This is a genomic window from Allobosea sp. LjRoot9, assembly GCF_964252745.1.
Taxonomy (GTDB): Bacteria; Pseudomonadota; Alphaproteobacteria; order Rhizobiales; family Beijerinckiaceae; genus Allobosea.
The window spans coordinates 167,396-222,601 of record NZ_CAXUPC020000007.1; the positions used below are offsets into that span (position 1 = coordinate 167,396).

A 55,206-nucleotide genomic window follows, 5' to 3' on the forward strand; every position below is an offset into this window, starting at 1 on the left:
GCGGTGAGGGCGGCGTCGTCGGGGGCGGTCGCAGTCGCGGGCAGGGCCGGCCGGGCTGCCGCTGCGGTTGCGCGCACGAGCTGCGGCGGGGCGGGGCGCACTGCTGCTGGCTGCGGCGCTTCCATGAAATGGTCGTGCGGCGTCTCGTCGAGCGCCTCGGTGACGCCCATCTCGGCGTACCAGGCGAGCAGCTCAACAGGATCTGGCGCGGCGGTGGACATCATCGCTGGGGTTCTAGAGCATTGCGCGAAAAAGTGGGTACCGGTTTTTCGCAAGAGCAATGCTCTCACTCTTAGATGAGAGACGGATTCAGATGTCAGATGGGATCACTTGGTGATCCCATCTGACATCATCCGGCTCTCGCACGCACATATGCGTCTTCGCGAGCCGCCGCAGTTGCAAATTGGAACGCACGCTTCGATAGAGGGTTTCCAGACTGACGCCATGTCTGTCTGGAGCGCCATGCCTGTCGTGAGCCATGCGCGGCTTGAACGGGCGGGCGATATAGTTCACATATAAACTAATTGACTTCAAGCCAGTCGAAGGCCTCCGGAGGGCAGGATGGATCTCAAGGAAGCGCAGAGCGAACCGCGCGAGAGCATGGACTATGACGTCGTCATCGTCGGCGCCGGTCCAGCCGGCCTTGCCGCCGCCATCCGCCTGAAGCAGCTCGATGAGACGATCTCGGTCGTGGTGGTCGAGAAGGGCGCCGAAGTCGGCGCTCACATCCTGTCGGGCGCCGTGATCGACCCGGTCGGCCTCGACGCGCTCCTGCCAGATTGGCGCCAGGACGAGGGCCGCCCGCTGACGACGGAGGTCAGCGAGGACATCTTCTATTTCCTGACCGAGCCCAACGGCGTCCGCCTCCCCAATTTCGGCATGCCGAAGCTGATGAACAACCACGGCAACTTCGTCGGCTCGCTCGGTCTCGTGGCGAAATATCTCGCAGGCCGCGCCGAGGCGCTCGGCGTCGAGATCTATCCGGGCTTCGCCGCCGCCGAATTGCTGTTCAATGAGGATGGTTCGGTCGCCGGTGTCGCCACCGGCGACATGGGCATCGCCAGGGATGGCACGGTCTCGGAGCGCTTTACGCGCGGCATGGAATTGCGCGGCCGCTACACGCTGCTGGGCGAGGGCGCGCGCGGCTCGCTCTCCAAGATCGCCATCCGCAAGTTCAGGCTCGACGAGGGGCGCGAGCCGCAGAAATACGGCATCGGCCTGAAGGAGATCTGGCAGGTCAAGCCGGAGAAGTTTCACAAAGGCAGGGTGCAGCACTCCTTCGGCTGGCCGCTCGACAACGGCACCGGCGGCGGCTCCTTCCTCTATCATTTCGACGACAACCTGGTCACCGTCGGCTTCGTCGTGCATCTCAACTACACGAACCCGACGCTCTCACCCTTCGACGAGTTCCAGCGCTTCAAGACCCATCCGCTGATTCGCGATCTCTTCGACGGCGCCAAGCGCCTGTCCTACGGTTCGCGCGCCATCACCGAGGGCGGCTTCCAGTCGGTGCCGAAGCTCACCTTCCCGGGCGGGGCGCTCATCGGCTGCGCGGCGGGCTTCGTCAACGTGCCGCGCATCAAGGGCAGCCATAACGCCATCCTCTCGGGCATGCAGGCGGCCGAGCATCTCGCCCCCGCTTTGGCGGCCGGCCGTTCGCATGACGAGGTGGTCGAGATCGAGGCGGGCTGGCGCGACAGCGCCATCGGGCGCGACCTCAAGCCGGTGCGCAACGTCAAGCCGCTCTGGTCGAAATACGGCACGCTTTTGGGCATCGGGCTGGGCGGCATCGACATGTGGCTGAACCAGCTCTTCGGCTGGTCGCCCTTCGGCACGCTGAAGCACGGCAAGCCGGACTATGCGACGCTGAAGCCTCTCAGCGAGGTCAAGCCGATCGTCTATCCCAGGCCCGACGGCAAGATTTCCTTCGACAAGCTGTCATCGGTCTTCCTGTCCTCGACCAATCACGAGGAAGACCAGCCGGCGCATCTGAAGCTGACCGATCCTTCGATCCCGATCGACAAGAACCTGCCTGTTTATGGCGAGCCGGCGCGGCTTTACTGCCCGGCCGGCGTCTATGAGGTGGTCTACAAGGATGCCGAGGCGAAGACCGAGCCGCGCTTCGTGATCAACGCGCAGAACTGCGTCCACTGCAAGACCTGCGACATCAAGGACCCGGCCCAGAACATCACCTGGACGGTGCCCGAGGGTGGCGGCGGGCCGGGCTATTCGAATATGTGAGCCCACAGCATCAGACCGAATATCGTATTCGGTCTGATGCTGTGGGACTTTGATCTTGCATCGGCTTGCCCCGAAAACCGGTTCCCACTTTTCGGGCCGATGCTCCGAGCCGGCGTAAGTTGCTGGTATAGATAACGAAAAAGGCGCGCCGCTCGCACGGCGCGCCTTTTCTCTTTCAGGCGGCGTAGCCGACTCAGCCCTTGCGGACGACGCTTGGGGCCGGCTTGGTGGGCTCGGGCTTCGCGCAGCCAGCGGCGAAGCCGGCCAGCAGGGCGACGGCGGCAATGCTCAAAACGATCTTTTTCATTTGAATGATCCCAGGTGAATCGTCGCGGTGCATGCGAACGCTTCAGTCCTAACCTTAAATTCTTGAGATATCGGCACCGAAAATTGCCGGAACGCTGCGGCGCAACAAGCTTCTGCCGGATTGTTGCATTGCTGCTACGGATTCAGCCTGGCAGCGCTGCGATGGCTTGCCCGTCCGCCCGGAAACCGCCATCTTGAACGCTTAAGCGAAGTGGTCCCGGTCGCGCTGATGTATGGCCCCGCGTGACATACAGGCTGCGGACCGAGGGAGAATGACAATCGTGACGTTTCGATTGAGGGGCCGCGGCCCGAGCACGGCGGTCGCCCTGGTGTTTTTTCTCGCATTGCAGGCCGGTGCCTCGGCTCAAGGGGCGGCTGCGACGCGTACGACGGAACAGCTGGAGCCCGCCGACAGCCTGGAAGGCAATTACCTGGCCGCGATCGTCGCGGGTGCCGGGCGCGATCTCGGCGCGGCGTCGGTCTATCTGCGCGAGGCGATCAAGGGCGATCCGCTGAACAATGATCTGCTGGAGCGCGGCTTCGTCGCCTTCCTGGCCGATGGCGCGATGAGCGACGCCTTCCGCGCCGCCGACAAGCTGATCCAGCGTGATCCCAGCAACGGTCTGGCCCAGCTCGCGGTCGGCATCCGCGCGATCAAGCAGAAGAGCTACCAGACCGCGCGCGGTCATCTCCAGCGCGGCGGCCGCGGCCGCGCCGCCGACATCACCGCGACCTTGCTCTCGGCCTGGGCCTATGCCGGTTCCGGCCAGACCAACAAGGCGCTCGAGACGCTCGACCGGCTCAAGGGCGAGGCCTCCTACAACCTCTTCCGCGATTACCATGCCGGCCTGATCCTCGATATCGCCGGGCGCAAGGTCGACGCCGAGAAGCGCCTGAAGAGCGCCTATGACGCGGAAAAGACGACGCTGCGCCTGGTCGATCTCTGGGCCCGCCTGCAGGCGCGCAACGGCAATTATGACGGCGCCGCAGCGACCTATGGCGAATTCGACCGCCTCCTGCCCAATCACCCCATCGTCCGGGACGGGCTTGCGCGGGTTGCTGCGCGTGAGCCGCTCGCCCGCCAGGTCGGCACGGCCCAGCAGGGCGCGGCCGAAGTCCTCTATGGCCTGGCCAGCGCCGGCAATCGCCAGGGCGACGAGGCCGCGGCGCTGCTCTATCTGCGCCTGGCGATCTATCTCGACCCCAGCCATGATCTGGCGATCCTGACGCTCGGGGACATCCTCGAACGCTCGAAGCAGCCCGAGGATGCCGTCGCGGTCTATGACAAGATGCCGGCGACCTCGCCGCTGCGGCCCAATGCCGAGATCCAGGCTGGCCTGGCGTTGGAGACCCTCGGCAAATCCGAGGAATCGATCAAGCATCTGCAGGCGCTGATCACGGAACGCCCCGACGATGTCGATGCGCTCTCGGCGCTCGGCAATGTCTACCGCACCCGCAAGCTCTTCACCGAGGCCGCCGAGACCTACGACAAGGCCATCGCCAAGCTCGCGGTTCCCGGGCGGGCGAACTGGGATCTGTTCTATTTCCGCGGCATTGCGCGCGAGCGCATCAAGCGCTGGCCCGAGGCTGAGGCGGATCTGCGCAAGGCGCTGGAGCTGATGCCGGAGCCGCTCGGCCGCGAACGCGCGCTGGTGCTGAACTATCTCGGTTATTCGCTGGTCGATCAGCATCTCAAGCTCGACGAGGCGCTCAGCATGCTGCGCCGCGCCGTCGAACTCAGGCCGCGCGACGGCTACATCACCGATTCGCTCGGCTGGGCCTATTACCGGCTGGGACGCTATGACGATGCGTCGCGCGAGCTCGAGCGCGCCATGGAATTGCGCCCCTCCGACCCGGTGATCAACGACCATCTCGGCGATGTCTATTGGCGCACCGGCCGCAAGCTGGAGGCGACCTTCCAGTGGAATGCGGCCCGCGACCTCAGCCCGGAGCCTGAGGATCTGGTCAAGATCAAGCAGAAGATCGAGCGCGGCCTGGAGGATTCGCCCTCCGCCAACGCCGCCGAGCCGAAAAAGGATGGCGGCTGAGGTCCGCCTCTACCCTGTCAGTATTTCCGCTCCGTCATTCCGGGGCTTCGCGAAGCGAAGAGCCCGGAACCCAGAACCGCTGTCGGGGGTAGGTAACGCGCTCGGCCCTTTACGAAGACCCGCATCGGTTCTGGGTTCCGGGCTCAGGCCTGCGGCCTGCCCCGGAATGACGGTGTGCTTCCATCTGTAACGACCGGCCCTTTCCCATGCCCGCCCCGCTGACGACCCGTGCCCGCGCCAAGGTCAATCTGAGCCTGAAGGTGCTCGGCCGGCGCGCTGACGGCTATCACGAGCTCGAAAGCCTGGTCGCCTTCGCCGGCGTCGGTGACGAGCTGACGCTCGAGGCCGGGCCTGAGCTCGGCCTGAGCATTGGCGGTCCGCTTGGCGGCGGGCTCGAAGCCGATGAGCGCAACCTCGTCCTGCGCGCCGCCCGCATGCTTGCCGATGAAGCCGGCCCGTTGCGCTGGGGCCGCTTCCACCTCGTCAAGCGCCTGCCCGTGGCATCGGGCATCGGCGGCGGCTCGGCCGATGCGGCGGGCGCGCTGCGTCTGCTGGCGCGCTTGAACGGAATTCCACGTGGCGAGCCGGCTTTGCTGCGCGCCGCGGCCAGGGTCGGAGCTGATGTGCCTGTTTGCCTCGATTCGCGGGCACGGGTGATGGCCGGTATCGGCGAACGCCTGGGCGAGCCCCTGCGCCTGCCGCCGCTCTTCACCGTGTTGGTCAATCCGGGCGTGCCGGTCGAGACGGCGGCGGTGTTTCGCGAGCTTGGGCTTCAACGGGGGCAGGACTTGTCGCCTGCCGGCGCCGTGCCGGATCTCGCGCAGCCTTCGGTCGACGCGTTGGTCGCCATGCTGGGCGGCCGCGGAAACGATCTTGAAGCGCCGGCGCGACGCGTGGCTCCGGTTCTCGGCGAGGTGCTTGCCGGGCTGGCGGCACTGCCCGGCTGCCGGCTGGCCCGCATGTCGGGCTCGGGAGCGACCTGCTTTGCTCTTTTCGACGATTGCCGGGCCAGCGCTGCTGCCGCCAAGGCGCTGCAGAAGAGCCGGCCGGGCTGGTGGGTCAAGCCGTCAGTGCTGCGTTAACGGGTGTAGCGTCAGCCGCCGGGCGACAGTCCAGCGCGGCTCACGGCTCCCAGCGCGACCTGCGAGCGCTGCCGATAGGCCAGCCATGTCGCGAGCAAGCTGCAGGCCGCTGCGAACATCAGCCAGAGCCCGGCGACAGCCCGGTTCCCGGTGATCTCGATCAGATAGGTACTAACCGCAGGCGTGAAGCCGCCAAACAGCGCCGTCGCCAGGCTGTAGGCGACGGAGAAGCCGGTTGTGCGCAACTGCACCGGGATGATCTCGGTCAGCGCCACCACCATGGCGCCGTTATAGCTGCCATAGATGAACGACAGCCAGAGCTCGACCTCCAGCAGCCTGAGGAAGGAAGGCTCGGAGACCAGCCAGGACAGCGCCGGATAGGCGCTGACGAACATCAGCAGCGTGAAGACGATCAGCAGCGGCTTGCGGCCGAGCCGGTCGGACACCGCCCCCATCACCGGCAGCCAGAACAGGTTGGACAGGCCGACGCAGACCGTCACCAGCAGGCTGTCGAGGCCTGTCAGCTTGAGGACCTCGCGCCCGAAGGTCGGCGTGTAGGCCGTGATGAAATAGAACGACACCGTCGTCATCGTCACCAGCAGCATGCCGATGATCACGACCTGCCAGTTCTGAGTGAGTGAGCGCAGGATTTCCCGGGGAGAGGGGTGGTTGCTGCTCTGCTTGCGCTCGCTGAACTCCTCGGTCTCCTGCATCGAGCGGCGCAGCAGGAAGATCAGTGGTACGATCAGGCAACCGACCAGGAACGGGATGCGCCAGCCCCAGGCCGTCATCTCGTCGGGTGGCAGGATGGTGCTGAGCCAGACGCCGAGCAGTGCCACGAAGATCACCGCGATCTGCTGGCTGCCGGACTGCCAGCTGACATAGAAACCCTTGTTTCCGGGCGTGGCGATCTCCGACAGGTAGACGGAGACACCGCCGAGCTCGACGCCCGCCGAAAACCCCTGGACCAATCGACCGATCACGACGATGACCGGCGCGAGCAGGCCGATCGTCGCATAGGTCGGCACCAGCGCGATGGTGAGCGTGCCGAAGGCCATCAGCCCGAGTGTCAGGAGAAGTCCGGCGCGGCGGCCATGGTGGTCGATATAGGTGCCGAGCACGATGGCGCCGAGCGGCCGCATCAGGAAGCCGGCGCCGAAGGTCATCAGCGCCGCCATCAACTGGGCGAACTCACTGCCCGACGGGAAGAAGGCCTTGCCGATCGCCGCGGCGTAATAGCCGAAGACGAAGAAATCGTACATTTCGAGGAAATTGCCACTCGATACGCGAATAACAGCCCCGATCTTCGACTGGCGATCCGATGCTGCCGTCATAGCCCGCTCCACGCTTTCATATGTCGCGGGCGGCAGCCTAGGCTCGTCCAGGCGGCTGTGGAAGCGTCTTTCGGCCAGAGCATCGGCTCGAAAAGTGGGAACCGGTTTTCGGGGCAAGCCGATGCAAGATCAAAGAGAGCATCGGCCCGAAAAGTGGAGCCGGTTTTCGGGATAAGCCGATGCAGGAGATCGCTGCAAGGGCGTTTCAGTGCGCTCGCGAGACGCAGAAATCGACGGTCTCGTTCAGCGCCTGCTTCATCGCGGAGGCGGGGAACAGGCCGAGCGCATCCTTGGCCATCTTGGCGTAGTGCTCGGCGCGCTCGATCGTGTCGTCGAGCGCGCGATGGCGACGCATGATGCTCTGGGCTTCTTCGAGATCGCCCTCGTTGACCTCGCCGTTCTGGAGCGTGCGGCGCCAGAAGGCACGCTCAGCGTCGGTGCCGCGCCGGAAGGAGAGCACGACCGGCAAGGTGATCTTGCCCTCGCGGAAATCGTCGCCGGTGTTCTTGCCGAGCTTGGAGGCGACGCCGCCATAGTCGAGCGCGTCGTCGATGAGCTGAAAGGCGATGCCGAGATTGAGGCCGTAGCTACGGCAGGCGGCGGCATTGGCCTTGCCAGCCTCGGCGATGACGGGTCCGACCTCGCAGGCGGCGGCGAAGAGCTCCGCCGTCTTGCCGCGAATCACGGCGAGGTACTCGTCCTCGGTCGTCTCGGTGTTCTTGGCGACGGAGAGCTGCAGCACCTCGCCCTCGGCGATCACGGCCGCGGCGGTGGAGAGGATGTCGAGGGCGCGCAGCGAGCCGACCTCGACCATCATCTTGAAGGCCTGGCCGAGCAGGAAATCGCCGACGAGCACGCTGGCCTCATTGCCCCAGAGCATGCGCGCGGCAAGCTTGCCGCGGCGCATGTCGCTCTGGTCGACGACGTCGTCATGCAGCAATGTCGCGGTGTGCATGAACTCGACCGAGGCCGCGAGCTTGACATGGCCTTCGCCGCGATAACCGCACAGCGCCGCCGTCGCCAGCGTTAGCATCGGGCGCAGGCGCTTGCCGCCCGACGAGATCAGGTGGTTGGCGACCTCGGGGATCATGGTGACGTCTGAGCCGGTGCGCGACAGGATCATCGCGTTGACGCGTTCCATGTCGGAGCGGGTCAGGCCGACCAGGGTCTCGATCCGGGCCTTGCCCGCATCCTGGCCGGTTCCCTGGCCCGCTTCCTTGTCCTCGAACGCAACGACGACGCCCATCTCATCCACTCCGGCCGACTTGCGCAGATAGCGGCGCGCTGATGCCTTGCCACAACCGTCGCATGGGTGACCAGCCCCTGCAATTCGGCAATGACGCCGCACCTGCGCAAGCGAGGGCTTGCGCGCGGGCCACGGCTTCGGCTCCATGCGCCCATGCATGAACTGGTCCGCACCAACGATATCGTCCTGCTCGGAGCCATCGAAGCGCTCCTGGCTTCGGCCAATCTCGATTGCCTGATCGCCGATCAGCATATCAGCGCGCTGGAAGGCATGATCGGCGCCTTCCCGCGCCGGCTCCTGGTGCGCGAGGCCGACAAGATGCGCGCGCGGGCGCTGCTGGTCGATGCCGGCTTCGGAGCGGAACTGCGCGATGACTGAGCCGCAACCGGCCTCATTGCTCGGCGAGATCGGCGAAGATCGCCTGCTCGACGGGCGCCTGATCCTGCGCCAGCCGAAAAAGGGGCATCGCGCCGGCAGCGATGCGATCCTGCTCGCGGCGGCCCTGCCTGAACTGGGCGAGGGGCCTCTGCTCGACATGGGCGCAGGCGTCGGCACGGTTGGCCTTGCCGCTGCCCTGGCGCAGCCGCATCTGCGCGTGGTGCTGGCCGAGCGTGATCCGGAGCTTGTGGCCCTGGCGCGCGACAACATCGCCCGCAACGGCCTCGATGCGCGCGTCGGGGCGCTGGCTGTGGATATCGCCGCCCCAGCCGCCGCCGTGACCGAGGCCGGCCTGGTTCCGGCGAGCTTCGCTTGCGTCGCGATGAACCCGCCCTTCTATGCGGCGCGGGAGACCAAGGCCTCGCCGGTCCCGAATCGACGCGCCGCCCATGTCGTCGAAGGCGGGTTGGGGGACTGGCTGAAGGCGGCGCGCCGTTTGCTCCGGCCTGGCGGGCGGATCGCTATCATCCACCGTGCCGAGGCGCTGGCCGAGATCCTGGCCGGGCTCGCGACGGGCTTCGGCGGGCTGGAAATCCGGCCGGTCCATGCGCTGGCCGAGCGGCCGGCCGTGCGCGTCCTCGTCACAGCCGTGCTGAACAGCAAAAAGCCGGCAGCGTTGCTGCCGGCTTTCATTCTCAATCGCCCCGAGGGCGGCTTCACCGAAGCGAGCGAAGCCCTGCATCGCGGATATGCGATGCTAGAGCCGGATGATTTCAGACGGAGTCACAAAGTGTCTCCGTCTGAAATCTGAATCCGTCTCTCATCAAGGAGTAAGAGCAGGATCAATGCGAAAAACCGGTTCCCACTTTTTCGCATCCTGCTCTAGGCAGCCGCGATCAGTAGAAATAGCGCGGGCCGTAAAAGGGCGGGGGCGGCGGCGCAAAGACCGGCGGGCCGTAGAAGCGCGGGCCGTAATAGCGCCGCGGGCCGTAATAGCGCGGCGGCCCGTAGTAGCGGCGCGGTCCATAGTAGCGGCGCGGGCCGTAATAATACTGCGCCTGCTGGATCTGAGCCCCATCGACCTCGGCGGTCCCAGCCAAAGCGGGCTGGATCGCTCCCGCCGCGATGGGGGCCGCCATGGCCGGGGCGGCTGCGAAGGACAGGCCGCCGAGCGTGGCCGCCGTCGCGATACCGAATGCGAGTTTGCGAAACATGATCCGATCCTCTTCAACTTGGCGCCTGCAGCCCCTGCCGCATGGTCGGTCGCCGTCTTCGAATGAAAGGCTACTGCGTTGGAGCTGAACGGCACAAAACCGCGTCGTTCAGCCTGTTTTCATCCTGCGGCCAGAGAACGGCCACATTTCGGCGGCTCAGCGGCAGACGCGCACGGGGCGGACGACCCAGCCATAGCCGGTCCAGACGCGCCTGTTGGCGAAGAAGCAGCGCGGGCGATAGACCGGGCGGCCGTAGAAGCGACGCGGTCCATAATGGCGACGCGGGCCGTAATACTGCGCTTGCTGGATGAGATCGCCTTGCGACGGCAGGGTTTGCGACGGCATGGTTTGCGCCGTGCCTGCCGAGACAGGAGCGGCCATCGCCGGTGCGACGGTGAAGGCTGCGACGATGAGGCCAAGCGCGCCGAACAGCGCAGCGACGATACGGGATGACGGCATGGACTTCTCCTACGAAACGACCCCGCCGGTTCGACATCAAGCGCTCGCCCCGAACGCCGCGAACCCTACGGACAAAAAAATCCTAGCTCGTCCTGCATGAACGAAAGCTGTCTGTCGAAGTTCCCGCGCTATGCATGGGCGACGCAACGGATTCGACGGCGAAATCGGTGCAAGTCAAAAGATTTTAGCCGGCGAATCCGTCTTTCGCCAATGAGTTAGGTCAAAACCTGCTTGAAAACCGCATTCCACTTTCCCGGATCATGGTCTATGCACGCGCCGATCCACGATCTTTCGGAAGGCCCAAGCCTTGGCTGTTTCTGCCACTCTGCCCGATGCGATGAACCCGACCCGCTCCTTCCAGGGGCTGTTGCTGACCCTGCAGCGCTTCTGGGCCGAGCGCGGCTGCGTCATTCTCCAGCCCTATGACATGGAGGTCGGCGCCGGCACCTCCCATCCCGGCACGATGCTGCGCTCGCTTGGGCCCAGGCCCTGGCGCGCGGCTTATGTCCAGCCCTCGCGCCGGCCCAAGGATGGCCGCTATGGCGAGAACCCCAACCGGCTGCAGCATTACTACCAGTTCCAGGTCATCCTGAAGCCGAACCCGCCGAACCTGCAGGAGCTCTATCTGCAGTCGCTCGAGGCGATCGGTATCGACGTGAAGCTGCACGACATCCGCTTCGTCGAGGATGATTGGGAGAACCCGACGCTCGGCGCGTGGGGGCTGGGCTGGGAATGCTGGTGCGACGGCATGGAGGTGAGCCAGTTCACCTATTTCCAGCAGGTCGCCGGCATCGAATGCGCGCCTGTCTCGGGCGAGCTCACCTACGGCCTCGAGCGCCTCGCCTGCTATCTGCAGAATGTCGAGAGCATCATGGAGCTCAATTTCAACGGGCTCGAAGGCGACGAGAAGGTCACCTATCGCGAGGTCTTCCTCCAGGCCGAGCAGGAATATTCGCGCTATAATTTCGAGCATGCCGATACGGCCGCCCTGTTCCGGCGCTTCGCCGAGGCCGAGGCCGAATGCCGGGCCCTGCTCGAAAAGGGCGAGAGCGGTGAGCGCCATCTCATGGTCCAGCCGGCCTATGACCAGTGCCTCAAGGCCGGCCACAGCTTCAATCTGCTCGACGCGCGCGGCGTGATCTCGGTCACCGAGCGCCAGAGCTACATCCTGCGTGTCCGCGAACTGGCGAAAGCCTGCGGCGCCGCCTGGCTGAAGACCGCCGGCGGGGGAGCGAACTAATGCCTGATCTCCTGCTCGAACTCTTCTCCGAAGAGATCCCCGCCCGCATGCAGCGCAAGGCGGCCGAGGATCTGAAGAAGCTCGTCACCGATGCGCTGGTCGAGCGCGGCCTTGTCTATGAGGGCGCAAAAGCCTTCGCCACGCCGCGGCGGCTCGCGCTCCACATCGCCGGCCTGCCGGTGCGCGGCCGCGATGTCCGCGAGGAGCGCAAGGGGCCGCGCGTCGGCGCGCCCGAGGCCGCGATCCAGGGCTTCCTCAAGGCAGCTGGGCTTACCTCGCTCGATCAGGCAACGATCATCAGCGACCCAAAAAAGGGCGACAGCTACGTCGCCATCATCGAGAAGCCGGGCCAGGAGACGGTTGCGGCCATCGCCGAGATCGTGCCCGCCGTGATCCGCAGCTTTCCCTGGCCGAAATCGATGCGCTGGGGCGCTGCCTCCGCGGCTGGCGCGAGCCTGCGCTGGGTGCGCCCGCTGCACTCGATTCTCTGCACCTTCGGGGCCGAGACCGAGGAGCCGGAGGTGGTTCCCTTCGAGGTTGACGGCATCGTCTCCGGCAACATCACTTACGGCCACCGCTTCCATGCGCCGGGCGCCATCACGGTCAAGCGTTTCGACGATTACGTGCCGAGCCTGGAGAAGGCCAAGGTCGTGCTCGATGCTGATCGGCGCAAGGAGATCATCCTCAACGACGCCCGCACGCTCGCCTTCGCGCAGGGCCTCGAACTGGTCGAGGATGAGGGGTTGCTGGAGGAGGTCGCGGGGCTGGTCGAGTGGCCGGTCGTGCTGATGGGCGCCTTCGAGGAGCGCTTCCTGGAGATTCCCGGCGAGGCGATCCGCGCGACGATCCGCGCCAACCAGAAATGCTTCGTGCTGCGCGATGCCGCCACCGGCGCGCTCGCCAACCGCTTCCTGCTGACCGCGAATCTCGTCGCCAGCGATGGCGGCAAGGTGATCACCGCCGGCAATGAGCGCGTCGTGCGCGCCCGCCTCTCCGACGCCGCCTATTTCTTCGCGACCGACAAGGGCGATCTGCCCGATCTCGACACGCTGAAGGAGAGCGCTGAGAAGCTCGGGCTCGACCTCGCCAAGCCGCTCGACCAGCGCATGGCCAAGCTCGACAAACTCGGCGTCGTCTTCCACGCCAAGCTTGGCACGCAAGGCGAGCGCGTCCAGCGCATCGCGGCGCTGGCGCGGGTGATTGGAGAGCTCATCGAGCCGCAAAAACGTGTCGGTGAGATGCATTTTGGCGGTAGTTCTGCAGAGTATCACAATCAGATTGCTCGCGCGGTGCGACTGATAAAGGCTGATTTGCCTACCGAGATGGTTGGTGAGTTCCCCGAGCTGCAGGGGCTGATGGGCCGCAAATACGCCGGACTGCAAGGTGAGAAGCCTTCGGTGGCCGCGGCTATTGAAGAACATTACAAGCCGCTCGGTCCATCTGATCACGTACCCACCGATCCGGTTTCGATTGCTGTGGCGCTTGCCGACAAGCTCGACACGCTGGTCGGCTTCTGGGCGATCGAAGAAAAGCCGACCGGGAGCAAGGATCCCTATGCGCTACGGCGGGCGGCACTGGGGGTGATCCGATTGGTGGTCGAGAATGGGGTGCGACTACAGATCTCTCGTCTGCTCAACATGCCGATGAAGGAGATGATCGCGGCTGCGAATCCCTACGCCGATGACGATCGTCTCATTGAATTACTTTCTGCGTCCGAAGCTAAGATCGCCGACCTCCTTTCCTTCTTCCACGACCGCCTCAAAGTCATGCTACGCGACCAGGGTGCGCGGCATGATCTGGTCGACGCGGTGCTGGGCGAGGGCGGCGGTTCCGACGACCTCCTGCTCATCACCCATCGCGTCGCCGCGCTTGCACGCTTCCTCGAGACGCAGGATGGCAAGAGCCTGCTCGCTGGCTACAAGCGCGCCGCCAACATCCTCAAGGCCGAGGAGAAGAAGGACGGCGAGGGCGCGTTTGACGGCGCTGTCGATTATCTGCTGATCGAGCAAGCCGGGCTGATTGAAGAGAAGGCACTGGCCGTCGGCCTCCACAAAGCCACTCCCGCAGCCTCTGCCGCCGTGGCGAAGGAAGATTACGAGGGCGCGATGGCGGCGCTGGCCGAATTGCGCCCGGCGGTCGACGCCTTCTTCGACCAGGTCACGGTCAACGATCCCGACCCGGCGCTGCGCATCAACCGCCTGAAGCTGCTCAACCAGCTCCGCGAAGCGACCCGCGCCGTGGCGGATTTCGGGCGTATCGCCGGGTAGGGCGCGGGGAACCCCTCTCCTGTAAGGAGAGGGGCAGGGGTGAGGTGTAGGCCCTGGACGTGATAGCCGAGACCCGCCCGCTGCATTGCCGAGCCCAACCGGTCGAACGGCCGACACCTCACCCTGCCCTCTCCTTACAGGAGAGGGTTCCCCGCGCCCGGTCGAAACACCGCAGCGCACAGGCGCCTGCGGGCGCTCCGCCAGGGGCTCGGGAACCTATTCCCACACTGCGACGTTCTGTCATCGGGGCTGACGTGGCGCGAATGCGTCGTGGCACGGGCTCCGGGGGGCCAGTTTCCGGCCGCGACAAGGGACTTCGCATATGTCCATCCTGATTTCGCTGCTCATCACGGTGCTCGTCATCGGCCTCGTGCTCTATCTCGTGCGCATGCTGCCGCTCGATGCGCAGATCAAGAACGTCGTCCAGATCATCGTCATCGTCATCGGCATCATCTCGCTGCTGCGCTACCTCGCCATTTTCTGATCGGCTCCGCCCGTCATGCTCGCCCTGGCGGCGAGCATCCCCGTCTTGACCGCGGAGCTCGAGCGGCGAAGGCGTGGATGGCCGGGACAAGCCCGGCCATGACGGCCAGCGCGACGGCCCCGATTGACGCCGCGCTTGCGTTGAGCCACATTTTCATAGGTCCAGAGGGCCCCGGACGCATCGCGTCCCGGGGCCCTTTCCTATTTGCAGGGCGATACCCGCGATGAACTCGCAGAACCGCACGACCCATATCCGCCTGACCTCGCATCCCGAGCCCGGCAACGCCGCGACGCGCTTTCCCATCCAATGGGGCGCGGGCAGCCCGGCCGAACGCGGCCCGGTCATCGCCTCGACCACGGCGCCGGGAGACCGCAACGTCATCGGCGCCCATGGCGGCTCCTATTCGGTCTATCGCGCGCTCGCCATTTCGGCTCGCGCCATGAACCCCTCGCAGCGCCCTGACCTGACCAACACCTATCCGACAGCCGAGATCCCGCCGCAGCCGCAATGGTTTGCGCCTGGCCGGATCGTCTCGATGGACCCGTTCGGCCATCGCGTCGCGCAGGATTTCGGCCAGTGGATCGGCGAGGGCATCGACATCCGCCCGACCATCGCCATCACCAAGGCGAGGCTCAATTTGCCCGAAATCCTCGCCGCGATGGCAGGACACAGGCTCAGCCCCGACGAGACCATCCTGCACAAATCCGGCGATATCAGCGTCACCAAGATCGCGATCGACCCGGTCTGGCATCTGCCGGGCATCGCCGAGCGCTTCGGCACCAGCGAGCAGGAATTGCGCCGCACGCTCTTCGAGCAGACCGGCGGCATGTATCCGGAGCTGGTGACACGGCCTGATCTGCGCGTCTTCCTGCCGCCGATCGGCTCGATCACCTGCTACATCATCGGCGAGGTCTCCGCGATCACCGACCCGAAGCGCAGCGTCGCCTGCCGCGTCCATGACGAATGCAACGGCTCGGACGTCTTCGGCTCGGACATCTGCACCTGCCGGCCCTACCTCGTGCATGGCATCGAGGAGGCGGTGAAGGAGGCGCAGGGCGGCGGCGTCGGCCTGATCGTCTATAATCGCAAGGAGGGCAGGGCGCTGGGCGAGGTCACGAAATTCCTCGTCTACAACGCCCGCAAGCGCCAGGAGGGCGGCGATTCCGCCGCAACCTATTTCGAGCGCACCGAATGCGTCGCCGGCGTCCAGGACGCCCGCTTCCAGCAATTGATGCCCGACGTGCTGCATTGGCTCGGCGTCACCAGGATCGACCGGTTGATGTCGATGTCGAACATGAAATACGATGCCATGGTCGAGAGCGGCATCGAGATCGGCGAGCGCGTCGCGATCCCGCCCGAGCTCGTTCCGCCCGACGCCTCGGTCGAGATCGAGGCCAAGAAGGCAGCGGGCTATTACTCGCCCGACGGCGCGCCCGGCGACAACGCCCTGAAGGCGACCGTCGGTCGCGATCTCGACAAGTTCTGAGCCGCTTCATGTCTGACCAGAATACGGACGCCGTCCGTGCCTTGCTCAAGCCTGCCGCCGTCCGCGCCCGCGCGCAGGAGATGCTGGAGCTCGGCCTGGCCGGCAAGCTCCTGCATTTCAGCGTCGATGCGACGCGGCTCGACGCCTGCGCCGACTATGTCCTCGACACGATCAAGGCGAACTATCCGACGCTCGACATCCCGTTCCACGCCCGTTGGCGGCATTTCAGCGTGGCCGGTGTCGATCGCTGGAGCGTGCTCGACCTGACCGCGCATTTTCCCGACGCCATGGCGCGCGGTCGCGCGGCTTATGATCTCGCCGTGGTCAGCGTGCTGCTGGATGCGGGTGCCGGGCCGGACTGGCGTTATCGCGATGCGGTCTCGGGGCAGTCGATCGGCCGCTCCGAGGGGCTGGCGCTGGCCTCGCTCGACATGTTCGCGGCCGGCCTGTTCTCCAGCGATCAGGCTGAGCCGCTGCGCGTCGACGCGGCCGCGCTGAAGCGGCTCGATGGCGCGGCGCTGGCCGAAGGCTTCCAGGCCGGCCCCGGCAATCCGCTGCTCGCGGTCGAGGGCCGAGCGGCCTTGATGAATCGTCTCGGCGAGGAGCTGGAGCGTCAGGGCCTGAAGCGCCCCGGCGATCTGTTCGACCGGCTCGTCAGCGCTGCCGAGACCGGCACATTGCGCGCCGGGCATATCCTGACGGAGGTTCTCTCCATTTTCGGCGGCATCTGGCCGTCGCGCCTGACGGTCGCCGGCGTCGCACTGGGCGATACCTGGCGGCATCCGCTGATCGCGGAGGCCGAGCCGACAGCCGGGCTGGTGCCCTTCCACAAGCTCTCGCAATGGCTGTCCTATTCGCTGATCGAGCCCTTGCAATGGGCCGGGATCGCGGTGATCGACATCGATGACCTCACCGGTCTGCCCGAATATCGCAATGGCGGGCTGTTCCTCGATTGCGGCGTGATCGCGCTGAAGGACGAGAGCGATGCGACGCGCGCCCATGAGGTCGGCTCGGCGCTGGTCGTCGAATGGCGCGCGCTGACCGTGGCGCTGCTCGACGAGATCGGAATGCTGATCCGCAAGCGCTTGGGGCGCACGGCCGAGGAGCTGCCGCTGGCGAAGGTGCTGGAGGGCGGCACCTGGGCCGCCGGCCGGCGCATCGCCCGCGAGAAGCGCGGGGATGGCGGTCCGCCCTTGACGATCATCAGCGACGGCACCGTATTTTGAGTTGGCAACACCACAGCCCTCATCCTGAGGAGCCGCGAAGCGGCGTCTCGAAGGATGCTCCAGTGCTCTCTGGACCATCCTTCGAGACGCAATCCTTCGGATCGCTCCTCAGGATGAGGGCTGAGGGGGTACAAAGGGGCGTGCAGGAATGACCAAAAGCCAGGACGGCGTCACCGTCGTCGACCATCCGCTGGTGCAGCACAAGCTGACGCTGATGCGCGAGAAGGACCGCTCGACCAAGAGCTTCCGCCAGCTCCTCAACGAGATCGGCATGCTGCTCTGCTACGAGGTCACGCGCGATCTGCCGATGGAGATGACCGAGATCGAGACGCCGCTGACGAAATCGATGCAGCCGATCATCGCCGGCAAGAAGATGGTCTTCGCGCCGATCCTGCGGGCCGGCGTCGGCTTCCTCGACGGCATGCTGGAACTGGTGCCCGCCGCCCGCGTCGCCCATATCGGGCTCTATCGCGATCCCAACACGCTCCAGGCGGTCGAGTACTATTTCAAGGCCCCCTCCGACATCGCCGAGCGCATGGTGGTGGTGATGGACCCGATGCTGGCGACGGCCAATTCGGCGGTCGCAGCGATCGACCGGTTGAAGGAGCGCGGCGCCAAGGATCTGCGCTTCGTCTGCCTGCTGGCGGCGCCCGAGGGTATCGAGCGCTTTCGCGGCGCCCATCCCGATGTCCGCATCTGGACGGCGGCGATCGATGAGAAGCTGAACGAGCACGGCTATATCGTGCCGGGCCTGGGCGATGCCGGCGACCGGATGTTCGGTACGCGATAAAGCCGAACATGCGCCGAGACACGAAAATGGCCCGCCCCGTTTCCGGGGCGGGCCGACGATCCGGCATGACGATCAGGCCGGTAATGGCGCGACCGTCCAGCGGATCGCACTACGTCATTCGATGATCTGCACGACGCGACGAGTCCGCGGCTCGACCAGAACAGGGCGCTGGTTCACGACCGTGTAGCGGTAGCCGGTCTCGGCATATTCGCGCGGCACATATTCACGCGGAACCTCGCGATAGACCACGCCATCGGCCGGGAGGACCGTGCCGACCGTGACCGGTTCCGCGTAGGTATAGGACGGGACGCGCTGCTCGACGACATATTGCCGGAAGCGGGGCGTCTGGTCACCGATGATCGCGCCGACCACGGCGCCACCGACGCCGCCGACTACCGCGCCGACCGGGCCGCCGACAATGGCTCCGCCGACCGCACCCGTGGTGCCGCCACCAACTGCGCCGCCGACGGCACCGCCGTCCTGGTTGCGTTGCGGGTTCTGGGCGAATGCCATCGCGGGGGTGATGGCGATCGCGGCGATAAGAGCAAGTTTCTTGAACATCGTGGTTCTCCTTCCAAACGAACGTTCGGGAAGGAAACGGGGCGGTTCACGGCGCGGTTCCGAAAAATCTGGGTAACAAGATATGAATATCCGCAACCGGAATGGCGAAAGCGTCATTATATCAATGTATTGCGGCGCTCACGAAAACGCGTGATCGGCCTGCCAACGCCAACGAAAAACGGCGGATCCGGGGATCCGCCGTTCCATATCGTGCCTGTTCCGGACAGTTATTTCGGTGCGGCTGACAAGGCTGGGCTGAGCTTGTCGGCGTCGCGCTTGATCAGGGCGGCGAAACCGGCCGGGGTGCGTTCCTCGGCGGTCGGCAGCACGGTGCCCAGCTCGAGCAGGCGCTTCTTGGTGCCTTCATCGTTCAGCGCCTTGTCGAGGGCGGCGACCAGACGATCGACGACGTCCTTGGGCAAGCCCTTGGGACCGGCCATGCCGTTCCAGGCCTCGATCTGGTACTCCGGCAGCCCGGCTTCCGCGGTGGTGGGAACGTCGGGCAGGGCCGGCGAACGCTGCTTCGAGGCGATCGCATAGGCCTTGATGTTGCCGGCCTTCACCTGTTCGGCGACGCTGACGATCTGGTCGCACATGAAGTCGATCTGGCCGGAGACGAGATCGTTCAACGCCGGCCCGGTGCCGCGATAGGCGACGGCGTTGATCTTCGGCACGCCGAGCTGCGCCTTCAGCAGGGTGCACGTCGTCCAGGAGACGGAGCCGAGGCCGGCATGGGCCTCGTTCACCTTCTCGGAGTTCGCCTTCACATAGGTCACGAACTCCTTCAGGTCCTTGGGCTCGAAATTCTTGCGGGCGACGATCAGGATCGGCGTGCCGCCAGCGAGACCGATGGCCTGCATGCCGTTGATCGGGTCGTATTTCAGGCCGGGATAGGTCGCAGGCGCAGCCGAGAACGTGCCCAGGTGCCCCATCGCGATGGTGTAGCCGTCGGGCGCAGCCGTGACTGCGCGGGTGATGCCGGTGGTGCCGCCGGCGCCGGCGACGTTTTCGATCACGAGCTGCTGGCCGAGCGTCTTCGACATATGGTCGGCGACGATGCGCGCGATGATGTCGGTCGGCCCGCCGGCGGCGAATGGCACGATCATGGTGACCGGGCGCGTCGGATAGGTTTGCGCCTGGGCAGCGCCGGCGAACGCGATGGTGATCGCGGCCGCCAAGCCAAGTGTCCGGCCAAGTGTCAGTTTCTTCATGGATGATCCTCCCTTGAGCTGTTTTGGTGGAAGCTGGATTGAAAGCGGCGTTCCAGCAACCCCGTCATTCGGTGAAGACCTCGTCGCGCTTCTTCGAGATCGAAGGCAGCAGCGCAATCGCCAGGACGACCACGGCGACGATCAGCAGGCCGGCCGAGATCGGCCGCTCCACGAAGGTCATGAACGAGCCGCGCGAGATGATCAGCGCCTGGCGCATCTTCTCCTCGAGCAGCTTGCCCAGGACGAAGCCGAGCAGCATCGGCGCGGGCTCGAAGCCGAGCTTGATCAAGAGGTAGCCGAACAGGCCGAACATCGCGGTGAAGGCGACGTCCACCGGCTGGTTGTTCACCGAGTAGATGCCGATGCAGCAGAAGATCAGGATCGCCGGGAACATCAGGCGATAGGGAACCTGCAGCAGCTTCACCCAGACGCCGACCAGCGGCAGGTTGATGATGACCAGCATCAGGTTGCCGATCCACATCGAGGCGATCATGCCCCAGAACAGCTCCGGGTTCTTGGTCATGACCTGCGGACCGGGAATGATGCCGTGGATGGTCATCGCGCCGACCATCAGTGCCATCACGGCGTTGGGCGGGATGCCGAGCGTCAGCAGCGGGATGAAGGCGGTCTGCGCGCCGGCGTTATTGGCCGACTCAGGACCAGCGACGCCCTCGATCGCGCCACGCCCGAAGCGCGAGGGATCCTTGGCGAGCTTCTTCTCGATCGTGTAGCTCGCGAAGGGGCCGAGCACCGCGCCATTGCCCGGCAGGATGCCGAGGATGCCGCCGATGAAGGTGCCGCGCAGCACCGGGTTGATCGACTGCTTGATCTCGCTCCAGTCCGGGAGCAGTCGGCCGATCTTGGCCTTCACCACGTCGCGCGCCTCGGGGTTCTCCAGATTGCGCAGCACCTCGGCGAAGCCGAAGACGCCCATGGCGAGCACGGCGAAGTCGATGCCGTCCGACAAGGGCGGGAAGCCGAAGGTCAGGCGTTCCTGCCCGGTTTCGAGGTCGGTGCCGACCGTCGAGAGCAGCAGGCCCAGCATGATCATGCAGAAGGCCTTGAGGATCGAGCCACGCGCCAGCACGACGGCAAAGCACAGGCCCATCACCATCAGCGAGAAATATTCCGCCGGACCGAAGAGCAAGGCGAGCTTCGTCAGGGGCGCGCCGAGTGCGGCGATGAACAGGGTCGCGACGCAGCCGGCGAAGAAGGAGCCGAGCGCGGCGACGCCGAGCGCGACGCCGGCGCGGCCCTGCTTGGCCATCTGGTGGCCGTCCAGCGTGGTGACGACGGACGTCGCCTCACCCGGGATGTTGACCAGGATCGCGGTGGTCGAGCCGCCATATTGCGCGCCGTAATAGATGCCGGCCAGCATGATCAGCGCGCCGACGGGATCGACGCCGAAGGTGATCGGCAGCAGGATCGCGATGGTGGCGATCGGCCCGACGCCGGGCAGCACGCCGATCAGCGTGCCGATGAAGCAGCCGGCGAAGCACAGGGCCAGATTCTGCAGGGATAGCGCGACGCCGAAGCCGAGCGTGAGATTGGCGATCATGTCCATCGTGTCAGATCCCCAGGAGCCAGGGCGCCAGCGGAATAGGCAGGCTGAGCGCGTATTTGAAGAGCAGAGCGCAGGCGGTCGTCATCGCGATGGCGAAGATGATCAGCTCCTTCCATTTCATGTCGTCGGCGGCGAGGCCGGAGACGAGGATGACCAGCGGCCCTGCGACGAGCAGCCCGAGCTGCGGGATATGGATCGGCCCGATGTCGAAGCCGCGGATGGCGAGCCCGAACAGGCAGGCTCCGCCGAGCACGAGGAAGACGCCACGCCAGGCCCAGCCCGTCAGCTTCTCGCCGTTGTAGCGCAGCGAGGCGAGCGAGAGCATCAGGCCCAGCGCGGCGCAGATCACCGCAAAGGATTTCGGCAGCATGCCCGGCCCGATCTGGCGAAGGCTACCGAGAGGCAGATCGCCGGACAGGAGGAAGGCAAAGACGCCAAGCGCGATCATGAACAGGCCGGCCGCCATGTCCTGCTGCGAGCGAATGCGCAGACCCTGCGCCCGTTCGATAGGGTTCAAACTCATCAGGCTCCTCCGGTAGACGACCCGACGGCGCGGGCGGTGCGTTTCATCTTGGGTGGCGATATGACGAACGGAAAAACATGCCGTTCGTCGATCAAGGTGACGCTCTCGCGAAGGATGGCGAGAAAGTCGTCGCGTGGGCTGAGTTTCTGCTGCGGCCGCCAGGCGACGCCGACCAGCGCGCCAGGTGGCGGCGGGTCGAGCAGCGCACCGCGCAGACGGCGCATCGTGACGCCGGGAAAGCTCAAGCGCGAGACCCAGTCGGGCGCCAGCGCCATGCCGAGTCCGGCGGCCACGGCTGACATCATCGCCGGCTTTTCGGTGGCCTCGATCGAGACGTTGGGCACGGCCCCGACGCTCTCGAAATAGGCCATCACCAGATCATAGGCGAAGGGTCGGCTGCGCTTGGAGGGAACGATGAAGGGCTCGCCGACGAGGTCGAGCATCGTCAGATGGTCGCGCGCCGCCAGCGGGTGCTGCTCGCTCAGGACGACGAGCGGGCGCTCGACGCGCAGGATCTCGAAGGCGCAGTCGGTGGGCTTGCGTGGTGGGCGGGTCAGCGCAAGATCGAGCTTGCCGGCCTCCAGCATCTGGATCAGCGGGGCTGTCATCGCTTCGACGAACTTGATCTCGACGCTGGGATGCTGCTCGCGGAAATAGGCGAGCGCCTCGGGCACGAAGCTTGATGAGGCGGCGTCGATCGCGCCGACGCGCAGGACCTTGCCCGAGGCCAGCGAGGCTCCGCGCACGGCGCGCGAGGCGTGCTCCATCTTGACCAGGATGCCCTTGGCCTCTTCCAGCATGATCAGCCCGGCGCGTGTCATCGCGACCTGGCGCGTGGTGCGCGTGAACAGGGCGACCCCGAGACCATCTTCCAATGCGCTGATCTGGCGGGAAAGGGCGGGTGGCGCGAGTCCAAGCCGTTCGGCTGCGCGACCGAAATGCAACTCCTCCGCCACCGCGATGAAACATCGCAGTTGCCTGACGTCCATGGCGCTCGTCTGCTCCCCCTCTGGCGTATCGTTTTTTCCGATATCTTCCAGTCCGCGAGATTATGCCTCTAGCGGCTCTGGCCGCTAAAGCGACCCTAGAGCAATTCATAATTTTTTGGCAATAAAGCCTCGGCAGAAATCAGCGCGCGGCGCTTATCTCGGGCCTGCGCCGGAAAAGCCGGCCGTCGATCAGGGCGAGGCCGGCGAAGATCGCGGCCATGCCGGCGAGATGTCGCGGCAGCAACGTTTCCCCGAGCAGGCCGACGCCGAGCATGATGGCGCTGACAGGCACCAGGAAGGTGACCAGCATGGCGTTGTTTCCGCCCGCCCGCCGCATGATCTGGAAGAAGATCACATAGGCGAGCGCGGTCGAGATCAAGGCGAGCCCGACCAGCGCGGCCGCGGCTGTCCAGGACGGCGTGGGCAGGCTCCAGGGCGGGGTGAAGATCAGGACGAGCGGGAGCGACATCACGGTCGTGGCGCTGAGCTGGCCTGCCGCCGTCACCAGCGGCGGCGTGTCGCGAAAGCGCCGGCCATAGAGCCCGGCGAAACCATAGGACAAGGCGGCGCCCAGGCAGGCGAGCTGCGGCAGGAGCGCGCCGCCCAGGCCGCTGAGCGCATCGGGGCCCATCAGGATGCCGACGCCGACGAGCCCGGCCAGCACGCCGGCGAGCTTGAGCGGGGTCGCCTTCTCATTGCTGCCGAACAGATGCGCGACGATGACGCCGAATACCGGCGTGGTGGCGTTCAGGATCGCGGAGACGCCGCTCTGGAGCTGGGTCTGGCCCCAGAAGATCAGGCAGAACGGAATGAGATTGTTGAGCAGCCCCATGACGAAGAAGGCGAGCCACATCCGGCGACCCACCGCCATGTCGAGGCCGCGCATCCGCAAGACGAGATAGAGCACGGCCGCCGCCAGGCTGACGCGGGACAGGACGACGGCAAGAGGCGGCCACTCCGCGACGGCGATCTTGCCGAAGAAGAAGGAGCCGCCCCAGAGCAGCGAGAGTGCCAGGAGCAGGAGCCATTCGCGCGCACCCATCACGGGGCCGGAGGAGGTGGGGGCGGTGGTCATCTGGAAAGCCCTATCCGAGGGAGCGCGCCAGCGCTCCCTTGTCGCGTCCTGGCTAGGCGCGTTGATAGTGCGGCGCCACCCGTTTTCCGCTCAGGCGGCTTCGGCGTCGCGCGCCTGCCACATCGCCGTGAAGGCCGGGCGGGCCTGGCAGGCTTCGAGCCAGGCCTTGACGTGCGGCGCGGCCTCGAAGAGCTGTGTCGCCGGCTTGGCGTAGCGGATGACCTCGGCGAGGTTGATGTCGGCGACCGTGAAGCGCCCGCCCATGACGAAGCCGCCGCCCTGCGCCAGCGTCTGATCGAGCACGGCGAACGGGGCTGCGAGCGCGGCCAGCGCCGCGGCGGCGACCTCGGGCTTGCGCTTCTCCGGCGGATAGGCGGCGAGGTGATATTGCAGGTTCAGTGCATGGGTCTCGCATTCGGTCGCGGCCCAGAGCGCCCACATTACGGCGAGCCCTTCCTCCTGCGCATCCTTGGGCGCGAGCGGGCCGCCATGCTTGCGCGCCAGATAGAGGTTGATCGCGAGCGATTCATGCAGCTTGAAGCCGTCATCGTCGATGCTCGGGACATGGCCGTTGGGGTTGACCTTGAGGAAGTCGGCGCTGCGCGTGTGCAGCGGCGCGTCCGGCGCCTGCGGATCGGGCACGCGATAGGCCTGGATCACCGGCACATGGGTGAAGGTGAGGCCAAGCTCGTTGGCGAGCCAGATGTTGCGCGAGGCGCGCGAGCGGTAGCAGCCATAGATCGTCAGGGTCATGCGGTGAGGCTTTCGGCGGAGAAGCTGAGGGCGGGCGCACCATAGGGCGAGCCGTGCGGGCCAACAATCGCCGCTGCGCGGTGAGGGGCCTTGTCGTCAGAGCAGGATGCGAAAAAGTGGGCACCGGTTTTTCGCATTGATCCTGCTCTAAACTCTCAGTTGAGAGACCGATTCAGCTTTCAGATGGGATCACTTTATGAGCCCATCTGAAATCATCCGGCTCTCGAGCAGGATGCGAAAAAGTGGGCACCGGTTTTTCGCATTGATCCTGCTCTCGCTCTTAGATGAGGGGCCGATCGAAGCCGCTCATCCTTATGCAGATTTTATTTGACGCGCGGCGTGGCAGGGTGCACTTCGCCCACGCCGCCGGACCTTCGGGGAAGGCCGCAATCAGGAACCCCAATCGCAATGCCAACCGACAGTCCCAGCCGACAGTCGATGCCGTCCGCCGCCGCCTCGCGCGCCTGACCGGGTAACCGGCTCGCTTGCGATCGGCCGATGACGGCCGATCGCAAGGAATAGAGCCATGAATGATATCGTCGCGCATGACAGGGGCGCAGCAGCTCCCGATTTGCTGGCCAAGACGCTGGCCTGCACATTGGCGCAGGAACACATCGCCGACATCGTCGAGACGCTGAACGATCAGGACACCGCGACCATCGCCGAGGTCCTCGTCGCCTTGCCGTTCGAACGCGCCGTCGAGGTCCTGGACCAGCCCGAACTGTTCGACGCGCCCGCCGCGCTCACGCTCCTCACCGATGAGCGCGCGGCGGCTTTCCTCTCCGCCATGTCTGCCGACCGCGTCGCCGACATTGTCCGCGTGCTCGACGCGCCCGTGCGCGAGCGCCTCACCGCGCGGGTCGACCAGGAGACGCGCTCGGCCCTGACGCGGCTGCTCTCCTATCCCGAGCACAGCGCGGGCTCGATCATGACGACCGAGTTCGTCAGCGTGCCGGCGAACTGGACCGTGGCGCAGACGCTCGACCATATCCGCCATGTCGAGCGCTCGCGCGAGACGGTCTACGCGACCTATGTGCTCGACCCAGCGACGGGCGCGCTCATTTGCGCGGTGCCGCTGCGCCGGCTGATCAGCAGCGCTTCCGATGCGGTGGTCACCTCCGTCGTGCCGGCGCACAAGCCGATCAGCGTCACTCCGGCGACGGATCGCGAGGACGTCGCCCGGCTGATCTCGAAATACAATTTGCTCGCCGTGCCCGTCGTCGATCCCGCCAATCGCGTCATCGGCATCGTCACCGTCGACGACGTCATCGATGCGATGATCGAGGAGACGACGGAGGACGTGCAGAAGCTCGGCGGCATGGAGGCGCTGGACGAGCCCTATAACGAGATCGGCTTCGCACGGATGATCCGCAAGCGCGCCGGCTGGCTCTCGATCCTGTTGCTCGGCGAGATGCTGACGGCCTCGGCCATGCAGTATTTCCAGGATGAATTGGAAAAGGCGATCGTGCTGACGCTGTTCATCCCGCTGATCATGAGCTCGGGCGGCAATTCTGGTTCGCAGGCGACCTCGCTGATCATCCGGGCGCTTGCCCTGCGCGAGATCAGCCTGAAGGATTGGTGGCGGGTCGCGCTGCGCGAATTGCCGACCGGGTTGACGCTGGGCGCCATCCTCGGCGCCATCGGCGTCGCGCGCATCGTGCTCTGGCAGAAGCTCGGCATCTACAATTACGGCGAGCACTGGGCCCTGATCGCGGCAACCGTGGGCGGTGCGCTGATCGGCATCGTCACCTTCGGCTCGCTGATGGGCTCGATGCTGCCCTTCGTCCTGAAGCGGCTGGGCTTCGACCCCGCCAGCGCCTCGGCGCCTTTCGTCGCGACCCTCGTCGATGTCACCGGCCTGGTGATCTATTTCGGCGTTGCCGCGGTGATCCTGAGCGGGACCTTGCTCTGAGGCATCGATGGCAGGCGCCGGGGCGAGGCTGCGCGATCAGGTCGGATGTCCACCCGGCGCCACCGCCACGGTCGCGTCGACATGGTGGCGCAAATCGTCGATCTGCTTCTTGTGCTCCTTGAACTCGGCCAGCGCCGCGCCCTGAAGGGCGCGGCTGCTGGGCAGCTTCACCTTCATGGGGTCGACGAAGTGCCCGTTCGTGGTGACTTCGTAATGGACATGCGGGCCGGTCGAGAGGCCCGTCGTCCCGACATAACCGATGATCTCGCCCATATGGACGGAGGCGCCCGGCTTGATCCGGCGGGCGATGCTGGCCATGTGGTTGTAGGCGCTGGCATAACCATTGGCGTGCTCGAGCTCGACCCGGTTGCCGTAGCCGGAGTGAACCCCGGCGGCCGTCACCGTGCCGTCGCCTGCAGCCATGATCGGCGTGCCGCGCGGGGCGGCCCAGTCGACGCCGTTATGCAGCCGGGAATAGTGCAGGATCGGGTGGTAACGCATGCCGAAGGGCGAGCTGATCCGCCCCTCCTGCACCGGCTTTCGCATCAGCAGTTTCTTGAGCGAGACGCCGTCATCGTCGAGAAAGTCGAGCTCGCCCGTTTCCGATGAGACATAGCGGTAGATCTGCTGCGTTTCGCCGCCGGTGGACAGCGCCGCATAGAGCAGTTCGCGATGGTTTGCCGGCGTCGGCTGGTCGTCGGTGAAGACCAGTTCCAGCCGGTCTCCGCTGCCGGCATGCTGCTTGAGGTCGAGGCCGGCCGCGAAGGCGCGGATGAAATCGTCGATCACCTCACGCGGCACATCGCTCTTCAAGGCGCTGGCATAGGCGCTCTGGTAGAGCGTGGCGTTGCTGCCGTCATCCTCCTCGTCATCCTGATCCGCCTTGCCCTCAGGGCCGTCATGGCCGTGCGCGGGCAGGGCGACGGTGACGAAGCGGCCTTGATCATCCAGGGCCACGACCTGCTGCGGGCCGCTCTCGTCGAACAGGGTGACGCGCTGGATCGTGCGGTCGCCGGCCTCGGGGCCGATCGTGACGCGCAGATGCTGGCCATCGGGCAGATCACTTCTGGCTCGTTTGCCGAGCGCGGCGAGGATCGCGGCGACGCGCTCGCTGGAGGCCCCGTTTGAGGCGAGCGCCGCGGCGAGCGTCTGCCCGCGCTCGAGCGCGATATCGACATCGCCGAAGCGCTCGCGGTTGTCGGCGCCAGCCGAAACATCCGTGACATTCTCGGGAATGATCCGGACATCGAGCGAGCCGAACCGGCCGGCATCCTCCGCATCGGCTTCGGCGCTGGCCGATTCGCCGACCATGCGCAGCGTTCGCGACAGGATGCGCTGATTCGAATAATCGGGCGGCAATTGCGGCGAGCCGGCCGAGAGCCGGGCCATCTCGGCGATCTGTTCGTCGATCGCGGCGTCGGACAGGCCCGGAGCATCCGGCTCGATGATGAGCGCGGCGAGATCCCGGCGCGTGACGGAGACATCCGCGTCGGCGGGGTCGGTCGCGTCCTGGGGCGGCGCCTCACGCGTCGAGCCGGCGAGCAGCCGGGCAGGGTCGAAATCCGGGATGTCGAGATTGGCGATGGGAAGCGGCGACAGGGCGACGGAGACATGCGCAAAGGCATGCACCTTGGTGATCTCGCGCCCGGCCGCGACTTCCGTCAAGGGCGCGCGGAAATGCTGCGTCGTGCTGATCGCGAAGCTGTGCTGGACCAGGCTGTCGCTCTTGCGGGCCGTCTTGCCCGCCGCGGTTTCGTCATTATGCGTGGGGGCGGCCTTTTCCGGCCGCTGCGCCGTGACGTGGTCACCCTCGGAGACATAGAGCGATGAGCCCATCAGGGCGGCGCCGAGCAGGCCGATCAAGGCGCAAGCCGAGAGCCAGCGCCAATTGACCGAGCGGTGCTCGGAAACCGGCAACCCAGCCGGGGCGGCGAATGGATCGGCAAGAGGCTCGGCGCTGTCGTCGTAGAGGAAGTTCAACTCGGCTCCGCCCATCCAGCTCTCTAAGAGTTAGAGCAGGATCGACGCGAAAAACCGGTTTCCACTTTTTCGCATCCTGCTCTGGGCTGCCGGGCCTCGGGGGCAAGCGCCGGCGCGCCCCGTCTATGCGCCGGCCGAGACGGCGAAACTATGGCCGCGGAAGAACCTTACCCGGCAAGAATCTTAGCCAGCCAGAACCCGCTGCGGCGGGAAGGTGATCTCGACCAGCGTGCCTTCCTTCTTGACGCTGGTGATGCTCATCGCCGCGCGGTTGGCCTCGACCAGCGCCTTGGTCAGCGGCAGCCCCAGGCCGGTGCCGCCCTTGCGGCGCGTCGTCGGCACCTGGCGGAAGGGTTCAAGCGCCAGAGCGAGCTCGTTGTCGTCCATGCCGATGCCGGTATCGCGTACCCGCAGGATCGCTTCGCCCTGGTCGCCGAGCGCTGTCGAGACGATGACCTGGCCGCCGGCGTCGGTGAACTTCACCGCGTTGGAGAGCAGGTTGATCACGATCTGGCGAATCGAGCGCTGGTCGGCGACGACCGGTGGCAGCTTCGGCGAGAGGCCCGAGCGCAGCACCACGCGGCCGCGCTGCGCCTCGGGCTGCAGCAAGGCGACCGTCGAGAGCGCGATCTCGTTCAGATTGACGCTGACGAAGTCGAGGTCGAGCTTGCCGGCCTCGATCTTGGCGAGGTCGAGCAGGTCGTTGACCAGGCTGATGACGTAGCCGCCCGACTGATGGATGTCGCGCAGATATTCCTTGTAGCGGTCATTGCCGATCGGCCCGAAGCGCTCCTCCGCCATCACCTCGGCGAAGCCGATGATGGCGTTGAGAGGGGTGCGGATCTCGTGGCTGATCTTGGCGAGCACGTCGGATTTCTGGGCGCTCGCCTTCTCGGCCGCCTTGCGCGCCTCGACCAGCTCGCCCTCGGTCTTCTTCCAGGCGGTGATGTCGCGCAGCACGGCGCAGAAGCGGCGCTCGGAGCCTTCCGTGATCTGGCCCATGGTCATGAATAGCGGGATTTTGCCGCCCTGGCGCACCCGACCGACGACTTCGCGCCCGTCATTCATCACCGAGGCGACGCCGCCGCCCTTCAGCCCTTCGAGATAGTCGAGTGCCGGAGCATGGCTCTCGGCGGCGAAGAGCAGGGTGAACAATTCGCCGGTGACCTCGCGCTGGTCGTAGCCGAACAGCGCCTCGGCGGTCTTGTTGAGCGACAGCACGCGGCCGCGCTCATCGACCGTGACGACGCCGTCGGTCGCTGTGTCGAGCATCGCGACGAGTTCGCTGATGCGGGATTCGCGTGCGTCGACATCGAGCCGCAGGGCGTTGACGCGGGCGGCACTCTCCTCGTCCTCGGCCGCGAACTCCGCCGCAAGCTCGGCTTCCTCGGCCTCGTCTGGCGTCAGCACCTTGACCTCGCCGCCGCCATCCGGGTGGCGGAAGGCCATCAGCGTCGCCGCTTCGCCCAGCCAGGACACGCTGGAGAGCACGGCGTTGACGCTGACGAGATGGTTGAGCCGGTCGATCAGGATCATCGCGCCGCCGTCGGTGCGTGAGGCCTCCTTGATCAGACGGCTGACATTGCCGCCGGCCTTGAGATCATCGAGATCGGCATAGTCGAGCAGGTCGAGCAGCGTGCGGTTGGCGTAGAGCGCCTCGTCTCCGCGATTGACCAGAACGGCGATCGGCAATTTGTCGAGCACGTCGGCATGGGAGTTGGGCTGCCGCTGCCGCGCGGTCTCGGAGCTGGGCTCCGCTGCAGCCTCAGTCGGCGCATGCGTCGGGGCAGGCAGATCGGCTGGCGCCAGTTCGGCCAGGTGGCGGCCAAGGGCGGCGTCCTGGTCCCGCGGCTCGGCTGCAGGCGCGAGCGGCTGCTCGTTGCTCTCCTTCAGCCGCAACGGCGCGACGGGGGGCAGGCGCGGGCTGATCTCGTCGTCGCCGGCGATGCGCGCGCCCAGCGCCTTGGCGATCTCGCGGAAGGCGTTGCGCTCGGCCGAGCTGAGATTGGGTTTTGAGGGCTCCAGCACCGGCCGGACGCTGGCGAGGTGGCCGTTGCGCAAGGGCACGATATTGCCGCCGGGAGCGGGACCCTCGGATACGGCCGGCGAGGCAGCTTCAGCTTCCGGAGCCCGTGTGTCTTCCGGAGCCTGGGTCTCGTCCTCGGCTGCGGGAACCGGTTCGGGCGCCTCCGCTGCGGCCTCGTTGTCTTCACCTTCAAGCGCCGCTTCGTCCGCCTCCAGCGTGGAGCCGAACTCGGCCTCCGCCGGCTCAGTGGCGGGCGCTTCGATCTCTTCCACAGCCTCGGCCTCGGCGACAAGCGGGGCAGGGGCCTCGACCGTTACGGGCTCCATGGCCGCCGGGAGCTCCGCCGCGACGACGGGGCTTTGCTCGGCTCCGGGCTCGGCGTTCGCAGCCTCGGGCGTAGCTGACTCGATCTCTTCCACAGCCTCGGCCTCGGCGACGGGCAGGGCAGGGGCCTCGACCGTCACGGGCTCCATGGCCGCCGGGAGCTCCACCGCGACGACGGGGCTTTGCTCGGCTCCGGGCTCGGCGTTCGCAGCCTCGGGCGTAACCAACTCGATCTCGTCTGCGGGTGCGTGCGTGCTCGCCGTATCAGGAAACGGCTCGCGTTCCGTCAGGCGCGCGAGGCCGAAGCCGCGGAAACCGGCGAATTGGCGTGCGGCATCCAAGAAGGGCGCGCCCGACAATTCGACGCGCGCACCCTCCTGCGGCAGCTCGGTGCGCCACAGCACATGATGGCCGCTCCAGGTCGTGCCGCTGGCGAGACGCTGGGCAAGGCCGCCATCCCTATCGATCAGGTCATGGCCGATGATCTGCGCCCAGTTCCGCCCGGGCAGAGCCGCCGCGGCTTGCGGCCCGGCGAACTCGGCGAAATCGGGAGAGACGCTGGTCAGGCGCCCGGTGGCATCGCTGTTCCAGAGAAAGCGCAGCAGGGCGCGGCGCGGTGTCGCTGGCGCCGGAGGTGGGGCAACGGGAGCTTGGGCAGCTGTGGCCGTCGCCACGGTCGATTCGGCGGTGGGGATGTCTTGTGCCTGGTGCGTGCTCCCGGCCGCAGGCACTGCGACGCCGAGCCGGCGCATCTCGTTGGCCGGGATGGCTATCGCCAGCACCTGGCCTCCATCGGCTCCTGTGAGCAGCCGGCAGCCGCAGGTGATCATGGTTGCGGAGAAGCCCGAGGTCAGCCGCAGCCGCTCGAGTCTGATGCCGTCGCGCGGCGCAAGGCCTCCAGCCAGCAAAGCGAGCCTCTGCCGCGTCGGCGCCGGCAGGTTTGCGGAGAGGCCGTCTCCGCCCAGCAGCGCCCGGGCACCGGTATTGGCGAAACCCGGCCGGCCGGCCTCGGCATCCCATAGCAGCACGGCCCCGCCGTTCGCGAAGGACACAAGCCCGGCGTCCTGCGCCGCCGCAGCGCCTAGTCGCGCCCAGTCCTGTCCGGCTTCGCTCATGCTTGCCTGCTCGTTTCAGTCCACGCCCTTATGGCTAACAAATCTTTAATAGCGCCCAAATGATAGCAAAGCCATGGAACTGAGACGGGCTCTCCCGCGTCTCGTACAAACAGCGTTAACGTGAGCGGGTGGGCAGGGTCGCGTGCCGTTGTCATTGCGGCGCAATAATGATATTGCACTGCACAATGACCGCGCCTGCTCATGAGTCATTGCAACAGGAGGATGCCCCCGATGAACGGCAAGACACCTTACGAAGTGCCGACTGAAATGCGCGAATTCGCCGAGAAGAGCGTCGACCAGGCCCGCAAGGCTTTCGACGGTTTCATCGGCGCGGCTCAGAAGGCCGTGGATACCGCTCACGGTTCGGCCGAGTCGGCCCGCGCCAATGCGCAGGACGTGACCCGCAAGGCGATGAGCTATGCCGAGACCAATGTCGCGGCCGCCTTCGACCTCGCCCAGAAGCTGGTGAAGTCCAAGGACCTGACCGAGGTCATGCAGCACCAGTCCGAGTTCCTGAAGTCGCAGATGGCCGCGCTCCAGAGCCAGCTCAAGGAGATGGGCTCGGCGGCGCAGGATGTCGCGAACAAGGTCGCCGAAACGGCCGCCAAGGCGACGAAGGCCAAGTAAAGGCCCGAGTGAGGGCCTAACTGAAGGCCAATTGAGTCGCGACGGGCGCCCTGGCCGCGCCCGGAAGCGGACGAGATGAAGACAGAGCGGCCGGGCGTCGAGCCCGGCATGCGTCGTTTTAGCGTTTGCGCGCGTTGTTTTCTCTTTTGATGGAGGATCGCGATGGTCAAATCTGCCCCGACCAAGCCTACCCCGGCGAAGACGACTGCCCCGACAAAGACGACTGCCAAACCGCCGATCAGCCTGGCGCCGGTGAAGGCGTTGCCCCCCATCCCCGAGACGCCGGCCCCCGTCATTGCCAAGCCGGTCGAGGTCAAGCCTGTCGCAGCCGTCGCTCCGGCGACGCCGCCCGCGGCGCCAAAGGTCGAGGCGCCCACACCCGCCATCGTGCTGAAGCCGGAAGCTCCCAAGGTAGAGGCTCCCAAGGTTGCCGCTCTCACGCCGGAGGCTCCGAAGGTCGAGGCTTCCAAGCTCGCTGACAGCAAGGTTGAAGCTCCCAAGGCCGAGACGCCCAAGGTTGCGGCTCCCGAGGTTGCTGCTCCCAAGCCGAGCGCGCCTTCGGCGAAGGCCGCAGAGCCGGCCGTAAAGGCTGCGCCGAGCCCGGCTCCCGTGATCAAGCCGGTTGCCCCGACGAAGCTCGCCGCGAAGGTGGTGAAGCCGGCTGCGACCCGCATCCCGCCCGCCAAGACGCGCATCGAGAAGGCACCCGCGATCAAGGCGGCGGCCAAGAGTACGGTGAAGAGCACGGCCAAGGTCGCCAGCCCGGTTGCGCCTGTCGCTCCTCCCAAGGCCGTGGCCCCCACGATCGTTGCCTCCAAGGTTGCGACCCCCAAGGTTGCGCCCCCCAAGGCTGCGGCCCCGAAGATCGTCGAGGCGGTGAAGCCGGCCGTCGCCAGATCGGCCGAGATCGTGACGTTCACGGGCAAGACAGCGCCCGCTCCCGTGGCCGCGCTGGTTCCGAAGTCGCCTGAATTCGCCACCGTCACTGCAGCTACCGTGGTGACGCAGACGCTGGCTCTGGCGCGCACCTTCGGGGCGCTGCAGGCCCGCATGCTGGATTATGCCTGCGCGGAGTTGAAGGCGACGCTGGGCGAGGCCGAGACGCTGGCGCGTACCGACAGCGCGGCCGACGCCGTTGTGCTTCAGACCAAGGCCATCCGCCGCGGCTATGAGGCCTATTCGGCCCATCTCAACGACCTCGCGCAGATCGCGAGCACACCCCTGCGTAGGGGTTGAGGGCAAGGGCTGAGGGACACGCGAAGCGCCACTCCAAAATCCGTTGGGCGCGGCGTGAATTCGACGGTTGCAATCGGCTGGCGACCGCACTAGGTTCCGCGCCGCCGCCGATCGTGACTTTGCGACCGATCGCCAAGCGCCGGGTGCGGGCAGCCATAGCTCAGTTGGTTAGAGCGCTAGATTGTGGATCTAGAGGTCCCCCGTTCAAGCCGGGGTGGCTGTACCACCCGCACCATTGTCGAAGTCCGGTTTCACCGCCGCACTTCGGACGCGCCGCCCGGCAGGCTCTTGAACCGGTCCGTTTCTCTCGCCATATCTTGATGGATGGGAGGGTTCGCCTCCCACCGGTGGGGTGCTGCGACCAGCGGGCCCTGCATGATCCGAGAGGGCGCCTTTCGAGGGCCGTATGACGCGTACGCCAAGTCTGTCGCATCCGTTCCTGCTGGGGTTCGATGATATCGAACGCGCGCTCGACCGGGTGACGAAGGGGGGCAGCGAAGGCTACCCGCCTTATAACATCGAGCGCATGCCGCGTTGCGAGGACGAGCCCGACCGGCTCCGAATCACATTGGCGGTAGCGGGTTTCGCCCGCGAGCAGCTCGAGATCACGCTGGAAGAGAACCAGCTCACCATCCGGGGTCGCCAGAGCGACGACAAAAGCCGGCAATTCCTTCATCGCGGCATCGCGGCGCGCCAATTCCAGCGCAGCTTCCTGCTGGCGGACGGAATGCAGGTGATGGGAGCCGATCTCTCCAACGGACTTCTCGCGATCGACTTGGTGAGGCCGGAACCTGAGCGCCTCATCCGGCGTATCGATATCGTGAGCCGGGATTGACCGGCAAGGTGACCGGCAGGACGGGTGCAGCGCGGTTTTTGCATCTGTTCATAATCTGAGGCGTATTCTGAAAGCCGCTACTCGCACTGCTCTGAAGGAGGGCGCGATGAACGAAGATAGAACGATGATCCAGACCACTCCTCTGACCCAGGCCGAATTCGCGGCGCTTGGTACGGGCGAGGTCGCTTATCTGAAGCCGATGACCTCGGACGAGCTCCTGCGCATCTTCCCGCAGGCGCCCGAGATCCAGCCCGGCCTGCAGCTCTTTGCACTGCTCTCGGCCGATGGCGCGCCGATCTTGGTGACCGATTCGCGCGATGCCGCGACCGCCAACGCCTGGGAGCACGATCTCAGGATGGTCAGCGTCCATTGATGCTGCTTCAGGCCGGACGCTGCCTCAGGCCGGGGCCGTGATCCCGGCGACTGCTGACGTCAGCCGGGCGATGTCGCCCGGCGTCGAGAGACGGTGATCGCCATCCTTGATCAACGTCAGCAGGACGGGATCGCCGGCGAGATGCTCGACGAGCTTGACCGCTTGCCGCCACGGTACATCGGGATCGGCCATCCCTTGCAGGATATGCACCGGGCAGCCGGTCCTGATCGCGCTTCCAAACATCAGATGCCTGCGGCCGTCCTCGATCAGCGCGCGCGTAATCGGCGTCGGATCGGGCGAATATTCGGACGGCCTCAGCCAGACGCCATCGCGCAGGATGGTCTCCCGGATTGCCTCCGGCATCAGCGCCCACATCAGATCCTCGGAGAAATCGACGGCCGGCGCGATCAGCACCAGCCCGGCCGGTGCGAGCGCCGTGCCCAGCAGCTTGCGGGCGGCGAGCAGGGCGATCCAGCCGCCCATCGACGAGCCGACCAGGACCGGCGGCCGGTCGCAGAGGGCGGCGATCATCGCCAGCGCGTCTTCGAGCCAGTGCGACAAGGTCCAGCGCGCGAAATCGCCGCCGGTCTCGCCATGGCCGGCATAATCGAAGCGCAGGAAGGCACGGCCCGTCTGCCTCGCCCATTCCGCCAGCGCCTCGGCCTTGGTCGCGCGCATGTCGGAGCGGAAGCCGCCGAGCCAGAGCACGGGGGCGCCATCGCCGGGCTGCGCGAGATAGGCGAGCTTGCGCCGTTCAGCGCCTTGCCCGACGTCCAGCCATTGCGGCGCGTCTCGCTCCACGTCAAATCTCCTGTGACGAATCTGCCTTGCGAGGCGAATATAGGCTGCGCTCGCGCGGCGCACGTGGTCGTATCGCCGTTTGTAGAAAGAGTTCTCTGAAACTGTGAGCATGTCCTTCCAGCCCGGCGCGCATCTGTCGCTGCCCTCGACCGAGACGCACCCGCTCAGCGGCCGCACCATCCTGCAGATCATTCCCGATCTCGAGGCGGGTGGAGCCGAGCGCACGGCCGTCGATATCGCCAAGGGCCTGACCGATGTCGGCGCGCGCGCGCTCGTCGCGACCGAGGGCGGCCGCCTCGTCGCAGAATTGCAGGCCAAGGGCGGCGTCTGGCTGCCCTTTCCCGCCGCCACGAAAAACCCCTTCGCCATGGCGCTGAATGTCCGCCGCCTGGCGCTGCTCTGCCGGCATGAGGGCGTGGAGCTGATCCATGCCCGTTCGCGCGCGCCGGCCTGGGTCGCGCTCGCGGCGGCTCGCTCGCTGAAACTGCCTTTCGTGACGACCTATCACGGCTCCTATGCCAGCCGCTCGGTGGTAAAGACGCTCTATAATTCAGTGATGGCCCGCGGCGACGTGGTGATCGCGAATTCGGGCTATACGGCCGACCTGATCCTGGCCAAGCACGGCTTTGCGCGCGACCGCATCCGAGTCGTCCATCGCGGCACCAATTTCTCGGCCTTCGCGCCGGCCGCCGTCGGGACGGAGCGCATCCAGGCCCTGCGCGCGGCCTGGAAGGTCGAGCCGCATCAGCGCATCGTGCTGCTGCCCGGCCGGCTGACCAGCTGGAAGGGGCATCGCGTCCTGATCGAGGCCGCCCGCATCCTGCGCGATGGCGGCGATGCCGAGACCGCCTTCATCATGGCCGGCGACCCGCAGGGGCGCGACGGTTATGTCAAGGAACTCGACCAGCTCATCGCCAAGGCGGGGCTGGAAGGCCGCGTCAAGCGCGTCGGCCATTGCACGGACATGCCGGCGGCGCTGCTCTCGGCGGCCGTGGTCACCGTGCCCTCGACCGAGCCCGAGGCTTTCGGGCGCGTCGCGGTCGAGGCGCAAGCGATGGGCGCGCCCGTCGTGGTGGCCGATCTCGGCGCCGTGCCCGAGACCGTCCTGGCCCCGCCGCAGGTCACGCCGGCCGAGCGCACCGGCTGGCGCGTGCCGCCCGGTGATGCTGCAGCGCTCGCCGCCAGCCTCGCCGAGGCGCTGGCCCTGCGCCCTTCCGCGCGCGATGCCCTGGCGCGGCGTGCGCGCCAGCATGTCGAGCGGCATTTCTCGCTGGAGACGATGGTGGCGGAGACGCTCGACGTCTATTGCGCGCTGTTGGGTCGGTAAATGCATAACAGGGGGGTGGAATGCGGCAGGCGTATGCCTATTGCTGCGTCATTCCCCGCCTCCCACATTGACATCGCGCATCTTTGTGCAATGTGTCTGCTCAGCGGCGCCGCTCGCGCCTGAAACAGGAGAATACCCCCATTCGTCGTCCTTTCCGCGCTGCCCCGACCCCGACCAAAGACGGCCCGCGTTCGAACCGCGACATTCGCGGCGTCCGCGATGTCCAGCTCATCGACGATACCGGCGCCAATCGTGGCGTGGTGTCGTTCTTCGAGGCCTTGAAGATTGCCGAGGATGCCGGTCTCGACCTGGTCGAGATCGCCCCCAACTCCGAGCCTCCGGTCTGCAAGATCCTCGACTATGGCCGCTTCCGCTTTCTCGAGCAGAAGAAGGCGGCCGAGGCGCGCAAGAAGCAGCGCACCATCGAGATCAAGGAGATCAAGCTCCGGCCGGGCATCGACAAACACGATTACGACGTCAAGATGAAGGCCATGCACGGCTTCTTCGAGGAGGGCGACAAGGTCAAGGTGACCCTGCGCTTCCGCGGCCGTGAGATGGCGCACCAGGATCTCGGCGTGAAGGTGCTCGAGCGCGTCAAGGTCGACCTCGTCGACGTCGCCAAGGTCGAGAGCGACTGGCAGCTCGAAGGCCGCCAGATGGTCATGGTGCTCGCGCCCAAATAACGGGCGGTTTCCGTTATGCGATTTGGATCAGGCCCGGCCTAGCCTTGTCATGTCAGGCTGGCCGGGCCTTGTCATATCCGGCGCCGCAATGTTTCGATCCGGTTCGCTTCCGATAATCGAGAGACCCTGCTCCATGTCCCTGCCCAGCATCACGAACCAGCGCCGCGATCTTGCCGCTGCGCTCCGCCTTGCCGCGAAGTTCGAGCTGAACGAGGGCATCTGCAATCATTTCTCGGTCGCCCTGCCGAATGGCCCCGACGGCAAGCCACGCTACCTGATCAACCCCTATGGCGTGCACTGGTCGGAGATGAAGCCCTCCGATCTGCTCTTGATCGACGATAAGGGCGAGGTGCTGGAAGGTGAGGGCGAGGTCGAGGCCACCGCCCGCAACATCCATGTTGCCGCCCACAAGGCCAATCTGCGCCATGTCGCGGTGCTGCATGTCCACATGCCCTACGCCACCGCTTTGACCATGGTCGAGGGCGGCAGGCTGGAGATGGCGCATCAGACAGCCTGCCGCTTCCATGGCCGCACGCATTATGTCGACCATTTCGGCGGGCTCGCGCTCGATGCGAGCGAGGGCGAGGCCATCATCGCCGCCAGCAAGGCTTACGAGCATGTCGACATCACCTTCCTCGCCCATCACGGCGTGACCATTGGCGGCCCCTCCGTGGCGGTCGCCTTCGACGACCTGTATTTTCTGGAGCGCGCCTGCCGGCAGCAGGTGCTGGCGATGTCGACCGGCCGGCCGCTGAAGCTCATTCCGCAGCAGCAGATCGAGGCGACGGCGCGCGATTGGCGCGACGTGCTGGTGTTTCAGTCGGAGAAGCATTTTGAGGCGCTGCGGCGCATCGAAGGGGCTTGATCCAGGATCGCTAGAGCGTTTTCGAGCTAAGTGGATACCGGTTCCCCCGCGACAAACGCGAAGCGTTTGCGCGGAGAAAACGCGTTAAAACAAGGAGCTAGAGCATTTCCGCGATTCGGAGAAACCCGGAAATGCTCTAGACGGCGGCAGTTCGTCATTCCGGGCTCAGCAATCTCTACGAAGCCGCGCTCGAAGCCCGCGCCGGAATAGCTATGGCGTCCGATAGCCGCGCGCTGAGCGGTATTCGGCGATCTGATGCTCGTTCAGCATCTTGGCCATGACGAGGTGATAGCGCAGATGGGCGGCGCGCAATGCGGCTCGCGCCGCGCCGACCGCTTTGGTTTCGGCCTCTATGGTCTCAGGCGTCGCCCGGCGCTCCTTGAAAGTACGATCGAGCTGGCTCTCAGCTGCGATCACGGCCTGCCCGATGTCGATCGTCTCCTTGCGCATGGCCGTGACAAGGGCCTCGGTTTGGTGTGTCTGATCGGGGGTGAGTTGTAGCCTGTCGGCGAGTTCGAGCACATGTAGCGGACCCGGATAGCCGTTCAGTTCGGCTGGAAGCGCCATCGCGAGACCGCGCCCGTTCCACAGGCCATCGAGCTCTTCGGTGGACAGCGAGGGCACGGCGCGCCCGTCCAGGCCGGCATAGGGCTGAGCGCGAGCCGACCCGTGGCCGGCATGCTGTGCGTTTGCGACGCTCGTCAGGGCAAGCAGCATCAATGCGAGAGGCACGGTCTTCATATGGGATTCCTTTGGTGAGGCGCGGAGCTTGCCATCACCCGCCGATGCCCCACATGATCGCTGTCATGTCTGACACGGTCGCTGCTTTCGTTCTGAGCCGCCAGGATGCCGCCCATCAGCTTGAGCCGGGCCAATCCCTCTTCCGCGAAGGCGACGCCGTGCGCCGCGCTTATGTCGTGCTGGAAGGCGAGATGAAGCTCGTCCGATATGGTGCTTCGGGCGCTGAACTGATCCTCCACCGCGTTGGCAGCGACACGCTCCTGGCTGAAGCATCCTGCTTCAGCGATCGGTATCATTGTACGGCCGTGGCGATTTCAGTGTGCCGCCTCGCCAGTGTTGGCCGTTCTGTTCTGTTTTCCGACGACGCGGCGGCGCCGTTCCTGTTCTCGCTTGCGCGCGACTTGTCGCGTGAAATCCAGCGCAGCCGCGCGCGATGCGAGATTCTCGCCTTGAAGACGGTCGATGACCGCCTCGATGCCTGGCTGGCGCTGAATGATGGTGCCATGCCTGGAAAGGGGGGCTGGGCGCTGCTGGCAGCCGAGCTGGCGGTGAGTCCCGAGGCGCTCTACCGCACGCTCGCCGCGAGGCGGAAAACGCCCGGCCTCTCCGTCGCCAGCGGACCGGATGCGGGTATTGCAACCCGCCGTGCAAGGCCGACGCGTTGAGGCCGCGCTTGAGTTGCGGTTTCGAGCAGGCGCGACGTGCTGGTGTTTCAGTCGGAGATGCATTTCGAGGCGCTGCGGCGCATCGAAGGGGCCTGGCCGGCTTTTCAGCCGAGCAGGCGCCGCAGCTTCCTCACGGCGCTCTCCGGTGTCGTCAGCACCGGCCTGCCGGTCGCGGCCATGACCGCGGGCGCTGATCGCGCCAGGCTGAACTGGGCGAGCGCGATCACGTCGCAATCGGCGAGATCGCGCGCTGCCTCTGCGGCGAGACGGTCGTGCTCGGCGCCGTCACCACGGTCGAGGGCGGCGAGCGCGCCTTCCGCCAGCTTCGGCATGATCGTCAATGCAGGAGGAAACTCCGGCGGCATCGAGGCCAGCGTCGGCGCGAAGCTGGCGAGGAGGCCGATGCGCGCGCCGGCCTTTTCGGCCTCCTCGATCATCGCCTCGTTCGGCTTCAGCACCGGCAGCGGCGCAAGCTCGCGCTGCACCGCCTCGATGCAGGGCCCGAAGGCCGAGCAGGTGAACAGGATGCCGTCGGCGCCGGTCGCCTTCGCGTAGTGCGCGAGTTCCAGGAAGCGCCCTGTCATCGCCTCCGTGATCTTGCCGTCGCGGGCGAGATCGGATGAGAGGCTGTCGTCGAGCAGGTTCATCAGCCTGGCTTGTGGCCAGAGCTCGGCGAACGCCGCCTCGATAGGGGGCGGCGAATGGCGCAGCGCATGGATCAGCGCGATCCGCATGAGTGGGTCTCCTTCCTCCGCCGCTAGAGAGTTTCCGATCCGATTGGATTGTTCAACGGCTCTAGCTCTTTGTTTGAACGCGTTTCCCCCGCGCAAACGCTTCGCGTTTGCGCGGGGGAAACGGTATCCACTTCGCTCGCAAACGCTCTAGCGGACCGGATGCGGATATTGCAGCCCGCCCTGCGAGGCCAGCGCGTTGAGGCCGCGCTTGAGCTGCAGTTTCGAGCCCATGCCGACATTGCGCTCGAAGCTTTCGCCGTAATTGCCGACATGCTTGACGATGCGATAGGCCCAGTCATTGGTCAGGCCGAGGCCCTCGCCGAACTTGCCCTCGACGCCGAGCAGGCGCTTGATCTCGGGGTTCGAGGATTTCAGCATCTCGTCGAGATTGGCCTTGGTCACGCCGAACTCCTCGGCGTTGAGCATGGCGTAGTGCACCCATTTCACCAGCGCGACCCAGCTCTCGTCGCCGCGCTTGACGGCGGGGCCGAGCGGCTCGCGCGAGATCAGCGTCGGCAGGATGACGAAATCGTCCGGCTTGGAGAATTTCAGGCGCTCGGCGGCGAGTCCCGAGGAGTCGGTGGTGAAGGCGTCGCAACGCCCGGCCTCCAGCGCCTTGACGCCTTCCTCATTGGTGGAGAAGCCGATGATCTCGTATTTCAGGTTATTGGAGCGGAAGAAGTCGGCAAGGTTGAGCTCGGTCGTCGTGCCTTGCGTCACGCAGATCGAGGCGCCGTTCAGCCCCTTCGCCTCGGTGACACCGAGCGCCTTCTTCACCATGAAGCCCTGGCCGTCGAAATAGTTGATGATCGGCCAGGACATGCCCTGCGAGGTGTCGCGCGACATCGTGTAGGTGGCGTTGCGGGCGAGCATGTCGACCTCGCCGGCCTGGACCACGACGAAGCGCATCTGCGGCGTCGTCGGCACGAAGCGGACCTTGTTGGGGTCGTTGAAGATCGCCGCCGCGACGGCGCGGCAGAGGTCGATGTCGAGCCCGTCCCAGCGCCCGTCCGGCCCTTGCAGGCCGAAGCCGGGCAGGGCGATGTGGTTGCCGCAGATCAATTCGCCGCGCGCCTTGACGCGCTCCAGCGTGCTGGTTTGAGCGAAGGCGGTGGTCGCGGCCGCGGCCGTGGCGAGGCCGAGGCCGGTCGCGAGCAGGCGTTTGAAGATTGTCATCGTAGTTCCCCTGTTTTTTGAGTGCTTGGTTCTGATCAGGCGCCTTTGGCGCCAACTGGGGCGGCTTGGTTCTGCCGCTCTTCATGGTCTCCGGCGAGACCGGCCCAGAGCCGGTGCAGCGCGGGTTTACGGTTGCTGCTGTCGCGATAGGCGACGAGCGAGAGCGGCATGGCCCAGGCCTCTCCGCCTGCCGGGACCAGCTTCGGCCCCGCTGCCGCCGCAGCGCATTCCGGCAGCCAGGCGACGCCGTAGCCGGCCACCGCCATGTCGCGCAGCACGTCGGCCATGTCGCTCTCGATGACGCGGTGGCCGGCCAGCGGCTCCGGAGCGGCTTCGATGATGAGATCCACCATGCGGCCGAGATAGGCCCCGGCCGAATACATCAGCAGCGGCAACGGCGCCTTGGTCTTGCCGGGTAGCGGCCAGCGTTCGGCGTGTTCGGCGGCGACATAGGGGCGCAGATGTTCGACCCCGATCACCAGCCGGTCGTAGCGCTCGGCGTCGAGATGGATCGGCTGCTGCGCATGGTGGAAGCAGACCAGGAGATCGACCGCGCCGGAGACCAGTGCCGTCACGGTGTCGTGGACATTGCCGGGCGCGACCTTGCAGCTCAGCGCACGCCCCTGCGACCAGCTCGCCCACCAGCCGGGGAGGCGGCCGGTCGCCAGCGCATGCGGCAATGCGATCACGACCTGGTCGCGTTTCGCCGTAGGCTGGCCTGACAGGCCGGTCTTGGCATCGAGCAACTGATGCAGCGTCTCGGCGGCGGTTTCCCTGAAGCGTTCGCCCTCGGGCGTCAGGCGCGTCGGAAATACGCTGCGATCGATCAGGGTGACGCCGAGCCAGGTTTCGAGCGCCTGGATTCGGCGGCTGAAGGCGGCTTGCGAGGCGTTCCGTTCTTCGGCGGCGCGGGTGAAGTTGCCACGCTCGGCGACGGTGAGGAAATCCTGGAGCCAGCGTATGTCCATCTCAGCGCGCCTCGCTGAGCGAAGCGTTGACGCAGGCCCGCGCCAGGGCCTCGGTCGGGTCGATGCCGAGCGGCAGGAACTCACTGTCCGCAAGAGCCAGGGGCAGTTCGGTGCAGGCCAGCAGCAATCGCTCCGCTCCGGCGTCGAGAAGGCGCCGGCTCGCTTCCTCTGCATGCCGAAGAGCGAGCGGGCGCTGGCCGGCTTTCGTCGCGGCGATGGCACTGTCGACCAAGGCCTGCGCCGGCTCGTCGGGCAGAATGAGACGGGGCCCCTTGGCGCCGAAGCGCGACTGGTAGAGTCCGGCTGCGATGGTGCCGCGCGTCGCCATCAGGGCGACCGCGCCGATGGGTGGTTCGATCTCCGCGATCATCGTCATGACCGCGTCGGCGATGTGTAGCAACGGCACGCGGCTGCCGCGCGCCAGGCGTTCATGCCAGTAATGCGCGGTGTTGCAGGGGATGGCGATGAACTCCGCCCCGGCGCGCTCCAGCTGCATGATACCCGCTGCCATTGGCAGGAAGGGCGCATCGCTGCCCGCGGCGATCGCAGCCGAGCGATCGGGAATCTGCGGCACGCCATGAACGAGCAGCGGTACATGGTCCTGATCGTGCTGCGCCGGCGTCAGCATCACCACCTTCGTCATGAAGTCGATCGTCGCGGCCGGCCCCATGCCGCCGAGAACGCCGATGAGCCGCCGATGTGGGATGTGCTGCATGGCGCATCTGTGCCGGCTCGCATGGCGCATGGCCAATGCAAATTTTGCATCGAAAATTCGATCAATGCCCGGCTCCATCGTGCAGGGCGCCGACGATCGCGGCATCGACGGCTTCTCCGAGCCGTTCGACGATCATGTCCATCACCGCTGCGTCAGCGATGAAGGGCGGAGCCAGCAACACATGGTCGCCGGAGGTTCCGTCGGCGGTTCCTCCCATCGGATAGACCATCAGGCCGCGCGCCATAGCCGCCTGCTTGACCCTGGCGTTGAGCTTGAGGCTGGCCTCGAAGGGCGTCTTCGAGGCGCGGTCGGCGACGAGCTCGATGCCCCAGAAATGGCCGCGCCCGCGCACATCGCCGACATGATGATGGTTGCCGAAGCGCTCTTTCAGGCGGCGCTCGAGATGGGCGCCCTGGAGACGGACATTGGCGAGCAGGTCGTCGCGCTCGATTACCTTCTGCACCGCGAGCGCGGTCGCGCAAGCAAGCGGGTGGCCGTTATAGGTCTGGCTGTGTGGGAAGGCCCCGGAGCCCTGCCGGATCGCCTCGACAATCCTGCCCGAGGCCAGCATCGCGCCGATCGGCGCATAGCCGGCGCCCAGCCCCTTGGCGATCGCCATCAGATCGGGCGCGATGCCTTCCTGCTCGCAGGCGTGCAGCGTGCCGGTGCGGCCCATGCCGCACATCACCTCGTCGAGGATCAGGAGCACGCCATGGCGGTCGCAGATCTCGCGGATCCGCTTGAAATAGCCGGGTGCGGGCGTGGCGGCCCCGAGCGTCGCGCCGACGACCGTTTCGGCGACGAAGGCCGCGACGGTGTCGGGTCCGAGCTCCAGGATCTTGGCTTCCAGCTCGTCGGCGACGCGCAGTCCGTATTGCTCCGGCGTCTCCTCAGTGCGCCGGTCGCGATAGGCGTAGCAGGGCGCGATATGGTGGCCGGTGAGCAGCATCTCCTTGAACGGTGCGCGATCCTTCATGCGGCCGCCGACCGAGAGCGCTCCGACCGTGATGCCGTGATAGCTCTGCCGGCGCGAGATGAAGTTGGTCCGCCGGCTCTCGCCCTTTTCGATGAAATAATGCCGCGCCAGCTTCAGGCAGGCCTCGATCGCCTCGGAGCCGCTGCTGCAGATGAAGACGTTGCTCAGCCCCCTCGGAGCGCGCGCGATCAGATGCTCCGCCAGCTCCTCGGCCGGCTGCGAGGTGAAGAAGCTGGTATGGGCATAGGCCAGCTTGTCGATCTGGGCATGCATCGCGGCAACGATGTCGGGATGGCCATGGCCGAGGCAGGAGACAGCCGCGCCGCCGCTGGCGTCGATATAGCTCTTGCCCTCGGCGTCGAAGAGCATGACGCCCTTGCCGCCGACGGCGACGGGATAAGCGCCGTTGACGCTGCGGTGAAGCAGATGGCTCATGATGGTCTCCGTTTGGCGCGGCGAGGGGTCTCGAAGGTCGAGAAGGCGTCGAGCTGGGCCTCAGAGGCGGCGATGGCGTCGAGCGCCGGCTTGCCGCGTCGCGCCGTCATCAGCGCCGCCAGGCATTCCACCGCCGCAAAGGCCGGCGTCATGCTGTGGAAGAAGGAGGGCGTCTCGGTGCGCACCAGCACCGTCTCGTCGGCGAGCGCGGCGAGCGGCGAATGCGCGCTGTCGGTCAGTGCGACGATCGAGGCGCCCTTGTCGCGCGCATAGGCGGCGGCCTGGAGCGTCAGGCGCGTATAGGGCGAGACCGAGATGACGAAGAGCACGTCGCCCGGGCCGATCCGGCGCAAGGCATCGATGCCACGCCCGCCGGCTGTGTCGGCGAGGACCGACTCCGCGCCGATCAGCGTGCGGATATAGTCGAGCATATAGACGGCCGGAAAGGCCGACCGCAGCCCGAAGCAGAAGACGCTGCGCGCATTCGCCAGCAATGCGGCCGCGCGTTCGAGGCAGGCGACGGATTGAGGCTCCCGCAGGGCCCGGACATGCTCGGCCAAGGCCGCGAACATGTCCTGCGCGATGGCGCTGTCGCCCTCGTCGCCATGGCGTTCGAGCAATTCGGTCGCGCGGTTGGCGAAGCCGTCGGGGCGCTGGCGCAGCGAGGCCGCATAAGCCGTTCGCAGGGCGTCGTAACCGGGAAGGCCAAGGCGCTGCGCCAGCCGTGTGAAGGTTGCGGGCGCAAGCCCGGCGCGGCGCGCCTGCTCGCGCGTCGTCAGCAAGGCGACATCGGCGGGGTGGTCGAGCACCCAGCGCGCGACCGCTTGCAGCTGCGGAGGCAGTTTATCGAATTGCGCATCCAGGGCGGTGGCGACGCCGATCTGATCCATGGCGGGATCATAGCGGGACTTGCAGCGGAGTGAAACAGATGATCCTTAAATTATTATATGAAACAAATGACGCATTTCGATGCAGGCCGCGGCGCATTTTTGGTCTGAGGCGAGAGCAGCCTGGCAGGGGCTGCCTTCTGACGTTGCGGCGCGCTTTGCGCCCGGCCAATCCTGCGCCCTGTGAATGATCGTTGCATTTGCCGCAAATTTGAGCGCCGCGGGCAGGGCGAGGTTGGTGCGAATCGGCCGCTCAGGTGATTTGGTTCGATCTGGAACGGTAGCGTTGAGTTCAGCCTTTTCTCGGCCGCCGGGTCCTCGCCCAGGCGGCCATTGGCGCGAATGGAAGAGCCCAACCTTGCAGACGCTTCACAAGGGAATCGCGATCGATCCTTCGCTGGCGGGCATCATCCGCCATATGCATGCGATCGACGACTATCGGCAGGTTTTCGATCGCCTGCAGGCGTCGTGGGATACGCTGACCCTACTCGGCCAGCTCTCGGGCAACGCGACCGAGATGTCGGGCACACGCTCCGCCTTCGAGGAATTGACGGCGAGCCTGCTCAACCATCTCGCCATCGAGACGCGCGACAAGGTCGTCAGCGATCTCAGGACCAAGGCGCAGAACGCCATCGACGTGCTGGTGCGCAATCTCTTCGAGCGCACGGCCGATATCGGCTTCCTCGCGGCTGACACCGACATTCGCGAGATGCTGGAGGAGGCGACGCCGACGCCCGCTGCCCGCGAGGCGATCGAGGCGCGCTTCCGCGACTATGTCGCGAAATATTCGGTCTATTCCGACATCGTCCTGGTCGATCGCGAGGGCGCGGTCCGGGCCAGGCTCCAGGCCCACCCGGCTGAGACGGCGCGGCACGCCATCATCGACGAGGCCCTGAGTTCAAGCGGCGCCTATGTCGAGCATTACGGCGTGGTCGATTTCGTCTCGGAGGCGCAGTCGCTGGTCTATGCCTGGCGCGTCGAGGATCGCGCCAAGCGCCCGCTCGGCGTGCTCGTGCTGGTCTTCCGCCTCGCCGACGAGATGACAGGGATCTTCCGCAAGCTGCTGCCGGAGGATGACTGGACGATCCTGGGCTGCGCCACGCCGCAGGGCGAGGTCATCGCCGGCTCCTGCGCCATTCAAGTGCCGGCGGGGCTTGCTCTGTCGCCGGCCGCGCTGCAGGGGCGCGACCCCGTGCTCAAGCTCGGCGGCCGGCAATATCTCGCTGTCGCCTGCCGCAGCTCCGGCTATCAGGGCTATATGGGGCCGGGCTGGGTCGGGCTCGGGCTGCTGCCGCTGGAGGCTGCCTTCGCTCAGGGCGACGGCGCGCTCAGTGCGCGCATCGACGCTGGCCTGCTCGCGGCGGTGACCGGCCGTTCCGGGCTGTTCTCTGAGGACCTGCTCACGGTCTCGCGCCAGGCCGCGATGATCCAGCGCGACCTCAACCGCTCGGTCTGGAACGGCTCGATCCGCCAGGCCGGGTCGACGGCCGCCAATGCCGCCTTCTCGAAAATCCTGCTCTGGGAAATCTCCAATGCCGGTCGCAGGACGCAGGCCGTCTTCGACGCCTCGATCGGCGACCTCCACCGCACCGTGGTTGCGGCGATCATGGAGAAGTGCCGCTCGCGCGCGGCCTTCGCCATCGATGTGATGGATCGCAATCTCTATGAGCGCGCCAATGATTGCCGCTGGTGGGCGCTGAACGCGACCTTCGCACGCGTGCTGTCTGAGCCGACGCCGGAGGGCGCGCGGCATTGCGGTGAGATCCTGGCGACGATCAATTCGCTCTATACGGTCTACAGCAACCTGATCCTGTTCGACGCCAAGGGCGTCGTCGTCGCGGTCTCGCAGCCGGGCGAGGCGCATCTCGTGGGCGAGACGCTCGCGGCGGAATGGGTGCAGCGGACCCTGGCGCTGCGCTTGGACCAGCATTATGCGGTGTCGGGCTTCGAGCCTTCGCCGCATTATGGGGAGGCATCGACCCTGATCTATACGGCCGCCGTCCAGGCGCCGAGTGGGGGCAAGGCGGTCGGCGGCATCGCGATCGTCTTTGACTCGACGCCGCAATTCGGCGCGATCCTGCAGGATTCCCTGCCGGCCGATGAAGCCGGCGCGGCGCTGCCCGGCGCCTTCACGCTACTTGTCGCGGGCGATGGCAGCATCATTTCCTCGACCGATCCGCGCTTCGCTGTGGGCGCACCGAGCCCGATCGTCATCGACCCGCAGGGGTTGGCCAATGAGGGCGATCTCGCCGGCATTCGTACATTCGAGGGCAAGCATGTCGCGGTCGGCGCAGCGCTGTCGAAGGGCTATCGCGAATACAAGACCAGCGATGGGCACCATGCCGATGTGGTGGCGCTCTGTGTCGTGCCGCTCGGCGATGTCGCGGCCGAGGCCGGAGCGCGGCCGTCGAGCGCGGCGGCCAACGCCATCGCGGCGCGCAGGCTGCCCGAGGGCGTCGAAGCCTTCGAGGCCGCGACCTTCCATATCGGCCGGCATTGGCTCGGCGTGAAGGCGCGCGATGTCGTCGAGGCCGTCGATCTCGCCGGCCTGAAGCCCTCTGCCAAGCAGGCGGAAGACGGTTTGCTCGCCGGCTACAAGCTGCATCAGGGCGACCCTGTGCCGGTGCTGCGCCTGGCGCGGCTGCTCGGCATTCCCGACGGCCTGGGCGAGGACCAGCAGATCGTCATCGTGCGCGCGGCCGGCCGGACGCTCGGGCTCGTCGTCGATTCGCTCGGCCCGATACCGGAAATCCCGGTCTCGGAATTGCAGCCCTTGCGAGACCTGACCGCGAAATTGGAAGTCCCGGCGCTCGGCGTCGTCGCTGCGCGCGATGCGCAAGGGGCGCCGGCGGGCATGCTGATGCTGCTCGACGTCGACAGGCTCGGCGCCCGGCTCGACGGCGAACCGGTTCCGCCGCTGTTGCGCGCCGCCGAATAGCGGCTCAGGCCGAGAGCCGGAGCAGCGCTCGCGCTTCCGCAGCCGTTGCCGGACGACGGTCATATTCGGGGCAGAGATCGGCCACGCGCTTCACCAGCGCGGCGTTGGACGGCGCGAGCCTGTCGCGATCGAGGCGGACATTGTCCTCCAGCCCGGTGCGGCAATGGCCGCCGAGCTCGAGCGACCAGCGGTTGAGGGTGATCTGGTCGCGGCCGATGCCGGCGCCGGTCCAGGTCGCATCGGGCGCGAGCCGCTTCAGCGTCGCGATGTAGAATTCGAAGGCGGCGCGGTCGACCGGCATGGCGTTCTTCACGCCCATGACGAACTGCACATGCAGCGGCCCCTTGATCGCACCCGCAACCCCCATCTCGACCGCCTTGAAGATCATCGAAAGGTCGAAGGCCTCGATCTCGGGCTTGACGCCATGCTCGAGCATCTCGCTCGCCAGCCAGTCGACCAGCTCGGGGCTGTTCTCGTAGACCCGTGTCGGGAAATTGCAGGAGCCGGTCGAGAGCGAGGCCATGTCGGGCTTCAGCGAGAGCATGCCGCCGCGCTCGCGCCCCGCGCCGGAGCGCCCACCGGTCGAGAACTGCACGATCATGCCGGGGCAATGCTGGCGCAGGCCCTCCAGCAAACGGCCGAAGCGCTCGGGGTCGGAGGTCGGCGCGCCCTCGTCATTGCGGACATGGCAATGCGCCAGAGTCGCGCCGGCCTCAAAAGCGGCCTGCGTGGATTCGACCTGCTCGGAAATCGAGATCGGCACGGCCGGATTGTCGCGCTTGGTCGGCAGCGAGCCGGTGATGGCGACGGTGATGATGCAGGGCGTGGTCATGGCTTCTCCGGGCCTGAACGGTCGATGGTCGCAGACTCACCCGAACACGGCCAGCCGCAGACCAAGCGCAATCAAGACGACGCCCATGATCACGTCCAGCCCTGGTTTGGCGCGGACATAGGTACGGCTCACGGCGGGCACGGTGAAGAACAGCGTCACCGCGATCCACCAGGCCGCCGAGACCACGACGACGACCGCCACGGCCGACCAGAACAGCCAGCCTGGCGCGCCGGCCGGAATCATCACGCCGAACAGGCTGGCGTAATAGGCGACGACCTTGGGATTGGTGATGTTGGTGATGAAGCCAGCGCGGATCGCCTCCAGCCCCGACACCGGCGCGGAGGCGGCGTGAGAGGCGCCATGAGCGGCGGCCTGGCCCTTGGCGCGGATGATCGCGATCAGCAGCTTCGCACCGAGATAGATCAGATAGGCCGCGCCGATGAGCTGGAGGCCGCGATAGGCCAGCGGGAAGCTCGCCAGCAAGCTGCCGAGACCGGCCGCCGCCGCGAACGCCCAGGTCAGTGTCGCCAGCACGACACCGAAGCTCAGCAGCAGCCCGGCGCGGCGATCCCCTTTCACCGCATAGCTCATGACGACCGCGAAGGTCGGGCCGGGGCTGGCGATCGCAAGCGCATGGATCGCCGCGATGCCCGCCAGAATGGTGACCTGATTCATCGACGCTTCCCCCCGAGATAGCCGGATGCCGTCCACGTTCTTCGCCGCGAAACGGCACCCGGTCCCATCGATGGATGTGGCGTCGTGCGAGTCAAGCCTCGCGGTCGCTCGGTCTCGCCGGCCGGCGCATCCGGCTCAGCCGTCGACCAAGGCGAGGGCAGCCTCGGTATAGCGGTTGCCGACGACCCGCTCGGGTGATGTCGCCGCGGCGATGGCCGCAAGCTCGGCCGCGCTGAGGCTGATGGCGGCAGCGGATGCGTTCTGCTCCAGGTTTGCGATCTTCCGGGCACCGGGGATCGGCACGATGAAGTCGCCCTGGTGCAGCACCCAGGCCAGCGCCAGCTGCGCCGTCGTCACGCCCTTTCGCGCCGCGATCGCCGTCAGCTCGTCGACGATGACCGCATTGGCTGCCATCGCCTCGGCTTGGAAGCGGGGCAAAGTGTGGCGCCAGTCATCGGCGCCCAACTGGTCGGGTTTGCTGATCGCGCCCGTCAGCAGGCCGCGACCGAGAGGGCTGTAGGGAACGAAGCCGATGCCGAGCTCACGGCAGGTGGAGAACACCTGCGCCTCCGGCTCGCGGCTCCACAGCGAATACTCGCTCTGCACGGCGGCGATCGGGTGCACCGCATGCGCCCGCCGGATCGTCGCCGCGCTCGCCTCCGACAGGCCGAGTGCACGGACCTTGCCCTCACGGACCAGTTCCGCCATCGCGCCGACCGTCTCCTCGATCGGCACTGCAGGGTCGACGCGGTGCTGGTAGTAGAGATCGATGACATCGACGCCGAGCCGCTTTAGCGAAGCCTCGGCGACGGCCTTGACGTGCTCTGGCCGGCTGTCGACGCCGGTCATGCGCGCCGGCCCTTCGCCATCCCGGCTGATCTTGAAGCCGAATTTCGTGGCGATCACGACCTTCTCGCGTACGGGTTTCAGCGCCTTGCCGATCAGGATTTCATTGTCGTAGGGGCCATAGACCTCGGCTGTGTCGAACAGGGTCACGCCAAGGTCGACGGCGCGGCGCAACGTGGCGATGGCGGCGCTCTCTTCCTGGCCGCCATAGGCGAAGCTCATTCCCATGCAGCCCAGGCCGACAGGATAGACACTCAGTTCAGTTCCAAGCTTGCGGGTTTTCATCACGGGCTCCTCTGCTGTGATGAGGTTCAGATAGTGCCGCTGGCTTCGTTCGATAATCAGCTTGAGATTGCACGCCTTGATCGATTAAATAGAGCAATGAGCCGTAGTCATCTCTCGCAATTGGCCGTCCTGGCGGCTGTTGCCCGGAATGGCGGCTTTCGCGACGCGGCGAAGGAACTTGGCATCGCGCCCTCCGCCGTCAGCCATGCGGTATCGGCGCTGGAAACCGGCTTGGGCGTTCGCTTGCTGGCACGCAGCACGCGCAGCGTCGCGCCCACGGAAGCCGGAGCCCAGTTGCTGGAGCGGCTGCACCCGGCGCTGCTGGAAATCGATCTTGCGCTGGAAGCGGCGGTCGCGTCCCGAGACGAGCCCGCCGGCAATCTCCGGCTGACCGTGCCGCGCACGGCGGCCCATACCGTGCTGGCGCCGAAGCTCGGCGCCTTTGCCGCAGCCTTTCCGGAAATCGTGCTGGAGATCGTGATCGAGGACCGGTTTTCCGACGTCGTCGAGGGTGGTTTCGACGCAGGTATCAGGCTTGGCGAGAGCCTGCAGCGCGACATGATCGCGGTGCGCATCGGGCCTTCGATGCGGGGGGCGGCGGTCGCTGCGCCCTCCTATTTCGAAGGCAGGCCCCGGCCGGAGCGGCCGCAGGACCTGTCCGCTCATCGCTGCATCCGCTTCCGCTTCTCCAGCGGCGTGATCTATCGCTGGGAGTTCGAGAAGGAGGGCGTCGCCATCGAGCCGCCGGTCGAGGGGCCTTTGATCCTGGGCGAGGATCACCTGATCGTGCAGGCCGCCATCGATGGAGCCGGCATCGCTTTCGTCTTCGAGGACTATGTTCGCGACGCCCTCGCCGACGGCCGGCTGGTGCGCGTGCTGGAAGATTGGTGCCCGCCTTTCGACGGCTTCCACATCTACTATCCCAGCCGCCGCCAGATGCGGCCGGCGCTCAGGGCTTTCATCGACTTCTTTCGGGTCGAAAGCCGCTGAAGATCAGAAGGGGCAGGGCGATTCTCGATCCCCGCCCCCTTTTTGGCGTCGTGCCGTCAGCGGATGGGCGGCGCGAATTGCAGCCCGCCATCGGTCCAGAGCTTGTTGACGCCGCGCGGCAGGTTGATACCCGATTTCGCCCCGAAATTGCGCTCGAAGCTCTCGCCGTAATTGCCGACGGTCTTGACGATGCGCGCGACCCAGTCGTTGCTGAGGCCGAGCCCCTCGCCGAACTTGCCCTCGACTCCGAGCAGGCGGCGGATTTCCGGGTTCTTCGAGTTGAGCATCTCGGCGACATTGGCCTGGGTGACGCCGAGCTCTTCGGCGTTCACCAGGGCAAACACCGTCCAGCGCACGATATCGAACCAGGCCTGATCGTTCTTGCGGACCCAGGGGCCGAGCGGCTCCTTCGAGATCACCTCGCCGAGCAGGACATGCTCGTCGGGGGCCTTCAGGCGGCTGCGGGTTCCAGCCAGCGCCGAGAGATCGGTGGTATAGGCGTCGCAGCGCCCCGCCTCATAGGCCTGCACGGTGTCTTCCAGCGTCGCGAAAGCGACGGTTTCGAACTTGATGCCGTGGGTGCGGCCGTAATCGGCGAGGTTGAGCTCCGTCGTCGTGCCCTGGGCGACGCAGATCGAAGCGCCGTTGAGGTCCTTGACGCTGGCGACGTTCAGCTTCTTGCGCAGGATGAAGCCCTGGCCGTCATAGTAGTTGACGGCGGTGAAGGTCAGGCCCTGGCCGACATCGCGCCCGAGGGTCCAGGTCGTCGTGCGCGCCAGCACGTCGATCTCGCCGCTCTGCAAGGCCACCAGCCGGTTCTTGCTGGAAAGCGAGAGATAGGAGGCCTTGTCGGGGTCGTTGAAGATGGCGGCTGCGAGTGCGCGGCAGATATCGGTATCGAAGCCCTTCCAGGCACCGTTGCCGTCCTGCAGCGAAAAGCCGGGCACACCCTCGCTGGCGCCGCAGATGATCTGGCCCCGTTGCTTGATCTTGTCGAGCGTCGACTGGGCGAGGGCAGGCGCGCTGGCCGCTGCGCTCAGGACGATGCCGGCCAGAAGTCCGACCAATGAAGTTCGCATGACGTTTCCTCTTAAGGTAATGTGGGCCTCTTAGCGGGCCGTGTGAGACGCTATGGTGACGTGTTGACGCGCCTTCCGTCGATCTCGTCAAGCGGCTTATGGGCGCCATTGTCGCGCCCTTGCCATTGCGTGGCTTTTCTGTCATACGCCCGGCCTTCGATCGCCCGGCTGATAAGGGCTGCCGTGGCGGTCGATCTTTGCTTCCCCAAGAGCACTTCTTGAACAAGCAAAAATGAAGCGGCGCATTGTTGGCGCGCGCGATCCACGAGGAGTTGAAATGCCCAAGATCAAGACGAAGTCGAGCGCCAAGAAGCGCTTCAAGATCACCGGAACCGGCAAGGTGCTCTACGCCCAGGCTGGCAAGCGTCACGGGATGATCAAGCGGACCAATAAGCAGCTCCGCAATCACCGCGGCACCAACGTCCTCTTCGAGGGCGATGCGGCCAACGTGAAGAAGTATTTCCTCCCCAACGGCTGACGCCACCCTAACCTTCCGGAGATCATCACATGGCTCGCGTGAAACGGGGCGTAACGTCCCATGCCAAGCACAAGAAGACACTCAAGGCCGCCAAGGGCTTCTATGGCCGCCGCAAGAATACGATCCGCGCCGCCAAGGCGGCCGTCGATCGCTCGATGCAATACGCCTATCGCGATCGCAAGAACCGGAAGCGCTCGTTCCGCGCGCTCTGGATCCAGCGCCTGAACGCTGCGGTGCGTGAGCACGGCCTGGTCTACTCGATGTTCATCAACGGCCTGACCAAGGCCGGCATCGAGCTCGACCGCAAGACCCTCTCGGCCATGGCGATCGACGATGCGGCCTCGTTCACGGCCGTCGTCGAGCAGGTCAAGGCCGCTCTGGCCGCCGAGCCCAACGCCGGCGAGCGCAAGGCCGCCTGAGCGGTTTTGCCTGACTGATTTGGAAAAGGCCGGCAGCGATGCCGGCCTTTTCTTTGTCTCGGTATGCGCGCTCGCTCCATCGGTGATGTGCGCTGCGGACTTCAATTTTCGCCACGAACCCTTGCGCTGCACCGAGGCTGACGGCACAGCTTGCGCCGTAGCAAGGCCACCGACCGCATAATGGGGAAATGCCAGTGCAGCGCGACCACGCCTCCGAAATCGCCGCGATCACCAGCCATCCGACATTCAAGGTCGCGGTCGAAAAGCTCGACGCCGATCACGACCGCACCGTCGCCGACATCATCACGCTGACCGAGATTCCATCGCCACCTTTCAAGGAGGACCGGCGCGCCGCGGCCTTTCTCGAGATGCTGCGTGCGCATGGCCTGGACGATGTCGAGCAGGACGAGATCGGGAATGTCATGGGCGTCAGGCGCGGCACCGGCAATGGTGGACTGATCGTGGTGGCCGCGCATCTCGACACGGTCTTCCCGGAAGGAACCGACGTCACCGTGCGCCGCGAAGGCACGAAGCTCTATGCACCGGGAATTGGTGACGACACCCGCAGCCTTGCCGTCCTGCTCGCTTTCATTCGCGCGCTGGACGCTGCCGGCATCCGAACACGCAACGATATCCTGTTCGTCGGCGATGTCGGTGAAGAAGGGCTCGGCGACCTGCGTGGCGTGCGCCATCTCTTCAGCAAGGGGCGGTATCGCGACCAGATCGAGGCCTTCATAACCGTCGATAGTCCGCCGGTGGACAATATCGTGGTCGGTGGCGTCGGTT

At 66.2% G+C, this 55,206-nt stretch carries 51 protein-coding genes and 1 tRNA gene (2 of these 52 only partly in view); 26 read left to right on the forward strand and 26 right to left on the reverse strand.

Going from position 1 to position 55,206, the window contains the following annotated elements:
• Nucleotides 1–224, reverse strand: partial view of a uracil-DNA glycosylase gene (locus ACSQ3P_RS23680; RefSeq protein WP_436167925.1) — the 5' end (the start) only. The gene continues 586 nt to the left of window position 1, outside the view; only the first 224 of its 810 coding nucleotides appear in the window; it begins with the start codon at nt 222–224; its stop codon lies beyond the left edge, outside the window.
• 337 nt (nt 225–561) lie between these two features.
• On the opposite strand from ACSQ3P_RS23680, the gene ACSQ3P_RS23685 reads away from it, so the two are divergent.
• The 3 genes from ACSQ3P_RS23685 to ACSQ3P_RS23695 all read left to right on the forward strand — a co-directional run bounded on the left by ACSQ3P_RS23685 (nt 562) and on the right by ACSQ3P_RS23695 (nt 5,677).
• The gene (locus ACSQ3P_RS23685) at nt 562–2,241 is read left to right on the forward strand and encodes an electron transfer flavoprotein-ubiquinone oxidoreductase (protein WP_436167926.1); all 1,680 of its coding nucleotides are present in this window, start codon (nt 562–564) and stop codon (nt 2,239–2,241) included.
• Nucleotides 2,242–2,819: 578 nt separating this feature from the next.
• A complete protein-coding gene (locus tag ACSQ3P_RS23690; RefSeq protein WP_436167927.1) occupies nt 2,820–4,595 on the forward strand; it encodes a tetratricopeptide repeat protein in 1,776 nt (591 codons plus the stop codon).
• Between the two features lie 206 nt (nt 4,596–4,801).
• Nucleotides 4,802–5,677, forward strand: a complete 876-nt coding sequence (locus ACSQ3P_RS23695) for a 4-(cytidine 5'-diphospho)-2-C-methyl-D-erythritol kinase (protein ID WP_436167928.1) — start codon at nt 4,802–4,804, stop codon at nt 5,675–5,677.
• An 11-nt stretch (nt 5,678–5,688) separates the two neighbouring features.
• Here ACSQ3P_RS23695 and ACSQ3P_RS23700 read toward each other — a convergent pair whose 3' ends face one another.
• Nucleotides 5,689–7,011, reverse strand: a complete 1,323-nt coding sequence (locus tag ACSQ3P_RS23700) for an MFS transporter (RefSeq protein ID WP_436167929.1) — start codon at nt 7,009–7,011, stop codon at nt 5,689–5,691.
• Nucleotides 7,012–7,216: 205 nt separating this feature from the next.
• On the reverse strand, nt 7,217–8,257 hold the full coding sequence (locus tag ACSQ3P_RS23705; protein ID WP_436167930.1) for a polyprenyl synthetase family protein: 1,041 nt from the start codon (nt 8,255–8,257) through the stop codon (nt 7,217–7,219).
• A 153-nt stretch (nt 8,258–8,410) separates the two neighbouring features.
• Between ACSQ3P_RS23705 and ACSQ3P_RS23710 the strand changes: the two genes are divergently transcribed.
• Together ACSQ3P_RS23710 and ACSQ3P_RS23715 are read left to right on the forward strand one after the other, a co-directional pair.
• Nucleotides 8,411–8,635, forward strand: coding sequence for a DUF2007 domain-containing protein (locus tag ACSQ3P_RS23710; RefSeq protein ID WP_436167931.1), 225 nt, complete (start codon nt 8,411–8,413; stop codon nt 8,633–8,635).
• On the forward strand, nt 8,628–9,446 hold the full coding sequence (locus tag ACSQ3P_RS23715) for a tRNA1(Val) (adenine(37)-N6)-methyltransferase (RefSeq protein ID WP_436167932.1): 819 nt from the start codon (nt 8,628–8,630) through the stop codon (nt 9,444–9,446). The genes ACSQ3P_RS23710 and ACSQ3P_RS23715 overlap by 8 nt, the downstream gene beginning before the upstream one ends.
• 85 nt (nt 9,447–9,531) lie before the next feature.
• Here ACSQ3P_RS23715 and ACSQ3P_RS23720 read toward each other — a convergent pair whose 3' ends face one another.
• Both ACSQ3P_RS23720 and ACSQ3P_RS23725 read right to left on the reverse strand, forming a co-directional pair.
• On the reverse strand, nt 9,532–9,849 hold the full coding sequence (locus ACSQ3P_RS23720; protein WP_436167933.1) for a hypothetical protein: 318 nt from the start codon (nt 9,847–9,849) through the stop codon (nt 9,532–9,534).
• 156 nt (nt 9,850–10,005) lie between these two features.
• Nucleotides 10,006–10,308 carry a hypothetical protein gene (locus ACSQ3P_RS23725; protein WP_436167934.1) on the reverse strand — a complete coding sequence of 101 codons (303 nt, stop codon included), beginning with the start codon at nt 10,306–10,308 and terminating at the stop codon, nt 10,006–10,008.
• A gap of 337 nt (nt 10,309–10,645) precedes the next feature.
• Here ACSQ3P_RS23725 and ACSQ3P_RS23730 point away from each other — a divergent pair, with 337 nt between their 5' ends.
• From ACSQ3P_RS23730 to upp, 6 genes are all read left to right on the forward strand, one after another.
• On the forward strand, nt 10,646–11,548 hold the full coding sequence (locus ACSQ3P_RS23730) for a glycine--tRNA ligase subunit alpha (RefSeq protein ID WP_436168047.1): 903 nt from the start codon (nt 10,646–10,648) through the stop codon (nt 11,546–11,548).
• The gene (gene glyS, locus ACSQ3P_RS23735) at nt 11,548–13,815 is read left to right on the forward strand and encodes a glycine--tRNA ligase subunit beta (RefSeq protein ID WP_436167935.1); all 2,268 of its coding nucleotides are present in this window, start codon (nt 11,548–11,550) and stop codon (nt 13,813–13,815) included. The genes ACSQ3P_RS23730 and glyS overlap by 1 nt, the downstream gene beginning before the upstream one ends.
• 322 nt (nt 13,816–14,137) lie before the next feature.
• Complete coding sequence (locus tag ACSQ3P_RS23740; protein ID WP_092169472.1) at nt 14,138–14,299, forward strand: Thivi_2564 family membrane protein; 162 nt, start codon at nt 14,138–14,140, stop codon at nt 14,297–14,299.
• A 223-nt stretch (nt 14,300–14,522) separates the two neighbouring features.
• Nucleotides 14,523–15,785: a GTP cyclohydrolase II gene (locus tag ACSQ3P_RS23745; protein WP_436167936.1), complete on the forward strand. Its 1,263-nt coding sequence runs from the start codon at nt 14,523–14,525 to the stop codon at nt 15,783–15,785.
• Between the two features lie 8 nt (nt 15,786–15,793).
• Complete coding sequence (locus ACSQ3P_RS23750) at nt 15,794–17,011, forward strand: URC4/urg3 family protein (protein WP_436167937.1); 1,218 nt, start codon at nt 15,794–15,796, stop codon at nt 17,009–17,011.
• 148 nt (nt 17,012–17,159) lie between these two features.
• Nucleotides 17,160–17,801 carry a uracil phosphoribosyltransferase gene (gene upp / locus ACSQ3P_RS23755; RefSeq protein WP_092169464.1) on the forward strand — a complete coding sequence of 214 codons (642 nt, stop codon included), beginning with the start codon at nt 17,160–17,162 and terminating at the stop codon, nt 17,799–17,801.
• A 114-nt stretch (nt 17,802–17,915) separates the two neighbouring features.
• Here the strand turns inward: upp and ACSQ3P_RS23760 are convergent, their stop codons facing one another.
• The 7 genes from ACSQ3P_RS23760 to ACSQ3P_RS23790 form a co-directional block, all read right to left on the reverse strand.
• Nucleotides 17,916–18,362, reverse strand: a complete 447-nt coding sequence (locus tag ACSQ3P_RS23760; RefSeq protein ID WP_436167938.1) for a DUF1236 domain-containing protein — start codon at nt 18,360–18,362, stop codon at nt 17,916–17,918.
• Between the two features lie 227 nt (nt 18,363–18,589).
• Nucleotides 18,590–19,573 carry a tripartite tricarboxylate transporter substrate-binding protein gene (locus tag ACSQ3P_RS23765; protein ID WP_436167939.1) on the reverse strand — a complete coding sequence of 328 codons (984 nt, stop codon included), beginning with the start codon at nt 19,571–19,573 and terminating at the stop codon, nt 18,590–18,592.
• A gap of 64 nt (nt 19,574–19,637) precedes the next feature.
• A complete protein-coding gene (locus ACSQ3P_RS23770) occupies nt 19,638–21,137 on the reverse strand; it encodes a tripartite tricarboxylate transporter permease (RefSeq protein ID WP_310152564.1) in 1,500 nt (499 codons plus the stop codon).
• A 4-nt stretch (nt 21,138–21,141) separates the two neighbouring features.
• Nucleotides 21,142–21,660, reverse strand: coding sequence for a tripartite tricarboxylate transporter TctB family protein (locus tag ACSQ3P_RS23775; RefSeq protein WP_436167940.1), 519 nt, complete (start codon nt 21,658–21,660; stop codon nt 21,142–21,144).
• Nucleotides 21,660–22,649, reverse strand: a complete 990-nt coding sequence (locus tag ACSQ3P_RS23780) for a LysR family transcriptional regulator (protein WP_436167941.1) — start codon at nt 22,647–22,649, stop codon at nt 21,660–21,662. Before ACSQ3P_RS23780 ends, ACSQ3P_RS23775 begins: the two co-directional genes overlap by 1 nt.
• Nucleotides 22,650–22,788: 139 nt before the next feature.
• On the reverse strand, nt 22,789–23,724 hold the full coding sequence (locus tag ACSQ3P_RS23785; RefSeq protein WP_436167942.1) for a DMT family transporter: 936 nt from the start codon (nt 23,722–23,724) through the stop codon (nt 22,789–22,791).
• Between the two features lie 90 nt (nt 23,725–23,814).
• A complete protein-coding gene (locus tag ACSQ3P_RS23790) occupies nt 23,815–24,477 on the reverse strand; it encodes a glutathione S-transferase family protein (RefSeq protein ID WP_436167943.1) in 663 nt (220 codons plus the stop codon).
• Between the two features lie 526 nt (nt 24,478–25,003).
• Here ACSQ3P_RS23790 and mgtE point away from each other — a divergent pair.
• Nucleotides 25,004–26,389 (forward strand): magnesium transporter, encoded by a 1,386-nt coding sequence (gene mgtE, locus ACSQ3P_RS23795; RefSeq protein WP_436167944.1) that lies wholly within the window; start codon nt 25,004–25,006, stop codon nt 26,387–26,389.
• 36 nt (nt 26,390–26,425) lie between these two features.
• Here the strand turns inward: mgtE and ACSQ3P_RS23800 are convergent, their stop codons facing one another.
• Both ACSQ3P_RS23800 and ACSQ3P_RS23805 read right to left on the reverse strand, forming a co-directional pair.
• The gene (locus ACSQ3P_RS23800) at nt 26,426–28,384 is read right to left on the reverse strand and encodes a M23 family metallopeptidase (protein WP_436167945.1); all 1,959 of its coding nucleotides are present in this window, start codon (nt 28,382–28,384) and stop codon (nt 26,426–26,428) included.
• Nucleotides 28,385–28,552: 168 nt separating this feature from the next.
• A complete protein-coding gene (locus ACSQ3P_RS23805) occupies nt 28,553–31,834 on the reverse strand; it encodes an ATP-binding protein (RefSeq protein ID WP_436167946.1) in 3,282 nt (1,093 codons plus the stop codon).
• Between the two features lie 231 nt (nt 31,835–32,065).
• Between ACSQ3P_RS23805 and ACSQ3P_RS23810 the strand changes: the two genes are divergently transcribed.
• The 5 genes from ACSQ3P_RS23810 to ACSQ3P_RS23830 all read left to right on the forward strand — a co-directional run bounded on the left by ACSQ3P_RS23810 (nt 32,066) and on the right by ACSQ3P_RS23830 (nt 34,905).
• Nucleotides 32,066–32,461, forward strand: a complete 396-nt coding sequence (locus ACSQ3P_RS23810; protein ID WP_092169438.1) for a phasin — start codon at nt 32,066–32,068, stop codon at nt 32,459–32,461.
• Nucleotides 32,462–32,623: 162 nt separating this feature from the next.
• On the forward strand, nt 32,624–33,697 hold the full coding sequence (locus ACSQ3P_RS23815) for a hypothetical protein (protein WP_436167947.1): 1,074 nt from the start codon (nt 32,624–32,626) through the stop codon (nt 33,695–33,697).
• 149 nt (nt 33,698–33,846) lie between these two features.
• Nucleotides 33,847–33,923 (forward strand) — tRNA-His (locus ACSQ3P_RS23820).
• 180 nt (nt 33,924–34,103) lie between these two features.
• A complete protein-coding gene (locus ACSQ3P_RS23825; RefSeq protein ID WP_436167948.1) occupies nt 34,104–34,532 on the forward strand; it encodes an Hsp20 family protein in 429 nt (142 codons plus the stop codon).
• A 106-nt stretch (nt 34,533–34,638) separates the two neighbouring features.
• Nucleotides 34,639–34,905 (forward strand): DUF1150 family protein, encoded by a 267-nt coding sequence (locus ACSQ3P_RS23830; protein WP_244546373.1) that lies wholly within the window; start codon nt 34,639–34,641, stop codon nt 34,903–34,905.
• A 24-nt stretch (nt 34,906–34,929) separates the two neighbouring features.
• Here ACSQ3P_RS23830 and ACSQ3P_RS23835 read toward each other — a convergent pair whose 3' ends face one another.
• Nucleotides 34,930–35,706: an alpha/beta hydrolase gene (locus ACSQ3P_RS23835; protein WP_436167949.1), complete on the reverse strand. Its 777-nt coding sequence runs from the start codon at nt 35,704–35,706 to the stop codon at nt 34,930–34,932.
• A gap of 109 nt (nt 35,707–35,815) precedes the next feature.
• Between ACSQ3P_RS23835 and ACSQ3P_RS23840 the strand changes: the two genes are divergently transcribed.
• The 3 genes from ACSQ3P_RS23840 (at nt 35,816) to ACSQ3P_RS23850 (ending at nt 38,581) form a co-directional block, all read left to right on the forward strand.
• Nucleotides 35,816–37,033 carry a glycosyltransferase family 4 protein gene (locus ACSQ3P_RS23840; protein ID WP_436167950.1) on the forward strand — a complete coding sequence of 406 codons (1,218 nt, stop codon included), beginning with the start codon at nt 35,816–35,818 and terminating at the stop codon, nt 37,031–37,033.
• A gap of 140 nt (nt 37,034–37,173) precedes the next feature.
• On the forward strand, nt 37,174–37,716 hold the full coding sequence (infC, locus tag ACSQ3P_RS23845; protein ID WP_069693568.1) for a translation initiation factor IF-3: 543 nt from the start codon (nt 37,174–37,176) through the stop codon (nt 37,714–37,716).
• A gap of 133 nt (nt 37,717–37,849) precedes the next feature.
• Nucleotides 37,850–38,581: an aldolase gene (locus ACSQ3P_RS23850; RefSeq protein ID WP_310152610.1), complete on the forward strand. Its 732-nt coding sequence runs from the start codon at nt 37,850–37,852 to the stop codon at nt 38,579–38,581.
• A 210-nt stretch (nt 38,582–38,791) separates the two neighbouring features.
• On the opposite strand, the gene ACSQ3P_RS23855 is transcribed toward ACSQ3P_RS23850, so the two are convergent.
• On the reverse strand, nt 38,792–39,322 hold the full coding sequence (locus ACSQ3P_RS23855; RefSeq protein WP_436167951.1) for a hypothetical protein: 531 nt from the start codon (nt 39,320–39,322) through the stop codon (nt 38,792–38,794).
• A 65-nt stretch (nt 39,323–39,387) separates the two neighbouring features.
• Between ACSQ3P_RS23855 and ACSQ3P_RS23860 the strand changes: the two genes are divergently transcribed.
• Nucleotides 39,388–39,987, forward strand: a complete 600-nt coding sequence (locus ACSQ3P_RS23860; RefSeq protein ID WP_436167952.1) for a Crp/Fnr family transcriptional regulator — start codon at nt 39,388–39,390, stop codon at nt 39,985–39,987.
• A 104-nt stretch (nt 39,988–40,091) separates the two neighbouring features.
• Here ACSQ3P_RS23860 and ACSQ3P_RS23865 read toward each other — a convergent pair whose 3' ends face one another.
• The 6 genes from ACSQ3P_RS23865 to ACSQ3P_RS23890 form a co-directional block, all read right to left on the reverse strand.
• A complete protein-coding gene (locus tag ACSQ3P_RS23865; RefSeq protein ID WP_436167953.1) occupies nt 40,092–40,721 on the reverse strand; it encodes an aspartate/glutamate racemase family protein in 630 nt (209 codons plus the stop codon).
• A gap of 147 nt (nt 40,722–40,868) precedes the next feature.
• Nucleotides 40,869–41,897 carry an amino acid ABC transporter substrate-binding protein gene (locus tag ACSQ3P_RS23870; RefSeq protein WP_436167954.1) on the reverse strand — a complete coding sequence of 343 codons (1,029 nt, stop codon included), beginning with the start codon at nt 41,895–41,897 and terminating at the stop codon, nt 40,869–40,871.
• A gap of 35 nt (nt 41,898–41,932) precedes the next feature.
• Entirely contained in the window at nt 41,933–42,865 is a 933-nt protein-coding gene (locus tag ACSQ3P_RS23875; protein WP_436167955.1) for a LysR family transcriptional regulator, read from the reverse strand.
• A gap of 1 nt (nt 42,866) precedes the next feature.
• Complete coding sequence (locus ACSQ3P_RS23880) at nt 42,867–43,580, reverse strand: aspartate/glutamate racemase family protein (RefSeq protein ID WP_436167956.1); 714 nt, start codon at nt 43,578–43,580, stop codon at nt 42,867–42,869.
• 61 nt (nt 43,581–43,641) lie between these two features.
• Nucleotides 43,642–44,991: an aspartate aminotransferase family protein gene (locus ACSQ3P_RS23885; protein ID WP_436167957.1), complete on the reverse strand. Its 1,350-nt coding sequence runs from the start codon at nt 44,989–44,991 to the stop codon at nt 43,642–43,644.
• Nucleotides 44,988–45,881, reverse strand: coding sequence for a MurR/RpiR family transcriptional regulator (locus tag ACSQ3P_RS23890; protein WP_436167958.1), 894 nt, complete (start codon nt 45,879–45,881; stop codon nt 44,988–44,990). The genes ACSQ3P_RS23885 and ACSQ3P_RS23890 overlap by 4 nt, the downstream gene beginning before the upstream one ends.
• 355 nt (nt 45,882–46,236) lie before the next feature.
• Between ACSQ3P_RS23890 and ACSQ3P_RS23895 the strand changes: the two genes are divergently transcribed.
• Nucleotides 46,237–48,816 carry a chemotaxis protein CheW gene (locus ACSQ3P_RS23895; RefSeq protein ID WP_436167959.1) on the forward strand — a complete coding sequence of 860 codons (2,580 nt, stop codon included), beginning with the start codon at nt 46,237–46,239 and terminating at the stop codon, nt 48,814–48,816.
• A gap of 4 nt (nt 48,817–48,820) precedes the next feature.
• Here ACSQ3P_RS23895 and ACSQ3P_RS23900 read toward each other — a convergent pair whose 3' ends face one another.
• The 3 genes from ACSQ3P_RS23900 to ACSQ3P_RS23910 form a co-directional block, all read right to left on the reverse strand.
• Nucleotides 48,821–49,648: a 3-keto-5-aminohexanoate cleavage protein gene (locus ACSQ3P_RS23900; RefSeq protein ID WP_436167960.1), complete on the reverse strand. Its 828-nt coding sequence runs from the start codon at nt 49,646–49,648 to the stop codon at nt 48,821–48,823.
• Between the two features lie 36 nt (nt 49,649–49,684).
• Complete coding sequence (locus ACSQ3P_RS23905; RefSeq protein WP_436167961.1) at nt 49,685–50,323, reverse strand: LysE family translocator; 639 nt, start codon at nt 50,321–50,323, stop codon at nt 49,685–49,687.
• 135 nt (nt 50,324–50,458) lie between these two features.
• Nucleotides 50,459–51,454 carry an aldo/keto reductase gene (locus ACSQ3P_RS23910; protein ID WP_436167962.1) on the reverse strand — a complete coding sequence of 332 codons (996 nt, stop codon included), beginning with the start codon at nt 51,452–51,454 and terminating at the stop codon, nt 50,459–50,461.
• Between the two features lie 96 nt (nt 51,455–51,550).
• Here ACSQ3P_RS23910 and ACSQ3P_RS23915 point away from each other — a divergent pair, with 96 nt between their 5' ends.
• The gene (locus tag ACSQ3P_RS23915; RefSeq protein ID WP_436167963.1) at nt 51,551–52,444 is read left to right on the forward strand and encodes a LysR family transcriptional regulator; all 894 of its coding nucleotides are present in this window, start codon (nt 51,551–51,553) and stop codon (nt 52,442–52,444) included.
• A gap of 56 nt (nt 52,445–52,500) precedes the next feature.
• Here the strand turns inward: ACSQ3P_RS23915 and ACSQ3P_RS23920 are convergent, their stop codons facing one another.
• Nucleotides 52,501–53,523: an amino acid ABC transporter substrate-binding protein gene (locus ACSQ3P_RS23920; RefSeq protein ID WP_436167964.1), complete on the reverse strand. Its 1,023-nt coding sequence runs from the start codon at nt 53,521–53,523 to the stop codon at nt 52,501–52,503.
• A 277-nt stretch (nt 53,524–53,800) separates the two neighbouring features.
• Here ACSQ3P_RS23920 and rpmI point away from each other — a divergent pair, with 277 nt between their 5' ends.
• From rpmI to ACSQ3P_RS23935, 3 genes are all read left to right on the forward strand, one after another.
• Nucleotides 53,801–54,001 (forward strand): 50S ribosomal protein L35, encoded by a 201-nt coding sequence (gene rpmI, locus ACSQ3P_RS23925; RefSeq protein ID WP_066609790.1) that lies wholly within the window; start codon nt 53,801–53,803, stop codon nt 53,999–54,001.
• 29 nt (nt 54,002–54,030) lie between these two features.
• Complete coding sequence (rplT, locus tag ACSQ3P_RS23930) at nt 54,031–54,420, forward strand: 50S ribosomal protein L20 (protein ID WP_069690216.1); 390 nt, start codon at nt 54,031–54,033, stop codon at nt 54,418–54,420.
• 194 nt (nt 54,421–54,614) lie between these two features.
• Nucleotides 54,615–55,206, forward strand: the beginning of a protein-coding gene (locus ACSQ3P_RS23935; RefSeq protein WP_436167965.1) for a M20/M25/M40 family metallo-hydrolase. It continues 632 nt past the right edge of the window; the window shows 592 of its 1,224 coding nt (coding positions 1–592); it begins with the start codon at nt 54,615–54,617; its stop codon lies beyond the right edge, outside the window.

Excerpts from the sequence above, each read along its gene's own strand:
- rpmI (WP_066609790.1), top strand. The coding sequence starts at position 53,801 with ATGCCCAAGATCAAGACGAAGTCGAGCGCCAAGAAGCGCTTCAAGATC.
- ACSQ3P_RS23840 (WP_436167950.1), top strand. The coding sequence starts at position 35,816 with ATGTCCTTCCAGCCCGGCGCGCATCTGTCGCTGCCCTCGACCGAGACG.
- ACSQ3P_RS23740 (WP_092169472.1), top strand. The coding sequence starts at position 14,138 with ATGTCCATCCTGATTTCGCTGCTCATCACGGTGCTCGTCATCGGCCTC.
- ACSQ3P_RS23725 (WP_436167934.1), bottom strand. The coding sequence starts at position 10,308 with ATGCCGTCATCCCGTATCGTCGCTGCGCTGTTCGGCGCGCTTGGCCTC.
- ACSQ3P_RS23785 (WP_436167942.1), bottom strand. The coding sequence starts at position 23,724 with ATGACCACCGCCCCCACCTCCTCCGGCCCCGTGATGGGTGCGCGCGAA.
- ACSQ3P_RS23700 (WP_436167929.1), bottom strand. The coding sequence starts at position 7,011 with ATGACGGCAGCATCGGATCGCCAGTCGAAGATCGGGGCTGTTATTCGC.
- ACSQ3P_RS23855 (WP_436167951.1), bottom strand. The coding sequence starts at position 39,322 with ATGAAGACCGTGCCTCTCGCATTGATGCTGCTTGCCCTGACGAGCGTC.
- ACSQ3P_RS23825 (WP_436167948.1), top strand. The coding sequence starts at position 34,104 with ATGACGCGTACGCCAAGTCTGTCGCATCCGTTCCTGCTGGGGTTCGAT.
- ACSQ3P_RS23910 (WP_436167962.1), bottom strand. The coding sequence starts at position 51,454 with ATGAAAACCCGCAAGCTTGGAACTGAACTGAGTGTCTATCCTGTCGGC.
- ACSQ3P_RS23765 (WP_436167939.1), bottom strand. The coding sequence starts at position 19,573 with ATGAAGAAACTGACACTTGGCCGGACACTTGGCTTGGCGGCCGCGATC.
- ACSQ3P_RS23880 (WP_436167956.1), bottom strand. The coding sequence starts at position 43,580 with ATGCAGCACATCCCACATCGGCGGCTCATCGGCGTTCTCGGCGGCATG.
- ACSQ3P_RS23885 (WP_436167957.1), bottom strand. The coding sequence starts at position 44,991 with ATGAGCCATCTGCTTCACCGCAGCGTCAACGGCGCTTATCCCGTCGCC.
- ACSQ3P_RS23770 (WP_310152564.1), bottom strand. The coding sequence starts at position 21,137 with ATGGACATGATCGCCAATCTCACGCTCGGCTTCGGCGTCGCGCTATCC.
- ACSQ3P_RS23920 (WP_436167964.1), bottom strand. The coding sequence starts at position 53,523 with ATGCGAACTTCATTGGTCGGACTTCTGGCCGGCATCGTCCTGAGCGCA.
- ACSQ3P_RS23905 (WP_436167961.1), bottom strand. The coding sequence starts at position 50,323 with ATGAATCAGGTCACCATTCTGGCGGGCATCGCGGCGATCCATGCGCTT.
- ACSQ3P_RS23800 (WP_436167945.1), bottom strand. The coding sequence starts at position 28,384 with ATGGGCGGAGCCGAGTTGAACTTCCTCTACGACGACAGCGCCGAGCCT.
- ACSQ3P_RS23745 (WP_436167936.1), top strand. The coding sequence starts at position 14,523 with ATGAACTCGCAGAACCGCACGACCCATATCCGCCTGACCTCGCATCCC.
- ACSQ3P_RS23790 (WP_436167943.1), bottom strand. The coding sequence starts at position 24,477 with ATGACCCTGACGATCTATGGCTGCTACCGCTCGCGCGCCTCGCGCAAC.
- ACSQ3P_RS23900 (WP_436167960.1), bottom strand. The coding sequence starts at position 49,648 with ATGACCACGCCCTGCATCATCACCGTCGCCATCACCGGCTCGCTGCCG.
- ACSQ3P_RS23865 (WP_436167953.1), bottom strand. The coding sequence starts at position 40,721 with ATGCGGATCGCGCTGATCCATGCGCTGCGCCATTCGCCGCCCCCTATC.
- ACSQ3P_RS23915 (WP_436167963.1), top strand. The coding sequence starts at position 51,551 with ATGAGCCGTAGTCATCTCTCGCAATTGGCCGTCCTGGCGGCTGTTGCC.
- ACSQ3P_RS23730 (WP_436168047.1), top strand. The coding sequence starts at position 10,646 with ATGAACCCGACCCGCTCCTTCCAGGGGCTGTTGCTGACCCTGCAGCGC.
- ACSQ3P_RS23875 (WP_436167955.1), bottom strand. The coding sequence starts at position 42,865 with ATGGACATACGCTGGCTCCAGGATTTCCTCACCGTCGCCGAGCGTGGC.
- ACSQ3P_RS23690 (WP_436167927.1), top strand. The coding sequence starts at position 2,820 with ATGACAATCGTGACGTTTCGATTGAGGGGCCGCGGCCCGAGCACGGCG.
- ACSQ3P_RS23870 (WP_436167954.1), bottom strand. The coding sequence starts at position 41,897 with ATGACAATCTTCAAACGCCTGCTCGCGACCGGCCTCGGCCTCGCCACG.
- mgtE (WP_436167944.1), top strand. The coding sequence starts at position 25,004 with ATGAATGATATCGTCGCGCATGACAGGGGCGCAGCAGCTCCCGATTTG.
- ACSQ3P_RS23860 (WP_436167952.1), top strand. The coding sequence starts at position 39,388 with ATGTCTGACACGGTCGCTGCTTTCGTTCTGAGCCGCCAGGATGCCGCC.
- ACSQ3P_RS23750 (WP_436167937.1), top strand. The coding sequence starts at position 15,794 with ATGTCTGACCAGAATACGGACGCCGTCCGTGCCTTGCTCAAGCCTGCC.
- ACSQ3P_RS23780 (WP_436167941.1), bottom strand. The coding sequence starts at position 22,649 with ATGGACGTCAGGCAACTGCGATGTTTCATCGCGGTGGCGGAGGAGTTG.
- ACSQ3P_RS23720 (WP_436167933.1), bottom strand. The coding sequence starts at position 9,849 with ATGTTTCGCAAACTCGCATTCGGTATCGCGACGGCGGCCACGCTCGGC.
- ACSQ3P_RS23760 (WP_436167938.1), bottom strand. The coding sequence starts at position 18,362 with ATGTTCAAGAAACTTGCTCTTATCGCCGCGATCGCCATCACCCCCGCG.
- ACSQ3P_RS23685 (WP_436167926.1), top strand. The coding sequence starts at position 562 with ATGGATCTCAAGGAAGCGCAGAGCGAACCGCGCGAGAGCATGGACTAT.
- upp (WP_092169464.1), top strand. The coding sequence starts at position 17,160 with ATGACCAAAAGCCAGGACGGCGTCACCGTCGTCGACCATCCGCTGGTG.
- ACSQ3P_RS23890 (WP_436167958.1), bottom strand. The coding sequence starts at position 45,881 with ATGGATCAGATCGGCGTCGCCACCGCCCTGGATGCGCAATTCGATAAA.
- ACSQ3P_RS23850 (WP_310152610.1), top strand. The coding sequence starts at position 37,850 with ATGTCCCTGCCCAGCATCACGAACCAGCGCCGCGATCTTGCCGCTGCG.
- ACSQ3P_RS23705 (WP_436167930.1), bottom strand. The coding sequence starts at position 8,257 with ATGGGCGTCGTCGTTGCGTTCGAGGACAAGGAAGCGGGCCAGGGAACC.
- rplT (WP_069690216.1), top strand. The coding sequence starts at position 54,031 with ATGGCTCGCGTGAAACGGGGCGTAACGTCCCATGCCAAGCACAAGAAG.
- glyS (WP_436167935.1), top strand. The coding sequence starts at position 11,548 with ATGCCTGATCTCCTGCTCGAACTCTTCTCCGAAGAGATCCCCGCCCGC.
- ACSQ3P_RS23815 (WP_436167947.1), top strand. The coding sequence starts at position 32,624 with ATGGTCAAATCTGCCCCGACCAAGCCTACCCCGGCGAAGACGACTGCC.
- ACSQ3P_RS23695 (WP_436167928.1), top strand. The coding sequence starts at position 4,802 with ATGCCCGCCCCGCTGACGACCCGTGCCCGCGCCAAGGTCAATCTGAGC.
- ACSQ3P_RS23775 (WP_436167940.1), bottom strand. The coding sequence starts at position 21,660 with ATGAGTTTGAACCCTATCGAACGGGCGCAGGGTCTGCGCATTCGCTCG.
- ACSQ3P_RS23710 (WP_436167931.1), top strand. The coding sequence starts at position 8,411 with ATGCATGAACTGGTCCGCACCAACGATATCGTCCTGCTCGGAGCCATC.
- ACSQ3P_RS23805 (WP_436167946.1), bottom strand. The coding sequence starts at position 31,834 with ATGAGCGAAGCCGGACAGGACTGGGCGCGACTAGGCGCTGCGGCGGCG.
- ACSQ3P_RS23715 (WP_436167932.1), top strand. The coding sequence starts at position 8,628 with ATGACTGAGCCGCAACCGGCCTCATTGCTCGGCGAGATCGGCGAAGAT.
- ACSQ3P_RS23830 (WP_244546373.1), top strand. The coding sequence starts at position 34,639 with ATGAACGAAGATAGAACGATGATCCAGACCACTCCTCTGACCCAGGCC.
- ACSQ3P_RS23810 (WP_092169438.1), top strand. The coding sequence starts at position 32,066 with ATGAACGGCAAGACACCTTACGAAGTGCCGACTGAAATGCGCGAATTC.